This window comes from Shinella sp. SUS2 (genome assembly GCF_001262505.1).
Lineage (GTDB): Bacteria > Pseudomonadota > Alphaproteobacteria > Rhizobiales > Rhizobiaceae > Shinella.
The window spans coordinates 115,344-171,723 of record NZ_KQ410735.1 but is presented as its reverse complement, the minus strand read 5'-3'; the positions used below and the strand labels follow the sequence as shown (position 1 = coordinate 171,723).

54 protein-coding genes are annotated in these 56,380 nt (G+C 64.2%); 26 read left to right on the top strand and 28 right to left on the bottom strand.

Going from position 1 to position 56,380, the window contains the following annotated elements; genetic code table 11:
* Window positions 1-27 precede the first annotated feature (27 nt).
* From hslU to hslV, 3 genes are read right to left on the bottom strand one after another with little or no spacing between them, the layout of a single operon-like run.
* Complete coding sequence (gene hslU, locus AKG11_RS21350; RefSeq protein WP_023512673.1) at window positions 28-1,338, bottom strand: ATP-dependent protease ATPase subunit HslU; 1,311 nt, start codon at window positions 1,336-1,338, stop codon at window positions 28-30.
* 13 nt (window positions 1,339-1,351) lie between these two features.
* A complete protein-coding gene (locus AKG11_RS21345) occupies window positions 1,352-1,846 on the bottom strand; it encodes a GNAT family N-acetyltransferase (RefSeq protein WP_050745396.1) in 495 nt (164 codons plus the stop codon).
* A complete protein-coding gene (gene hslV, locus AKG11_RS21340; protein WP_023512671.1) occupies window positions 1,833-2,393 on the bottom strand; it encodes an ATP-dependent protease subunit HslV in 561 nt (186 codons plus the stop codon). The genes AKG11_RS21345 and hslV overlap by 14 nt, the downstream gene beginning before the upstream one ends.
* Before the next feature lie 245 nt (window positions 2,394-2,638).
* Here hslV and AKG11_RS35715 point away from each other — a divergent pair, with 245 nt between their 5' ends.
* The 8 genes from AKG11_RS35715 (at window position 2,639) to coaA (ending at window position 8,271) form a co-directional block, all read left to right on the top strand.
* On the top strand, window positions 2,639-2,767 hold the full coding sequence (locus AKG11_RS35715; protein ID WP_023512670.1) for a hypothetical protein: 129 nt from the start codon (window positions 2,639-2,641) through the stop codon (window positions 2,765-2,767).
* An 823-nt stretch (window positions 2,768-3,590) separates the two neighbouring features.
* On the top strand, window positions 3,591-4,184 hold the full coding sequence (gene hisB / locus AKG11_RS21335) for an imidazoleglycerol-phosphate dehydratase HisB (protein WP_023513689.1): 594 nt from the start codon (window positions 3,591-3,593) through the stop codon (window positions 4,182-4,184).
* Between the two features lie 28 nt (window positions 4,185-4,212).
* Window positions 4,213-4,683, top strand: a complete 471-nt coding sequence (locus AKG11_RS21330) for a DUF2628 domain-containing protein (protein WP_050745395.1) — start codon at window positions 4,213-4,215, stop codon at window positions 4,681-4,683.
* A gap of 1 nt (window position 4,684) precedes the next feature.
* The gene (hisH, locus tag AKG11_RS21325) at window positions 4,685-5,326 is read left to right on the top strand and encodes an imidazole glycerol phosphate synthase subunit HisH (RefSeq protein WP_050745394.1); all 642 of its coding nucleotides are present in this window, start codon (window positions 4,685-4,687) and stop codon (window positions 5,324-5,326) included.
* A 1-nt stretch (window position 5,327) separates the two neighbouring features.
* Window positions 5,328-6,062, top strand: a complete 735-nt coding sequence (gene hisA / locus AKG11_RS21320) for a 1-(5-phosphoribosyl)-5-[(5-phosphoribosylamino)methylideneamino]imidazole-4-carboxamide isomerase (RefSeq protein ID WP_050745393.1) — start codon at window positions 5,328-5,330, stop codon at window positions 6,060-6,062.
* A 106-nt stretch (window positions 6,063-6,168) separates the two neighbouring features.
* Window positions 6,169-6,945: an imidazole glycerol phosphate synthase subunit HisF gene (gene hisF, locus AKG11_RS21315; RefSeq protein ID WP_023513684.1), complete on the top strand. Its 777-nt coding sequence runs from the start codon at window positions 6,169-6,171 to the stop codon at window positions 6,943-6,945.
* Between the two features lie 10 nt (window positions 6,946-6,955).
* Window positions 6,956-7,276, top strand: coding sequence for a phosphoribosyl-ATP diphosphatase (locus tag AKG11_RS21310; protein WP_023513683.1), 321 nt, complete (start codon window positions 6,956-6,958; stop codon window positions 7,274-7,276).
* Window positions 7,276-8,271, top strand: coding sequence for a type I pantothenate kinase (gene coaA / locus AKG11_RS21305; protein WP_024271288.1), 996 nt, complete (start codon window positions 7,276-7,278; stop codon window positions 8,269-8,271). Before AKG11_RS21310 ends, coaA begins: the two co-directional genes overlap by 1 nt.
* Before the next feature lie 5 nt (window positions 8,272-8,276).
* Here the strand turns inward: coaA and AKG11_RS21300 are convergent, their stop codons facing one another.
* The 4 genes from AKG11_RS21300 to AKG11_RS21285 all read right to left on the bottom strand — a co-directional run bounded on the left by AKG11_RS21300 (window position 8,277) and on the right by AKG11_RS21285 (window position 11,712).
* Window positions 8,277-8,894, bottom strand: a complete 618-nt coding sequence (locus tag AKG11_RS21300; protein WP_050745392.1) for an alpha-ketoglutarate-dependent dioxygenase AlkB family protein — start codon at window positions 8,892-8,894, stop codon at window positions 8,277-8,279.
* Between the two features lie 24 nt (window positions 8,895-8,918).
* Complete coding sequence (lysM, locus tag AKG11_RS21295; protein WP_050745391.1) at window positions 8,919-9,431, bottom strand: peptidoglycan-binding protein LysM; 513 nt, start codon at window positions 9,429-9,431, stop codon at window positions 8,919-8,921.
* Between the two features lie 108 nt (window positions 9,432-9,539).
* A complete protein-coding gene (arfB, locus tag AKG11_RS21290) occupies window positions 9,540-9,974 on the bottom strand; it encodes an alternative ribosome rescue aminoacyl-tRNA hydrolase ArfB (protein ID WP_050745390.1) in 435 nt (144 codons plus the stop codon).
* A 127-nt stretch (window positions 9,975-10,101) separates the two neighbouring features.
* Window positions 10,102-11,712 (bottom strand): phosphoenolpyruvate carboxykinase, encoded by a 1,611-nt coding sequence (locus tag AKG11_RS21285; RefSeq protein ID WP_050745389.1) that lies wholly within the window; start codon window positions 11,710-11,712, stop codon window positions 10,102-10,104.
* 312 nt (window positions 11,713-12,024) lie between these two features.
* Between AKG11_RS21285 and AKG11_RS21280 the strand changes: the two genes are divergently transcribed.
* From AKG11_RS21280 to trxA, 12 genes are all read left to right on the top strand, one after another.
* Window positions 12,025-12,756: a response regulator transcription factor gene (locus tag AKG11_RS21280; RefSeq protein ID WP_023514723.1), complete on the top strand. Its 732-nt coding sequence runs from the start codon at window positions 12,025-12,027 to the stop codon at window positions 12,754-12,756.
* Window positions 12,757-12,901: 145 nt separating this feature from the next.
* The gene (locus AKG11_RS21275; RefSeq protein ID WP_245290182.1) at window positions 12,902-14,632 is read left to right on the top strand and encodes a sensor histidine kinase; all 1,731 of its coding nucleotides are present in this window, start codon (window positions 12,902-12,904) and stop codon (window positions 14,630-14,632) included.
* On the top strand, window positions 14,629-15,084 hold the full coding sequence (locus AKG11_RS21270; RefSeq protein WP_050745387.1) for an HPr kinase/phosphorylase: 456 nt from the start codon (window positions 14,629-14,631) through the stop codon (window positions 15,082-15,084). Before AKG11_RS21275 ends, AKG11_RS21270 begins: the two co-directional genes overlap by 4 nt.
* A 150-nt stretch (window positions 15,085-15,234) precedes the next feature.
* On the top strand, window positions 15,235-15,636 hold the full coding sequence (locus tag AKG11_RS21265; protein WP_023514720.1) for a PTS sugar transporter subunit IIA: 402 nt from the start codon (window positions 15,235-15,237) through the stop codon (window positions 15,634-15,636).
* A 15-nt stretch (window positions 15,637-15,651) separates the two neighbouring features.
* The gene (locus AKG11_RS21260) at window positions 15,652-15,924 is read left to right on the top strand and encodes an HPr family phosphocarrier protein (RefSeq protein WP_023514719.1); all 273 of its coding nucleotides are present in this window, start codon (window positions 15,652-15,654) and stop codon (window positions 15,922-15,924) included.
* A 156-nt stretch (window positions 15,925-16,080) separates the two neighbouring features.
* Entirely contained in the window at window positions 16,081-17,481 is a 1,401-nt protein-coding gene (ahcY, locus tag AKG11_RS21255; protein WP_024271286.1) for an adenosylhomocysteinase, read from the top strand.
* Window positions 17,482-17,771: 290 nt separating this feature from the next.
* On the top strand, window positions 17,772-20,225 hold the full coding sequence (locus AKG11_RS21250) for a sensor histidine kinase (RefSeq protein WP_037408771.1): 2,454 nt from the start codon (window positions 17,772-17,774) through the stop codon (window positions 20,223-20,225).
* A 6-nt stretch (window positions 20,226-20,231) separates the two neighbouring features.
* The gene (gene tsaE, locus AKG11_RS21245) at window positions 20,232-21,728 is read left to right on the top strand and encodes a tRNA (adenosine(37)-N6)-threonylcarbamoyltransferase complex ATPase subunit type 1 TsaE (protein ID WP_050745386.1); all 1,497 of its coding nucleotides are present in this window, start codon (window positions 20,232-20,234) and stop codon (window positions 21,726-21,728) included.
* Window positions 21,729-21,797: 69 nt separating this feature from the next.
* Window positions 21,798-22,532 carry a nucleotidyltransferase family protein gene (locus tag AKG11_RS21240; protein ID WP_050745385.1) on the top strand — a complete coding sequence of 245 codons (735 nt, stop codon included), beginning with the start codon at window positions 21,798-21,800 and terminating at the stop codon, window positions 22,530-22,532.
* A complete protein-coding gene (addB, locus tag AKG11_RS21235; protein ID WP_050745384.1) occupies window positions 22,529-25,711 on the top strand; it encodes a double-strand break repair protein AddB in 3,183 nt (1,060 codons plus the stop codon). The genes AKG11_RS21240 and addB overlap by 4 nt, the downstream gene beginning before the upstream one ends.
* Complete coding sequence (addA, locus tag AKG11_RS21230; protein WP_050745383.1) at window positions 25,704-29,261, top strand: double-strand break repair helicase AddA; 3,558 nt, start codon at window positions 25,704-25,706, stop codon at window positions 29,259-29,261. Before addB ends, addA begins: the two co-directional genes overlap by 8 nt.
* Window positions 29,262-29,378: 117 nt before the next feature.
* Window positions 29,379-29,699, top strand: coding sequence for a thioredoxin (gene trxA, locus AKG11_RS21225; RefSeq protein ID WP_023513835.1), 321 nt, complete (start codon window positions 29,379-29,381; stop codon window positions 29,697-29,699).
* A 55-nt stretch (window positions 29,700-29,754) separates the two neighbouring features.
* Here the strand turns inward: trxA and AKG11_RS21220 are convergent, their stop codons facing one another.
* From AKG11_RS21220 to AKG11_RS21200, 5 genes are all read right to left on the bottom strand, one after another.
* The gene (locus AKG11_RS21220; RefSeq protein WP_023513834.1) at window positions 29,755-31,098 is read right to left on the bottom strand and encodes a bifunctional folylpolyglutamate synthase/dihydrofolate synthase; all 1,344 of its coding nucleotides are present in this window, start codon (window positions 31,096-31,098) and stop codon (window positions 29,755-29,757) included.
* Window positions 31,099-31,119: 21 nt separating this feature from the next.
* Complete coding sequence (accD, locus tag AKG11_RS21215) at window positions 31,120-32,022, bottom strand: acetyl-CoA carboxylase, carboxyltransferase subunit beta (RefSeq protein ID WP_050745382.1); 903 nt, start codon at window positions 32,020-32,022, stop codon at window positions 31,120-31,122.
* Window positions 32,023-32,111: 89 nt separating this feature from the next.
* On the bottom strand, window positions 32,112-32,951 hold the full coding sequence (gene trpA / locus AKG11_RS21210) for a tryptophan synthase subunit alpha (protein WP_050745381.1): 840 nt from the start codon (window positions 32,949-32,951) through the stop codon (window positions 32,112-32,114).
* Between the two features lies 1 nt (window position 32,952).
* Window positions 32,953-34,173 (bottom strand): tryptophan synthase subunit beta, encoded by a 1,221-nt coding sequence (gene trpB / locus AKG11_RS21205; RefSeq protein ID WP_023513831.1) that lies wholly within the window; start codon window positions 34,171-34,173, stop codon window positions 32,953-32,955.
* Complete coding sequence (locus AKG11_RS21200; protein ID WP_050745380.1) at window positions 34,170-34,853, bottom strand: phosphoribosylanthranilate isomerase; 684 nt, start codon at window positions 34,851-34,853, stop codon at window positions 34,170-34,172. Before AKG11_RS21200 ends, trpB begins: the two co-directional genes overlap by 4 nt.
* A 130-nt stretch (window positions 34,854-34,983) precedes the next feature.
* On the opposite strand from AKG11_RS21200, the gene AKG11_RS21195 reads away from it, so the two are divergent.
* Window positions 34,984-35,181: a YqaE/Pmp3 family membrane protein gene (locus AKG11_RS21195; RefSeq protein WP_023513829.1), complete on the top strand. Its 198-nt coding sequence runs from the start codon at window positions 34,984-34,986 to the stop codon at window positions 35,179-35,181.
* A gap of 24 nt (window positions 35,182-35,205) precedes the next feature.
* Here the strand turns inward: AKG11_RS21195 and AKG11_RS21190 are convergent, their stop codons facing one another.
* The 9 genes from AKG11_RS21190 to AKG11_RS21150 all read right to left on the bottom strand — a co-directional run bounded on the left by AKG11_RS21190 (window position 35,206) and on the right by AKG11_RS21150 (window position 44,482).
* Window positions 35,206-35,967 (bottom strand): M48 family metallopeptidase, encoded by a 762-nt coding sequence (locus AKG11_RS21190; protein WP_050745379.1) that lies wholly within the window; start codon window positions 35,965-35,967, stop codon window positions 35,206-35,208.
* 95 nt (window positions 35,968-36,062) lie between these two features.
* Window positions 36,063-36,497, bottom strand: a complete 435-nt coding sequence (locus AKG11_RS21185) for a DUF2852 domain-containing protein (protein ID WP_050745378.1) — start codon at window positions 36,495-36,497, stop codon at window positions 36,063-36,065.
* Window positions 36,498-36,625: 128 nt separating this feature from the next.
* On the bottom strand, window positions 36,626-37,918 hold the full coding sequence (gene phaZ / locus AKG11_RS21180; protein WP_050745377.1) for a polyhydroxyalkanoate depolymerase: 1,293 nt from the start codon (window positions 37,916-37,918) through the stop codon (window positions 36,626-36,628).
* A gap of 199 nt (window positions 37,919-38,117) precedes the next feature.
* On the bottom strand, window positions 38,118-39,134 hold the full coding sequence (locus AKG11_RS21175; protein WP_050745376.1) for a zinc-binding alcohol dehydrogenase family protein: 1,017 nt from the start codon (window positions 39,132-39,134) through the stop codon (window positions 38,118-38,120).
* 1 nt (window position 39,135) lies between these two features.
* Window positions 39,136-40,110, bottom strand: a complete 975-nt coding sequence (locus AKG11_RS21170; RefSeq protein ID WP_023513414.1) for an ABC transporter permease — start codon at window positions 40,108-40,110, stop codon at window positions 39,136-39,138.
* A 28-nt stretch (window positions 40,111-40,138) separates the two neighbouring features.
* Window positions 40,139-41,692 (bottom strand): sugar ABC transporter ATP-binding protein, encoded by a 1,554-nt coding sequence (locus tag AKG11_RS21165; RefSeq protein ID WP_023513415.1) that lies wholly within the window; start codon window positions 41,690-41,692, stop codon window positions 40,139-40,141.
* A gap of 88 nt (window positions 41,693-41,780) precedes the next feature.
* Window positions 41,781-42,767, bottom strand: coding sequence for an ABC transporter substrate-binding protein (locus AKG11_RS21160; protein ID WP_023513416.1), 987 nt, complete (start codon window positions 42,765-42,767; stop codon window positions 41,781-41,783).
* Window positions 42,768-42,976: 209 nt separating this feature from the next.
* A complete protein-coding gene (locus AKG11_RS21155; protein ID WP_023517126.1) occupies window positions 42,977-43,423 on the bottom strand; it encodes an RbsD/FucU family protein in 447 nt (148 codons plus the stop codon).
* A 39-nt stretch (window positions 43,424-43,462) separates the two neighbouring features.
* Entirely contained in the window at window positions 43,463-44,482 is a 1,020-nt protein-coding gene (locus AKG11_RS21150) for an aldo/keto reductase (RefSeq protein ID WP_050745375.1), read from the bottom strand.
* A gap of 194 nt (window positions 44,483-44,676) precedes the next feature.
* On the opposite strand from AKG11_RS21150, the gene AKG11_RS21145 reads away from it, so the two are divergent.
* Together AKG11_RS21145 and AKG11_RS21140 are read left to right on the top strand one after the other, a co-directional pair.
* Complete coding sequence (locus AKG11_RS21145) at window positions 44,677-45,555, top strand: GntR family transcriptional regulator (protein ID WP_050745374.1); 879 nt, start codon at window positions 44,677-44,679, stop codon at window positions 45,553-45,555.
* Window positions 45,556-45,565: 10 nt separating this feature from the next.
* Window positions 45,566-46,657 (top strand): mannitol dehydrogenase family protein, encoded by a 1,092-nt coding sequence (locus tag AKG11_RS21140; protein ID WP_050745373.1) that lies wholly within the window; start codon window positions 45,566-45,568, stop codon window positions 46,655-46,657.
* Here AKG11_RS21140 and AKG11_RS21135 read toward each other — a convergent pair.
* Window positions 46,651-47,451, bottom strand: coding sequence for an HpcH/HpaI aldolase family protein (locus tag AKG11_RS21135; protein WP_050745372.1), 801 nt, complete (start codon window positions 47,449-47,451; stop codon window positions 46,651-46,653). The genes AKG11_RS21140 and AKG11_RS21135 overlap by 7 nt on opposite strands.
* 64 nt (window positions 47,452-47,515) lie before the next feature.
* Window positions 47,516-48,967 (bottom strand): NADP-dependent succinate-semialdehyde dehydrogenase, encoded by a 1,452-nt coding sequence (gene gabD, locus AKG11_RS21130; RefSeq protein ID WP_050745371.1) that lies wholly within the window; start codon window positions 48,965-48,967, stop codon window positions 47,516-47,518.
* Between the two features lie 160 nt (window positions 48,968-49,127).
* Here gabD and AKG11_RS21125 point away from each other — a divergent pair, with 160 nt between their 5' ends.
* Window positions 49,128-49,721, top strand: a complete 594-nt coding sequence (locus tag AKG11_RS21125; protein WP_050745370.1) for a nitroreductase family protein — start codon at window positions 49,128-49,130, stop codon at window positions 49,719-49,721.
* Window positions 49,722-49,871: 150 nt separating this feature from the next.
* Here AKG11_RS21125 and gyrB read toward each other — a convergent pair whose 3' ends face one another.
* The 5 genes from gyrB to AKG11_RS21100 all read right to left on the bottom strand — a co-directional run bounded on the left by gyrB (window position 49,872) and on the right by AKG11_RS21100 (window position 55,211).
* Window positions 49,872-52,304, bottom strand: a complete 2,433-nt coding sequence (gene gyrB, locus AKG11_RS21120; protein ID WP_024271283.1) for a DNA topoisomerase (ATP-hydrolyzing) subunit B — start codon at window positions 52,302-52,304, stop codon at window positions 49,872-49,874.
* A 133-nt stretch (window positions 52,305-52,437) separates the two neighbouring features.
* Window positions 52,438-52,818 (bottom strand): helix-turn-helix domain-containing protein, encoded by a 381-nt coding sequence (locus tag AKG11_RS21115; RefSeq protein ID WP_023513448.1) that lies wholly within the window; start codon window positions 52,816-52,818, stop codon window positions 52,438-52,440.
* On the bottom strand, window positions 52,815-53,390 hold the full coding sequence (locus tag AKG11_RS21110) for a Smr/MutS family protein (protein WP_050745369.1): 576 nt from the start codon (window positions 53,388-53,390) through the stop codon (window positions 52,815-52,817). Before AKG11_RS21110 ends, AKG11_RS21115 begins: the two co-directional genes overlap by 4 nt.
* Window positions 53,377-54,492, bottom strand: a complete 1,116-nt coding sequence (locus AKG11_RS21105; RefSeq protein WP_050745368.1) for a murein transglycosylase A — start codon at window positions 54,490-54,492, stop codon at window positions 53,377-53,379. The genes AKG11_RS21110 and AKG11_RS21105 overlap by 14 nt, the downstream gene beginning before the upstream one ends.
* Before the next feature lie 14 nt (window positions 54,493-54,506).
* Window positions 54,507-55,211, bottom strand: coding sequence for a Tim44/TimA family putative adaptor protein (locus AKG11_RS21100; RefSeq protein ID WP_023513445.1), 705 nt, complete (start codon window positions 55,209-55,211; stop codon window positions 54,507-54,509).
* A 154-nt stretch (window positions 55,212-55,365) separates the two neighbouring features.
* On the opposite strand from AKG11_RS21100, the gene AKG11_RS21095 reads away from it, so the two are divergent.
* Together AKG11_RS21095 and secB are read left to right on the top strand one after the other, a co-directional pair.
* A complete protein-coding gene (locus AKG11_RS21095; protein ID WP_050745367.1) occupies window positions 55,366-55,824 on the top strand; it encodes an FxsA family protein in 459 nt (152 codons plus the stop codon).
* A 69-nt stretch (window positions 55,825-55,893) separates the two neighbouring features.
* Window positions 55,894-56,370, top strand: a complete 477-nt coding sequence (secB, locus tag AKG11_RS21090) for a protein-export chaperone SecB (RefSeq protein ID WP_023513443.1) — start codon at window positions 55,894-55,896, stop codon at window positions 56,368-56,370.
* Window positions 56,371-56,380 lie beyond the last annotated feature (10 nt).

The following is a 56,380-nucleotide window of genomic DNA, read 5'->3' as shown; positions in this document are numbered from 1 at the left end:
GCAAGGGCGGCCACCGGTGCGCAAACGTCACAGAATGTAGCGCGACAGGTCGGTATTGGCGGCAAGCGCGCCGACATGCTTGTGCACGTAGGCGGCGTCGATGAGGAGCTTGTTGCCGCCCTTGTCCGGCGCCTCGAAGGAGATCTCGTCGAGTACCCGCTCCATCACCGTCTGGAGACGCCGCGCGCCGATATTCTCGACGCTCGCATTGAGCTGCACCGCGACATCGGCCAGCGCGTCGATACCGTCCTCGGTAAAATCGAGCTCGACGCTTTCCGTCGCCATCAGCGCCTTGTACTGGCGGATGAGGCTCGCCTCCGTCTCCGTGAGGATGCGGCGGAAGTCCTCCTTCGTCAGCGCGCGCAGTTCGACGCGGATCGGCAGGCGGCCCTGCAGCTCGGGCAGGAGGTCTGACGGCTTGGAGACGTGGAAAGCACCGGAGGCGATGAAGAGGATGTGATCCGTCTTGACCGGCCCGTACTTCGTCGCAACCGTCGTGCCCTCGACGAGCGGCAGCAGGTCGCGCTGCACGCCCTCGCGGGAGACGCCCGCGCCCATGCCACCGTCGCGCGCCGCGATCTTGTCGATCTCGTCGATGAAGACGATGCCGTCGTTTTCGGCCGAACGGATCGCCTCGCGCTGGATCTGCTCGTTGTCGAGCAGCTTGTCGGATTCGTCGTCGATCAGGATCTTGTAGCTGTCCTTGACCGTCGTCTTGACCTTCTTGGTGCGCCCGCCCATCGCCTTGCCGAACATTTCGGAAAGGTTCAGCACGCCGATATTGGCGCCGGGCATGCCGGGGATCTCGAAGCCGCCGGGCATGCCGCCGCCCGTATCGGCAACATCGATCTCGATTTCCTTGTCGTCGAGTTCGTTGCCGCGCAGCTTTTTACGGAACGAATCGCGCGTTGCAGGCGAGGCCGTCGCGCCGACCAGCGCATCGAGCACCCGTTCCTCGGCATTCATATGGGCCTTGGCCGTCACCTCGGTACGCTTCTTCTCGCGCACCAGGCCGATGCCGACCTCGACGAGGTCGCGCACGATCTGCTCGACATCGCGGCCGACATACCCGACCTCGGTGAACTTGGTCGCCTCGACCTTGACGAAGGGCGCACCGGCAAGCTTGGCAAGGCGCCGCGAAATCTCGGTCTTGCCGACGCCCGTCGGCCCGATCATCAGGATGTTCTTCGGCATCACCTCGTCGCGCAGGTCCGGCTCCAGCTGGTGGCGGCGCCAGCGGTTGCGGAGCGCGATGGCGACAGCGCGCTTGGCGTCATGCTGGCCGATAATGTAGCGGTCGAGTTCGGAAACGATCTCGCGGGGGGAAAAGTTAGACATCAGCTTTCCGTTTCTAGCAACGGTCCCGGGCCATCATCAGCGCCGGTCCGTCCTCAGTCATGCGTTGATCGAAAGCATGGAATCCGGCCTTTTCATAGGCCCGGATGGCATGCGCATTGTCGGGATGCGGATCGAGCACGACCCGTTCCATCCCCTCGGCGAAAACCCTTTGCACAAAGGCTTCGATCATCGCCGGCCCGTGGCCGATACCGACCATATCGGCAGGGCCGATGAACTGGTCGATGCCGACGGTGCGTTCGGGCCGGTCGCCGAAGGACAGATCGTCCGCCGCGATCCGGTAACATTGCAGATAGGCAAATTCCTTTCCATCATGGAGCACGATGAAGGACTCCATCGACGGCTCGTCGAAATCCGCCTTGATGCCGGCGACTTCGTCCGCCGGTTCGCCCCACCAGCGCCGGACATGCGGCACGTTCAGCCACCGTTCCAGCATCGGCAGGTCGGCGTCCGTCACCGGCCGGAAGGCATAGGCCTTATCGGTCGGCATCCAGCGTCTCGACCACGAAATTGTGGTTGGTGTAGACGCAGATGTCGCCGGCGATCTGCATGGCGCGCCGCGCGATCTCTTCCGCCGACTTGTCCGTATCCATCAGCGCGCGGGCCGCGGCATAGGCATAGTTGCCGCCCGAGCCGATCGCCATGGTGCCGTGTTCCGGCTCCAGCACGTCGCCATTGCCGGTCAGCGCCAGCGTGACGGACTTGTCGGCGACCAGCATCATCGCCTCGAGCCGGCGCAGATAGCGGTCGGTGCGCCAGTCCTTGGCAAGCTCGACGGCCGCGCGCATCAACTGGTCGGGATATTGCTCGAGCTTGGCTTCGAGCCGTTCGAGCAGCGTGAAGGCGTCCGCCGTGGCGCCGGCAAAACCGGCAATGACATCGCCCTTGGCAAGGCGGCGCACCTTGCGCGCATTGCTTTTCATCACGGTCTGACCAAGGCTCACCTGGCCATCGCCCGCCATCACCACCTTGCCGTCCTTGCGGACGGTGATGATCGTCGTGGCATGCATGGAAGCGTAGGGATTGTGTTCACTCATGAATAGACCTCTGGGGCCCGGAGACCGGGCGGGTACCGCCAGCGAGACGGCTTCGTTACGTCCTATGTAAGCGGCGTTTCGGCAATTGCAAACGCCGGCGGCCTCCTTGGCACCCCTCCGCCGCCAGGCCGCTGCGCGACCCCTTACGGCACCGCCGCGGGTCTGCGTCTCACTGCAAAATAAACCTTGCTTTCCCCGTGCGATGAGCAGGTTATGGTCTCCCGTCAACAAAAGGGGTTACGGCAATGGCCAAAGGACAGGTTCGCAGCAACAAGGAAACGCGCAAACCCAAGAAGGACAAGGTGGCAGCCAAAGCCGCACCCACTCTGGGCTCGCAGGTGAAGAACAGCGAGAGCGCAACGAAGAAGAAGTGAGGGGGCGGCGGGCGATGCCGGCATGCTTGCATCGCTCTCCCCAACCCGCACGCCCCTCCTACCCCCCTCCTCCGTCATCCTCGGGCTTGACCCGAAGATCCACTCCTCACGGCACACCGGAGGATGTGACATGGATCCTCGGGTCAAGCCCGAGGATGACGGAGGGTGTGGCAACGGCTTCCCAATGTGGCGACGTGCCTGATCACGTCGGCGTCGATCCCCACTTCTGCCCTTTTTTACACCCCGATTTTCCCCGTCTCCAAAACCCGTCCTATCCTGAACGTCCTTTCGCTGCCGGACGGATCGCGTAACGTGTCGATGCGGGCGGGAGGAGGCGCTTTCGATGTCCGCCGAAACGTACGGCGGGGGCGAAAGAGGCGTGGAGCGCCACGGTGCCTCGCAGCCTTTCCCGTTCTCAGGGATCAGGCCAGCGGGTGAGCGCCGTGTGCGGAGCTTCCCCCTTCCCCGGGTCGCGGGGTCGGTTTGGGTCCGCCATGCAAGCAGGATGGTGGCGCATGCCCCCGAAAAGTGCGGAACGCGGTTTTCGGACAAGGCCTATGCGCCAACACACTGTGCAGCGAAGCCTGCCATGCCTGAAGGAGGATGAGACCACCTCCGAAGAACGCCTTGGGCCGCGCGAAAGCGAAGCCATCCATATACCCCTTCCAGAGGCAACGCTTTCGCGCGGTTCTCCGGACCGGACTGGTTTCAAACCCCGATGGGCGACCTGCGGGCCGTTTCCCCCTGCACCGAAAACCTGCGAAACACTGGCCTTTTCCCAAGAGCCCTGTTAAGGAGCGGCGACACTCTACCGGAGACCGCAATGAGCCGCACCGCCAGCGTTTCGCGCAAGACGAACGAGACCTCCGTCGCCGTCACCGTCAATATCGACGGCACCGGCACGTCGACCATTTCGACGGGCGTCGGTTTCTTCGATCATATGCTCGACCAGCTCGCGCGCCATTCGCTCATCGACATGGACATCAAGACCGAAGGGGACCTGCATGTCGACGACCATCACACGGTCGAAGACACCGGCATCGCCATCGGCCAGGCCATCGCCAAGGCGCTCGGCGACCGCCGCGGCATCACGCGCTACGCCTCGCTCGATCTCGCCATGGACGAGACGATGACCCGCGCTGCCGTCGATGTTTCCGGCCGCCCGTTCCTCGTGTGGAACGTCACCTTCTCCGCCCCGAAGATCGGCACCTTCGACACCGAGCTGGTGCGCGAGTTCTTCAACGCGCTCGCCCAGCACGCCGGCATCACGCTGCATATCCAGAACATCTACGGCGCGAACAACCATCATATCTCGGAGACGTGCTTCAAGGCCGTCGCGCGCGTGCTACGCACCGCGACCGAGATCGATCCCCGCCAGGCGGGCCGCGTTCCCTCGACGAAGGGTTCGCTGGCCTGAGCAAGGCACAAGATGGAGGCCTGTCGATATGGCCACGTTCCTCTTTCTGATACCGCCGGGTGCAAAATCCCAGGATGAGAACGCCCGGATCATCCGTGATCGTTTTTCGTGGATCGCGTTCTTCGTACCGTTCCTCTGGCTGCTGTGGCATCGCGCGTGGCTGGCCGCAGCCCTTGTTTTCGCGCTCGCCGCGCTGGGCTCCGCCATTTCCGAGCATCCGGTCTTCGGCCTTGCCGGCCTCGGCATCTGCCTTGCGACCAATCTTCTCGTCGCGCTTGAAGGCCCCACGATGATCGCCGCCGGCCTGCGCCGGGCGGGCTGGACGGTGGACGCGGCCATAGCGGCAGACGACCGTGCAACGGCGGAAGAGATTTACTACATGGACATCAGGACCGGCGAACCGGAGACGCGTCATACCGTTTCCCTGCCGGCAGCCGAAACCTCCCCGCGCCGGCACGCTCCCATGCTCGGCCTCGTCGGTTTCAAGGAAGGACGCTGAGATGCGCGTTGCAATCATCGACTACGGTTCGGGCAACCTGCGCTCGGCCACCAAAGCCTTCGAGCGTGCCGCGCGCGAAGCCGGCATCGATGCCGAGATCGACCTGACGGACAAGGCCGAGCGCGTCGCCGGCGCGGATCGCATCGTGCTGCCCGGCGTCGGCGCCTATGCCGATTGCCGTCGCGGCCTTGATGCCGTGCCCGGCATGGTCGAGGCGCTGCGCGAGACCGTCGAGGCGAAGGCCCGCCCCTTCCTCGGCATCTGCGTCGGCATGCAACTCATGTCCTCGCGCGGCCTCGAAAAGACCACCACCGAAGGCCTCGGCTGGATCAGGGGCGATGTCGTCAGGATGACGCCCGACGATCCGGAGCTGAAAATTCCGCAGATCGGCTGGAACACGCTCACCCGCCGCTACGCCCACCCGCTCTTCGAGGGCATTCCGGAGACGCTGCACGCCTATTTCGTGCACTCCTACCACCTCGCCGCCGAAAACCCTGACGAGGTGGTCGCCACGGTCGGCTATGGCGGCCCGATGACCGCCTTCGTCGCTGACGGCAACAAGGCCGGCGCGCAGTTCCATCCGGAAAAGAGCCAGTCGCTCGGCCTCGCCCTCATCACCAATTTCCTGCGCTGGAAGCCGTAACATGATCCTCTTTCCCGCCATCGACCTGAAAGACGGCCAGTGCGTTCGCCTCAAGCTCGGCGACATGGACCAGGCCACCGTCTACAATCCCGACCCGGCCGCCCAGGCGAAAGCTTTTGAAGACCAGGGTTTTGAATGGCTGCACGTTGTCGACCTCAACGGCGCCTTCGCCGGGGAAAGCGTCAACGGTGCTGCCGTCGATGCCATTCTCAAGGCGACGAAGAACCCGGTGCAGCTCGGCGGTGGCATCCGCACGCTGGATCATATCGAAAGCTGGCTGGCGCGCGGCCTCTCCCGCGTCATCCTCGGCACCGTCGCCGTGCGTGATCCCGCGCTCGTCATCGAGGCCTGCAAAAAATTCCCCGGCAAGGTTGCCGTCGGCATCGACGCCAAGGGCGGCAAGGTCGCCGTCGAGGGCTGGGCGGAAGCCTCCGAACTCGGCGTGATCGAGCTTGCGAAGAAGTTCGAAGGTGCCGGCGTTGCCGCGATCATCTACACCGACATAGACCGCGACGGTATTCTGGCCGGCATCAACTGGGCCTCGACGCTGGAGCTTGCCGACGCCGTCTCCATTCCCGTCATCGCCTCCGGCGGCCTTGCCTCGATGGACGACATCCGCCGCCTCGTCGCGCCGGATGCCCGCAAGCTCGAGGGCGCGATTTCCGGCCGGGCGCTCTATGACGGGCGGATCGATCCCGCCGAGGCGCTGGCCATGATACGAGGAGCAGCCGCATGACCCTCAAGGCCCGCGTCATTCCCTGCCTCGACGTGAAGGACGGCCCGCGACGCCCGCAGCCGCATAGCGGCGAGGACGCGCAAAACAAGAAGAAGGAGGCCGTCCTTTGACCCTCAAAGCACGCGTCATTCCCTGCCTCGACGTGAAGGACGGCCGCGTCGTCAAGGGCGTCAGCTTCGTCAATCTGGTCGATGCCGGCGATCCCGTGGAATCGGCGAAAGCCTATGATGCGGCCGGTGCCGACGAACTCTGCTTCCTCGACATTACCGCTTCCTCGGACAACCGCGACACGATCTTCGACGTCGTGGCGCGCACGGCCGACCATTGTTTCATGCCGCTCACCGTCGGCGGCGGCGTGCGCGCGGTGGCGGATATCCGCAAGCTGCTGCTTGCCGGCGCCGACAAGGTCTCGATCAATTCGGCCGCCGTCGCCAATCCGGATTTCGTGGCGGAAGCGGCCGACAAATTCGGCAACCAGTGCATCGTCGTCTCGATCGATTCGAAGAAGGTTTCGCAGGACGGCGAGGAAGACCGCTGGGAAATCTTCACCCATGGCGGCCGCAAGCCGACCGGCATCGACGCCGTCGCCTTCGCCGAAAAGATGGTGGAACGCGGCGCGGGCGAGCTGCTGCTCACCTCCATGGACCGCGACGGCCAGAAGGGCGGCTATGACATCGCCCTGACCCGCACCATCGCCGACCGCGTCTCTGTGCCGGTCATCGCCTCGGGCGGCGTCGGCACGCTCGACCATCTCGTCGAGGGCGTGCGCGACGGGCATGCGACGGCAGTACTCGCCGCCTCCATCTTCCACTTCGGCACCTATACGGTGGGCGAAGCGAAACGCTACATGGCCGAGCATGGCATTGCCATGCGGCTCGACTGAGGAGAGAGCGATGAGCGACTTTTCCCTTGCCGATCTCGAACGTATCGTCGACGCCCGCGCCAAGGCCGATCCGTCGGAATCCTGGACGGCCAAGCTCGTGGCCGCCGGGCAGCAAAAGGCGGCAAAGAAGCTCGGAGAAGAGGCGATCGAGACGGTTATCGCGGCGATTGAGGGCGAAAAGGCCGCTTTAACGAGCGAAACGGCCGATTTGCTCTATCATCTGATCGTCGTATTGAAAATCGGCGGCGTCGCGTTACAAGATGTCATGGAGGAGCTGGAGCGGCGGACGAACCAGTCCGGCCTCGTGGAGAAGGCCAGCCGGAAGAGTTGATGATCCAGGCAGTGCGCGACAAGGACCAGGCGGATATTCCGGACGATTTCGGCAACCGCGACTATTCTCCCTACCGCTTTTTTTCGGCAGACGAGTGGGCGCGCTTCCGGGCCGACACGCCGCTGACGCTGACCGCCGACGAGGTGCAGCGCCTGCGCTCGCTGAATGACCCGATCGACCTCGACGAAGTCAGGCGCATCTACCTATCGCTGTCGCGCCTGCTTTCGGCCCATGTCGAATCCTCGCAGATCCTGTTCGAGCAGCGCAAACGCTTCCTCAGCCTCTCGGACGAGGCCAAGACCCCCTATGTCATCGGCATTGCGGGTTCGGTCGCCGTCGGCAAGTCGACCACCGCCCGCATCCTGATGGAGCTGCTGTCCCGCTGGCCTTCCAGCCCCAAGGTCGATCTCGTGACGACCGACGGTTTTCTCTATCCGAACGCGGTGCTCCAGCGCGAAAACCTGATGGAGCGCAAGGGTTTCCCGGAGAGTTACGACATAGGCGCATTGCTGCGCTTTCTCTCGGCCATCAAGGCCGGCAAGAAGGACGTCAAGGCACCGACCTATTCGCACCTCACCTATGACGTGTTGCCCAACGCCTTCCGCACCATCGACCGGCCGGATATCCTGATCTTCGAGGGTATCAACGTGCTCCAGTCACGCAATCTGCCGGCCGACGGCAAGATCGTGCCGATGGTCTCGGATTTCTTCGATTTCTCGATCTATATCGACGCGGAGGAGACGCTGATCCACACCTGGTATGTGGATCGCTTCATGCGCCTTCGGGAAACCGCCTTCCGCAACCCCGATTCCTACTTCCACCGGTACGCGACGATCAGCGAGGACGAGGCGCTGACGATCGCGGAAAATCTCTGGCGCAACATCAACCTGAAGAACCTGCACCAGAACATCCTGCCGACCCGCCCGCGCGCCGATCTCATCCTGCAGAAGGGCGAGAACCACCTCATCGAGACGGTGGCGCTGCGCAAGCTCTGAGCCGGCTATGGATTGACCCGGCGGAGCGTCAGATTGATGCGCCCGGCGTTCTTCAAAAGCGTCGACGTGCCGGGATAGATCCGGTCAACCCCGTGAAAGATCAGCCGGCTTTCCCCGCCGAACACGAAAACGTCGCCGCTTGAGAGGCGGAACGACCGTGTCGGATCGCTGCGGGAAACACCGCCGACGCGGAACAGGCACTGGTCGCCAAGCGAAACGGACACGACAGGCGCTGCAAATTCAGTCTCGTCCCGATCCTGGTGCAGGCCCATCTTGGCATCCGGATCATAGAAATTGACGAGGCAGGCCTCCGGCGGCTTTCCGAAGCTGGATACCGCGTTCCACAGGGCGAGAAGAGTCTCGGGAATGGCCGGCCAGGGGCGGCCGGTCTCGGGATGGGTCGGCTGGTAACGATAGCCGCCGTCCTTGTCCGTCACCCAGCCGAGCGAGCCGCAATTGGTCATGCGCACGGACATCGGCTTGCCGGTCTTCGGCATGCGCGGCACGAAGAGCGGCGCCTCGGCCACGATCTGCCTGATAGCGACGACCAGGGCCTCCTGGGCCGAGCGATCAAAATGGTCGGGGAAGTAGCGCAGCCCCGGGGCGAGGCCGCGCTCAGCCATGACACATCTCGCGGTCCCTACGGTTCACGCTTCCGCCAGGTCCGGAATGCGCAACACCTGGCCGGGATAGATCTTGTCCGGATGGGAGAGCATCGGGCGGTTGGCGTCGAAGATCAAGGTGTGCTTGGCGCCCTTGCCCTTGCCGTAATAAGCCTCTGCGATCTTCCAGAGATTGTCGCCCTTCTTGACCGTGTGAAGGGTCGGGTCATTGGCGGGCGCGGAGACCTTCAGGAGTTCCGTCAGGTCGATCTTTTCGAGTTTCAGGCCGGAATCGGCCGGTGCGACCTTGAGATCGGCGGCCTCGACCTTGGAAATCCCCAGCGTATTGCCCACGGCGATGACGGCCTTTTCGAAGGCCGTCTGGTCGGCCACGACACCCTTCAGCACACATTTGTCACCCTCCACGGAGACTTCGACATTCTGCGTGCCGAGATCGAAGGAATCGAGCTCCTTCTTGACCGCCTCGGCCTCCGGCGCTTCGTCGTCGCCTATGCCGAGCTTCTTGCCGGCGTTCTTGATAAAGCTGAAGAGACCCATGGCTACCTCCCTGGTCTTTTTTGCCTGGTTTTCCGAACTTAAGCAGAGCCTTTCCGCAAAGGAAAGGTCTCGTTTCACTCTCACCGTTAAACGGCCAAGTTGTGGCAATCATTCGCCACCGGGCTTGGCCCGCATGCGCTTGACGTCCGACCGGCCCGATTTTTCCTTGAGCCGGCGTTCGACCGAACCTTTCGTCGGCTTCGTCTTCTTGCGCACCGGCGGCGGCGGTTCGGCCGCCTTGAGGATCAGCTCCTTCAGCCGCTCGCGCGCATCCTCGCGATTGCGTTCCTGGCTGCGAAAGCGGTTCGCCTCGATCAGCAGCACGCCGTCCTTGGAGACCTTGCGACCGGCGAGCCGTTCCGCGTTGGCCTTCACCCGGTCGTTCAGCGAGGGCGAGTTGCGCAGGTCGAAGAAGAGCTGCACAGCCGTCGAGACCTTGTTGACGTTCTGCCCGCCCGGGCCGCCGGCCAGCACGAACTGCTCGGTCAGTTCCCAGCCGGCAATCGTGATCGAACTCTTGATGTAGAGGGGCGCGCTTGCCATGGAAATTCCTTTCCCGGCCGTTTTAACCGGCACCGGGCGAAACGGGAAGCTGCCGCTGGAAAGGAAAATACCGACGAAAAACCCGGCCGCAGGGGCCGGGTTTCACGTGAATCATTGCCGGAAGGCCTTATTCGGCGGCAACTTTCAGGCCCGGCGCGGCATCGCGCACGCCGCCATCGACATGGTCCTCGAACTTTTCGAAGTTCGCGATGAACATGTCGACGAGCTTCTGGGCCTGCTTGTCATAGGCAGCGCCATTGGCCCAGGTCGAACGCGGGTCGAGAATCTTCGTGTCCACACCCGGCACCGAAACGGGCACCTGGAAGCCGAAATTGTCGTCGCGGCGGAACAGCGCGTCCTTCAGAGAGCCGTCGAGCGCGCTGGCGAGCAGGGTGCGCGTCGCCTTGATCGGCATGCGACGGCCTTCGCCGTAGGCGCCGCCCGTCCAGCCGGTGTTGACCAGCCAGCAATCGACGCCGTGCTCGGCGATGAGCTCCTTCAGGAGATTGCCGTAGACCGTCGGGTGGCGCGGCATGAAGGGGGCGCCGAAGCAGGTCGAGAAGGTGGCTTCCGGCTCGGTCACGCCACGCTCGGTGCCGGCGACCTTGGCGGTGTAGCCGGAAAGGAAGTGGTACATGGCCTGGTCCGGCGTCAGCTTGGCGATCGGCGGCATGACGCCGAAGGCATCGGCCGTCAGCATGATGATCGTCTTCGGATGCGGCGCGCGACCGGTCTTGCTGGCGTTCGGGATGAAATCCAGCGGATAGGCGCAGCGGGTGTTTTCCGTCAGCGAGCCGTCGTTGAAATCAGGCACGCCGTTCGCGTCGAGCACGACGTTCTCGAGGACGGAACCGAAACGCTGCGTCGTCGCGTAGATTTCCGGCTCGGCTTCGGCCGAAAGGCGGATCGCCTTGGCGTAGCAGCCGCCTTCGAAGTTGAAGATGCCGTTTTCGCCCCAGCCATGCTCGTCATCGCCGATCAGCGTACGGGTCGGGTCGGCCGACAGCGTCGTCTTGCCGGTACCCGACAGGCCGAAGAACACGGCAGCGTCACCATCCGGGCCGACATTGGCCGAGCAGTGCATCGGCATGACCTTTTCCGACGGCAGCAGCCAGTTCAGAACGGTGAAGACCGACTTCTTCATCTCGCCGGCATAGAAGGTGCCGGCAATGAGCACGATGCCGCGGGTCAGGTCACAGGCGATCATGGTTTCCGTGCGGGCGCCGTGGCGCTCGACATCGGCCTTGAAGGTCGGCAGGTCGATGATCGTAAGCTTCGGGGCAAAGGCCGCAAGGTCCTTCTCTTCCGGGCGGATGAGCAGGTTGCGGATGAACAGCGAATGCCAGGCGAGTTCCGTGACGACGCGGGTCGGCAGGGCGTAGTCGGCATCGGCACCGCCGACGAGATCCTGCACGAAAAGGTCGCGATCGGCGGCATGGGCCAGCATGTCGGCGTGCAGCACGTCGAAATGCTGGCGCGAGACGGCCTTGTTGTTGTCCCACCAGATGGCCCCTTCGGTGTTTTCGTCGCGCACGACGAACTTGTCCTTGGGCGAACGGCCGGTGTGCTGGCCGGTGAGGGCGCGAAGGGCGCCATGGGCGGTCTTGACCGCTTCGCCACGACCGAGGGCCTCTTCATAGAGAGCCTCAGCAGCAAAGTTGTACCGGACCGTGCCGTTGGTGTGGATACCCATCGCGGTGAGCCCCTGAGCGGGGTTGCGAACGCCAAGTTCCTGCATGGTCCAGTTTTCCTCCAAGGCGACAAGACTGGTGTGAATTTTGCCGGAACCTAATGCGCAGCTGTCACAAAGACAAGAGGAAAATAGAAATTAGGCAATAATATCAATTAATTAATCGATTTAAAGAATTATGTTACTTTTTTAATCGTTTGAATAATCGATTTAAAAATGACTTGGCCGGCACGCCCGAAACGTCTCCCTTTATCTTCGCCACAATTTGTTCCACCTTTACCCCCAGGAAGGCGCATCAGATCCAGGACAGGAAACGATCCGAGGTCGGGAAAGGCGCCGATGAATATGGAGACTAGCAGGATGCAGACGATCGCACTCGTTGACGACGACCGGAATATTCTGACATCCGTGTCGATCGCTCTGGAGGCAGAAGGCTACAAGGTCGAGACCTATACGGACGGCGCCTCGGCCCTCGACGGCCTTCTTGCCCGACCGCCGCATCTGGCGATTTTCGACATCAAGATGCCGCGCATGGACGGCATGGAGCTCTTGCGCCGGCTGCGCCAGAAATCCGACATCCCCGTCATCTTCCTCACCTCCAAGGACGAGGAGATCGACGAGCTGTTCGGGCTGAAGATGGGCGCGGACGATTTCATCACCAAGCCGTTCTCGCAGCGCCTCCTGGTGGAGCGCGTCAAGGCGATCCTGCGCCGGGCCTCGAGCCGCGAGGCCGCAGCCTCCGCGGGTGCTGCCGGCAGCGCGGCAAAGGCCGGCGAGATTGCGGCCCGCTCGCTGGAGCGCGGCCAGCTCGTCATGGACCAGGAGCGCCACACCTGCACCTGGAAGGGCGAGCCTGTCACGCTCACCGTCACCGAATTCCTCATCCTCCACTCGCTGGCGCAGCGCCCGGGCGTCGTCAAAAGCCGCGATTCGCTGATGGATGCGGCCTATGACGAGCAGGTCTATGTCGACGACCGCACCATCGACAGCCACATCAAGCGCCTTCGCAAGAAGTTCAAGATGGTCGATACCGACTTCGACATGATCGAAACGCTCTATGGCGTCGGTTATCGTTTCCGCGAGATGGCCTGAGACGCGATTTCGCTTGCATGGACCGCGGCGGCGATGGCATGCCGCGGTCAGCGGCGCTGCGCCGCATGAAGGATAGACCCGCTTGTTGCAGACAGCGCCGGAAAAGGATGGGGAAGACGTCGAGGGCCGCCCAGCGCCGCGCTCCCTGCGCCGCCGCTGGACCCATCCCTTCACGCTGGCCCGCCGCATCTTCGGCAATGCCGTCTTTTCGAGCCTGACGCGCCGTATCCTGTTCTTCAACCTCGTCGCGCTCGTCGTGCTCGTCGCCGGCATCCTCTATCTCAACCAGTTCCGCGAGGGCCTGATCGACGCGCGCGTCGAGAGCCTCCTGACCCAGGGCGAAATCATCGCCGGGGCGATCTCCGCTTCCGCTTCCGTCGATACCAATTCGATCACAATCGACCCGGAAAAACTGCTGGAGCTGCAGGCCGGCCAGAGCATCACACCGCTGCCGAACGACGAGGACCTCGAATTCCCGATCAATCCGGAGCGCGTAGCGCCGGTTCTCCGGCGGCTGATCTCGCCGACACGCACCCGTGCGCGCATCTACGACACGGACGCCAACCTGCTGCTCGATTCGCGGCATCTCTATACGCAGGGCCAGGTGCTGCGCTTCGATCTGCCGCCGGTGGAACCGGAAAGCACCAGCCTCATCGAGCGCATGAACGTCTGGTTCAACCGCATCCTGCAGCCGAGCAACCTGCCGCAATACAAGGAAGCGCCCGGCGGTGACGGCTCGATCTATCCGGAAGTGATGAATGCGCTGACCGGCGTGCGCGGCGCGGTCGTGCGCGTCAACGACAAGGGCGAGCTGATCGTCTCGGTCGCCGTGCCCGTGCAGCGGTTTCGCGCGGTGCTCGGCGTGCTGCTGCTCTCGACCCAGGCAGGCGACATCGACAAGATCGTGCATGCCGAGCGTCTCGCCATCATGCGTGTTGCGGGCGTTGCCGGCCTCGTCAACATCGCGCTGTCGCTGCTGCTTTCCAGCACCATCGCCAACCCGCTGCGCCGGCTTTCGGCGGCGGCGATCCGCGTGCGGCGCGGCGCCAAGGAGCGCGAGGAGATCCCCGATTTCTCGGCACGCCAGGACGAGATCGGAAACCTTTCGATTGCGCTTCGCCAGATGACGAACGCGCTCTATGACCGCATCGACGCGATCGAGAGCTTTGCCGCCGATGTCAGCCACGAGCTGAAGAACCCGCTGACCTCGCTGCGCAGCGCCGTCGAGACGCTGCCGCTGGCGCGGACGGATGAATCGAAAAAGCGGCTGCTCGACATCATCCAGCATGACGTTCGCCGTCTCGACCGCCTGATCAGCGATATTTCCGATGCCTCCCGCCTCGATGCCGAGCTTGCCCGCAGCGATGCCCGCACTGTCGATCTCGAGAAACTGCTCGGCGACCTCATCGACATCTCGCGGCAGGTCAACACGCGCAAGAAGCCGGTGACCCTCGATTTCGTGGTGGACCGCAAGGACAATCCGAAGGCGAAGTTCGAGATATCCGGCTACGAGCTGCGCATCGGCCAGATCGTCACGAACCTCATCGAAAACGCCCGCTCCTTCGTGCCGGACCCCGGCGGGCGTATCGTCGTGCGCCTGTCGCGCGGGCGGAACGACCGCTGCATCATCCAGATTGAGGACAACGGCCCCGGCATCCAGGCGGAAAACATCGACCGCATCTTCGAGCGCTTCTATACGGACCGCCCGGCCACCGAGGATTTCGGCCAGAATTCCGGCCTCGGCCTCTCCATCTCGCGGCAGATCGCCGAAGCCCATGGCGGCACGCTGAAGGCCGACAACATCGTCGACAAGGCGACCGGCGGACTGGCGGGCGCGCGCTTCACACTGTCGTTGCCGACCGGGACGCAAAAATGACCCCCCCCGCCAACGTGCACGGGACGGCGATCGTGATCGGCACACGCGGCTTTCTGTTCATCGGCCCCTCCGGCACGGGCAAGAGTGCGGTCGCGCTCCACTGCATCGGCGAGGCCCGCGCCCGCGGCCTCTTCGCCGCCCTTGTCAGCGACGACCAGGTTTTCGTTTCCGAAACGAACGGCCGGCTCATCGCCCGTGCGCCAGAAAGCATTGCGGGTCTGGCGGAGGTCCGCGGGGCCGGCATCGTCGCGGTAAAGACGATCGAGGCGGCCGTTCTCATCCGGGCGATACGCCCGATGGAGCCGCCATTTACCGAGCGCCTGCCGCCGGAAGGGGAAACCGTCACGGTTCTACCGTCGCTCCTCCTGCCCCTCACGCGGCTGCCGCTCTTCCCTAGCGTGAGTGCTTTTTCGACCTTGATCGCAATTCACCCGGAAATCCTCGAGAGTTGACCGCAAAAGCCCCGAGAAAACACGAAATCGGGCATTTTGGGCTTGCACTTGGTCTTTTCATTGACATGATGGCCACCCCAACGGTGGACGGAATTGTTGCGTTGCGGTATTCCGCCGTCCGTTTGAGTTGGGAAACTGGAGCGACTGCTGATGATCGGACTGGTGCTTGTCACCCATGGCAAGCTGGCGGAAGAATTCCGGCACGCCCTTGAGCATGTCGTTGGTCCGCAAAAGGCAATCGAGACCGTCTGCATCGGCCCCGAGGACGACATGGACCAGCGTCGCCAGGATATCCTGGAGGCGGTGATGCTTGCCGACCAGGGCAATGGGGTCATCATCCTCACTGACATGTTCGGCGGCACGCCGTCCAACCTCGCCATTTCCGTGATGAACGGCAACGGAATCGAGGTGATTGCCGGCGTCAACCTTCCCATGCTGATCAAGCTCGCCGGCATTCGCGGTGAGAACAATATGGAGAAGGCGCTGATCGACGCCTCCGAGGCCGGCCGCAAATATATCAACGTGGCAAGCCGCGTGCTCAGTGGCAAATAGGGTTTTCCGCCGTCCATGACCGTCTCGAAAGAGCTTCTCATCATCAACAAGCGCGGTCTCCATGCCCGCGCCTCGGCGAAATTCGTCCAGACAGTCGATGGCTACGACGCCGAAGTCACCGTCTCCAAGGACGGAATGACGGTGGGCGGCACATCGATCATGGGCCTGATGATGCTGGCCGCCAGCCCCGGCTGTTCCGTGCTGGTGACGGCGGTCGGCGTCCAGGCACGCGAGGTGCTCGACGCCCTCGACGCGCTGGTGGCCGATCGTTTCGGCGAAGAAATGTAAACCAAGCGCCGACATAAGGATATAAAGACTTCTTTATATCCTGTTGCTCCAGCCGGCATTTCCTGATAGGAAGCGCCATCACGAATAGTATCTGTTCGTTCCACGCACGGGCGCAGGCAATTTCGTTGCTGCACGTGCCAAAAGGCTGGAGACCCCATGACCACCACGAAGGACTACCACGTCGCCGACATCGCGCTTGCCGATTTCGGCCGCAAGGAAATTCAGATCGCCGAGACCGAAATGCCAGGCCTGATGGCGTGCCGCGAAGAGTTCGGCGCTGCCAAGCCGCTCAAGGGCGCGCGCATCACCGGCTCGCTGCACATGACCATCCAGACCGCCGTACTCATCGAGACGCTGGTCGCGCTCGGCGCCGATGTCCGCTGGGCCTCATGCAACATCTTCTCCACGCAGGACCACGCCGCTGCCGCGATCGCCGCCGCCGGCATCCCGGTCTATGCCGTGAAGGGCGAAACCCTCACCGAATACTGGGAATACACCGACAAGATCTTCCAGTGGGCCGATGGCGGTCTTTCCAACATGATCCTCGACGATGGCGGCGACGCCACCATGTACATCCTGCTTGGCGCCCGCGCCGAAGCCGGCGAGAACATTCTGGTCAACCCGGGCTCGGAAGAAGAAGAGATCCTCTTCGCACAGATCAAGAAGCGCCTCGCCGCTTCCCCGGGCTGGTTCACCAAGCAGCGCGATGCCATCCAGGGCGTGACGGAAGAGACCACCACCGGCGTCAACCGTCTCTACCAGCTCCAGCAGAAGGGCCTGCTGCCCTTCCCGGCGATCAACGTCAACGATAGCGTCACCAAGTCGAAGTTCGACAACAAGTACGGCTGCAAGGAATCGCTGGTCGACGGCATCCGCCGCGGCACCGACGTGATGATGGCCGGCAAGGTTGCCGTCGTCTGCGGCTATGGCGACGTCGGCAAGGGTTCGGCTGCATCGCTGAAGGGCGCCGGCGCCCGCGTCAAGGTGACGGAAATCGACCCGATCTGCGCCCTCCAGGCCGCCATGGACGGTTTTGAAGTCGTGCAGCTCGAAGACGTCGTCTCCACCGCCGACATCTTCATCACGACCACCGGCAACAAGGACGTCATCCGCGTCGACCATATGCGCGAGATGAAGGACATGGCGATCGTCGGCAATATCGGCCATTTCGACAACGAGATCCAGGTCGCGTCGCTCCGCAATTTCAAGTGGACGAACATCAAGCCGCAGGTCGACATGATCGAGTTCCCGAAGGGCAACCGCATGATCCTGCTGTCCGAGGGACGCCTGCTCAACCTCGGCAACGCCACCGGCCACCCGTCCTTCGTGATGTCCGCTTCGTTCTCCAACCAGGTTCTCGCCCAGATCGAGCTCTTCACCAAGGGCGACGCCTACCAGAACGAAGTCTACGTTCTGCCCAAGCAGCTCGACGAGAAGGTCGCGCGCCTGCACCTCGCCAAGCTCGGTGCACGCCTGACGGAGCTCTCCGAAGAACAGGCCGGCTATATCGGCGTGACGACCCAGGGTCCGTTCAAGGCCGAGCACTACAGGTACTGATCCTTACCCAGGTTATCCACAACATCTAGGGGCTGCGCGCTTGACAAGGCGCGCAGCTTCTTTTTTGGGCGCATCCCTTCCCGACGATTCTGGAAACAAGTATCTTTTAAAGCATTGATTCGGCGTGCAGATGCGGACCCTTCGCGCCGGATTGGGATGTCTTGTCGATCAGGCGGCAAACGGACGGAGACAGACCGGGGATGATGGCGGACACAAAACGAGGCCGTTCCGGGCAGGCTTTTGCCATGCCGGGGCGGGACAGGGCGCATTCCTATGCGCAGAATAAATTTATGGTTAATGAATGGTTTACGGGCAGCAAGCGCCGTCTCGTATCGGCACTGTCGGCCGGCTCGGCGCTGACGGCGCTTGCCGGCCCGGCGCATGCCGCCGGCCCCTATCTCGCCACCACGGAGATCGTCACCGTTTCCATGCTGCTCGGCGTGATGTCGGCAGCGATGGTTTCGGCGATCTGGATGATCCGCCAGCGTGGCCGCATGGAAGCGGAAAGCCGCGAACTGAAGGCGCATCTTTCCGATGCGCGCCACAATGTTTCCCGTCTCCAGGCACTGATCGGCGACAAGGACCGGCGCATCGTCGTCTGGGACGGCCTTTCGGATAAACCAGAATTCCTGGGCCAGCTTCCGGCAGAGACCGGAGCGCCGCTGGCCGACCGCGACTTCCTCGCCTTCGGCCGCTGGCTGAAGCCGACCTCCGCCGCCGAAATCGAGCGCGCCGTCGAAAAGCTGCGCTCGCAGGCGCAGAGTTTCGACCTGATCCTCGAAACGAGTCGCGAGGAAGTGCTGGAAGCGCAGGGACGCGTTTCCGGCGGCCAGGCCTTCGTGCGCTTCGTGGCGCTGAACAACCTGCGCGCGGAAGCTGCCGAACTGAGGCTGGAGCGCGACCGGCTGGTCCAGGCGCTCACCACGCTGCAGGGCCTGCTCGACCAGATCGACCTGCCCGTCTGGCAGCGCGCGGCCGACGGCTCGCTCGCCTGGGTGAACGAGGCCTATGCCGAAGCCGTCGAGGCCAAGGATGCCGCCGGCGCCGTAGCCGAGGGGCGCGAGCTGCTGCCGACCATTGCGCGCGAAAAGATCCGCGCCGCCAGCACCTATGATGCGCCGTTCCGCGACAAGGTCTCGACTGTCGTACACGGCAACCGCAGCTTCTTCGACGTCGTCGATGCACGCAGCCCGACAGGTTCGGCCGGCATCGCCGTCAATGTCTCCGACATCGAGGCGGTGCGCGAGGAGCTGGTGCGCACGCTGAAGAGCCACGCCGAGACGCTCGATCATCTCGCGACCCCCGTCGCCATCTTCGACGGCGAGCAGCGCCTGCAATTCTACAACCAGGCCTTCCAGCGCATGTGGGAGATCGACACGGCCTTCCTCGAAGGCAAACCCGGCAATGGCGAACTGCTCGACCGCCTGCGCGCCAACGGGAAGCTGCCGGAACAGCTCAACTGGAAACAGTGGAAGGACACCGCGCTTTCCGTCTACCGCGCCATCGACACCCAGACCGACCTCTGGCACCTGCCGAACGGCCAGACGCTGCGTGTCTTCGCCACTGCGCGGCCGCAGGGTGGCGCGACCTGGGTGTTCGAGAACCTGACCGAAAAGGTCGATCTCGAGACGCGCTACAATACGCTTGTACAGGTGCAGGACGAGACGATCGACCATCTGGCCGAAGGCGTCGCCGTGTTCAGCCCGGACGGACGCATCCGCCTCTCCAACCCGGCGTTCCGTGCGCTCTGGGGTATCAGCGAGGCCGAGGCGAAATCCGGCACCCATATCCGCGCCATCGAACAGGCCTGCGCGCCGTCCTATGACAAGCCGGACGGCTGGAAGCGTTTTGCCCATATCATCACCAGCTTCGATGACGAGCGGCCCTCCTGCCAGGGCGTGCTGGAGCTGCGCACCGGCCTGGTGCTCGACTTCGCCGTCATCCCGCTTTCCAACGCCCAGACGATGCTGACCTTCGTCAACATCACCGACAGTGTGCGCGTCAGCCGGGCCCTCACGGAAAAGAACGAGGCCCTGCGCAAGGCCGATGCGCTGAAGAACGATTTCGTCCAGCACGTTTCCTACGAGCTGCGCTCGCCGCTGACCAACATCATCGGTTTTGCCGATCTCCTGAAGACGCCGACCATGGGCGAGCTCAACGACCGGCAGGCCGAATATGTCGATCACATCGCGACATCTTCGGCGGTGCTGCTCACCATCGTCAACGATATCCTCGACCTTGCCACCGTCGATGCCGGTATCATGGAGCTCGACTATAGCGAGATCAACCTGACGGACCTGCTCGACGACGTCTCCATGCAGTTTGCCGACCGGCTGTACGAAGCGCAGGTGACACTGGAAATCACCGCGCCCGACAATCTCGGCACCATCGTCGCCGACCAGCAGCGCCTCAAGCAGATCCTCATCAAGCTTTTGAGCAATGCCGCCAATTTCGCACCGGAAGGCAGCTCGATCAGCCTCAAATGCTGGCGCGAGAGCGCCGACCTCGTCTTCACCGTTTCCGACCGCGGGCCCGGCATTCCGCAGGACGTGCTGAAGACGGTGTTCGATCGCTTCGAAAGCCATGGCCGGCGCGGCGGTGCAGGCCTGGGCCTCTCGATCGTCGAAAGCTTCGTCAGCCTGCACCACGGCACCGTCACGATCGACAGCCATGAAGGCCGCGGCACCGATGTCACCTGCCGCATTCCGTCTGCGACGATGACGTCCTTCGCTGCGGCGGAATAGGCCCGGATGGCGCTCGACCTCTTCCTTCCCGACGAAGCAGCGACCATCCGCTTCGGCGAGGACATGGCGCTCGGCCTGAAGCGCGGCGACTATGTCGCGCTGTCGGGCGATCTTGGCGCCGGCAAGTCGACCTTTTCCCGCGCGCTGATCCGGGCGATCGCCAACGACGCCTATCTTGAAGTGCCGAGCCCGACCTTCACGCTGGTCCAGAGCTACGAGCTGCGCATCCCCGTCGCCCATTTCGACCTTTACCGCATCGCCGATGCTGCCGAGATCGACGAACTCGGCTTCGACGAGGCGCTGTCTGACGGCATCTGCCTCGTCGAATGGCCGGAAAAGGGGTCTGGCACGCTGCCGGCAGACGGCATCACGCTTACTTTCCTGCATGAGGGTGAGGGACGGCGCGTCACCGTCGACGCCCCGGCACCGACCCTGGCACGCATCCGCCGCTCCCTGGCGATCCGCGCCTTCCTCGATGAAGCCGGCTACCGAAATGCCACGCGCCGCCACCTGACGGGCGATGCCTCGGTGCGCGCCTATGAGCATGTCCATGTCGATGGCGCACGTTTCGTGCTGATGGATTCGCCGCGCCACACGCCCGGACCCATCCTTGCGCATGGAAAATATTACCAGCAGATCGCCCATATCGCCGAGGATGTGAAACCCTTCATCGCGATCGGCCAGTATCTCGTCGCGCGCGGCCTGCGCGCGCCGGCGATCCACGAAATGGATATCGATGAGGGCATTCTGCTGATCGAGGATCTCGGCAGCGAAGGCGTTCTCGACGAAAACGGCATGCCGATCGCCGAGCGCTACCGCGAGAGTGCCGCCTGCCTTGCGCGTCTGCATGGCGAGCCTGCGCAGCGGGATCTTCCCGTTGCCGGAGACATCGTGCACCGCGTGCCGGATTTCGACCGCGACGCCATGCAGATCGAGGTGAGCCTGCTCACCGACTGGTACCTGCCCTTCAAGCGCGGCACGCCGGCAAGCCAGGACGAACGCCACAGCTATATCGCCCTGTGGGACGGGCTGATCGACAGCCTTGCCGCCGCCGAACACAATCTTCTGCTGCGCGACTTCCACTCCCCGAACATCATCTGGCGGCCGGAGGCAACCGGCACCGACCGGGTCGGCATCATCGACTTCCAGGACGCGATGATCGGCCCCTCGGCCTACGACGTCGCCTCGCTGGTACAGGATGCGCGTGTCGACATGTCGGAGGACGTGGCGGAAAGCGTTCTCGACCACTACCTTTCGCTGCGGGCTGCGGATCCCGGCTTCGACCGGGACCGGTTCCTGCGCGACTGGCACGTCATGGCGGCGCAGCGCAACTGCAAGCTCGTCGGCCTCTGGGTGCGGCTGATGCAGCGCGACGGCAAGCCCGTCTACATGAACCATATGCCGCGCACCTTCCGCAATCTGGAACGGGCGCTCGCCCATCCCGATCTCGCCCCCTTGCGCGACTGGTGCGAAAAGGCTGGAATCCTCGCGACCGAATCATGAGGATCTCTTTTGCGTCCCTTTGGCGCAGACTAGCATGGCACTCTTGCTGAAATGGCCCTGGAAACCCCGATGAAGATCGAAGACGCCATGGTGCTGGCCGCCGGCCTCGGCACCCGCTTGCGCCCCATCACCGACACGATGCCCAAGCCGCTGGTGCCAGTCGCCGGCAAGGCGATGATCGACTACGGGCTCGATGCACTGGCCGCAGCGGGCGTCAAGCGCGCCGTCGTCAACGTGCACCATTTCGCCGACCAGATGATCGCCCATCTCGCCGGTCGCACGGCTCCCGAAATCATCCTCTCCGACGAGACCGATCAACTGATGAATTCCGGCGGCGGCCTTGCCAAGGGCCTGAAGCTGCTGAACCACGACCCCGTCTTTGTGATGAATGCCGACCTCTTCTGGATCGGCGAGAAGCCCGGCGAGCCGAGCAATCTCGAACGGCTGGCCGAGGCCTTCGACCCCGAGCGCATGGACATGCTGCTGCTCTGCGTGAAGCTGGAGGACACGACCGGCCACAACGGCAAGAAGGATTTCTCGATGGACGCCGACGGGCGGCTGACGCGCTACCGGGAGGGCGACGGAACGCCCTTCGTCTATGCCGGCGCCATCGCCATGATGCCGGCCCTCTTCGACGACGCGCCCGAGGACGCCTTCAACCTCAACATCTATTTCGACCGGGCAATCGAGACGGGCCGCCTCTTCGGCCTCGTGATGGACGGCCACTGGATCACCGTCGGCACGCCGGATGCGATCGGCGCGGCGGAAGCCGTCATCGGCGCGGCGCGCGAGGCGGCGGCGTGACGCGGGCACGCGGACGCATCTACTCCATCCCGGCGAGCCTGCCTTTCTTGAGGACGACTGCCCAAAGCCTTGTCGACGGCCGACTCATGCCCGGCTTCACCTATGACCCCGCCGATCCGCTGGCGCTCGCCGACGTCACGATCTACGTGCCGACCCGCCGCTCCGCCCGCGTGCTGCGCTCGGAATTCGTCGATCTCTTCGGCGGACGCTCGGCCATCCTGCCGGTCATCCGCGCGCTCGGCGAGACCGACGACGACAGCGGCTTCTTCGACGAGGCCGCGCCGGCACTGCTCGACATGGCCGAGCCGCTGTCCGGCCCGACGCGTCTTCTCGAACTCGCCCGCCTCGTGCTCGCCTGGCGCAACCAGCTGCCTGCGGCGGTCACCTCCGTTCATGCGGAAAGTCCGCTCGTTGCGCCCGCGAGCCCCGCCGATGCCGTGTGGCTCGCCCGCAACCTCGCCGAAATCATCGACGCGATGGAGACGGAAGAGCTCGACTGGCTGGCGCTCGACAATCTCGACGTCTCCAACCATGCGCTCTGGTGGCAGCTCACCGCCGAATTCCTGAAAATCGCCAGCGAATTCTGGCCGGCGCGGCTGACGGAGCTCAACCGCTCCTCCCCGTCGCTGCGGCGCAATGCGACACTGCATGCCGAGACCGAGCGCTACCGCACCACGCCGCCCGCCGGCCCCGTCATCATCGCCGGTTCCACCGGCTCCATTCCCGCAACCGCCGGCCTGATCGCGGCCGTGGCGGACCTGCCGAACGGCGTGGTGATCCTGCCGGGGCTCGATCGCTTCATGTCGGATGCCGAATGGCTGCTCGTCGGCCACCATGCGGGCAGCGACGGCGCCCTGAAACCCGATGCCGCCGCCCGCAGCCATCCGCAATACGGCCTCCACCGCCTGCTCGCCCGCATGGGCTGCACACGTGCGGATGTCGACTTGCTCGGCACACCACCCGAAGCGCTGGAATACCGCTCGCAGGTCCTCTCCAGCGCCTTCCTGCCGACCCAGGCGACATCCGGCTGGGGCGAGGTTCGCGGCATGCTCGATGCGGGCCGCCTGGCCGGGGCCTTCGAGGCCGTGTCGCTCGTCGAGGCGGCCAACGAGCGAGAGGAGGCGGTGGCGATCGCGATTGCGCTGCGGCTGGCGCTGGAGGATGGCGAGGACACCCAGGCGGCACTGATCACGCCCGACCGCAAGCTCGGCCGGCGCGTGGCGGCGGAGCTTGCCCGCTTCGGTATCGAGGCGGATGATTCGGCCGGCACACCGCTGCTTTCCACACCGCAGGGCACGCTCCTGCGTCTCCTCAACGAGGCGGCACTGCGGCCGGGCGACCCGGTGCCACTCGTCGCGCTGCTGAAACACCCCCTCGCCCGCTTCGGCCTGCCCGCAGCGGACCTGGCCGTCGCCGTAGCGGCGCTGGAACTGACAGCGCTGCGCGGCGGCACGGCCGAGATCGACATCTCCACGCTCGAACCGCTGCTAGAGGCCGCGCTTGCCCGTCAGGCACTGGATCGCCACCCGCCGGAGTGGCGCACGGCGCTTTCCGAGGCTGCCATCCCCCTTGCCCGCGATCTCGCACGCCGTATCGCCGAAGCGGTCGAGCCGCTTGCCGGCGCGCTCGTGCAGGAAAGCCGCACGGGGCGACGCTTCTCCTCGAAGCTTCCGGTCTCCGACTGGTCGGAACGGACCGGCCGGGTGCTCGAAGCGGCGGCGGTGGACGAACAGGGCAACCTTGCCGCCCTCTGGTCCGGCGAGGCTGGCGACAGCCTGGCGAACCTCCTCAAGAGCGTGATCGAGACGGACGGGCAGATCGAGGCCGATGGGCCGCAATGGTGCGACATCATCGAGGCGCTGGCGGCCAGCGAGAGCGTCAAGCCGCGCTCCATGCGCCATCCGCGCGTCTTCATCTTCGGCGCGCTCGAATCGCGCCTGCAAAGCGTCGATACGGTGGTGATCGGTGGGCTCAACGAGGGCACCTGGCCGGGACAGGCGGCGAACGACGCCTTCCTGTCGCGCGTCATGAAGGTGGAGATCGGCCTGGAGCCGCCGGAACGGCGCATCGGACAGCTCGGCCACGACCTGCAGATGGCCGCAGCCGCGCCGAAACTGGTACTGACGCGGGCGCTGCGCAACGGCACCGCACCAACCGTCGCCTCGCGCTGGTTGCAACGGCTCATCGCCGTCGGCGGCCCCACCCTTGCCGCAGACCTCAGGGCGCGCGGAAAAAGTCTCATCGACTGGGCGAACGAGATTGATCGCAGCCCGTCCGTACCGACCGCCCGGCGCCCGGCGCCGCATCCGCCGGCCGAGCTGCAGCCGAAGAAATACTCGTTCAGCGAAGTGGGGCGCCTCCGGCGCGACCCCTATGCGATCTATGCCCGCCATATCCTGCGCCTCGACCCGGTCGCTCCCTTCAATCTCGATCCGGGGCCGGCCGAGCGCGGCTCGCTTTACCATCGTATCGTCGATCGTTTCGTGCGCGAGGAAGCGAGCGGCGAGCCCTTCGCCCTCATCGGCCGCATCCTTGCGGAAGAATTCGACGCTGTCGCCCTGCCCCCGCATATCGATGCCGTCTGGCGGCCGCGCTTTGCCGCCGTCGCCCGCGCCTTCGTCCACTGGCACCTCGAGCGGGCGGGCGGCGTGCGCGAGAGCCTGACGGAGGTGCCGGCCTCGCTCGATCTTTCGGTCGGCGGCATCCGCCTGACCGGCATTGCCGACCGCATCGACATTCTGCCGGATGGCGGCGCGGATCTCCTCGACTACAAGACCGGCAGCACGCCGTCGCTGAAGGTGGCGCGGGCGCTGCTCGATCCGCAGCTCGCGCTGGAAGCGGCGGCGATCCGACGCGGCGCCTTCCGCGGACCGGGGCTTCGCGAGCCGGCGAACCTTCTCTATGTGCGCCTCAAACCCGGCGAACGGTTCAAGGCCGAGCAGGTGAACAACGAGCACGCCAAATCAGCGAACGCCACACCGAAATCCGCGGCCGAGCTTGCCGAGGAAGCCCTGACGGAGCTGGAGAAGCTGCTGGCGGGCCTCATCGAAGGCCGCTATGGCTTTGCCTCCCGGCTCATTCCCGAACAGGAACGGGACTATGGCGGGGAATACGACCATCTGGCGCGCGTCGCGGAATGGTCCTCGGCGGAAAGCAACGGGGAGAGCGAGGATGCTTGAGGACGATCGGCCCGCCTCCGCCGAGCCCGCCGCCTGGCTGAGCTGGACCACGCAGAAACAGGCGACGGCCTCCGATCCAGCCCGCTCGGCCTGGGTTTCGGCCAATGCCGGCTCGGGCAAGACCCATGTGCTGACGCAGCGCGTGATCCGCCTGCTGCTCGCCGGTTGCCGGCCCTCTGCCATCCTCTGCCTCACCTATACCAAGGCTGCGGCTTCCGAAATGTCGAATCGCGTCTTCGAGCGGCTGGCCGAATGGGCAACGCTCTCCGACGAAGCCCTGTCGGAGCGCGTGGCGGCGATCGAGGGCAGAGAACCGGACCTGTTCAAGCTTGCCGAGGCGCGCCGCCTCTTCGCGCGTGCGCTCGAAACGCCGGGCGGGCTGAAGATCCAGACGATCCACGCCTTCTGCGAGGCACTGCTGCACCAGTTTCCGCTGGAGGCCAATGTCGCCGGCCACTTCTCCGTGCTCGACGACCGGGCCGCGGCCGTGCTGCTGGCCGATGCCCGCCGGACACTGCTGACCGCGACGACGAACGAGGACGACAGCACACTGGCGGCCGCCTTCGCCACCGTGCTCGACATTGCCGACGACACCGGGCTGGAGCGCCTGATCGCCGATATCGTGGCGAGCCGTGGACAGATCCGTGAGTTCCTGGACGGCGCCGCGAAGGCGGGCGGCGTGGATGCCGTGCTGCGCCGGGAAACCGGGCTCGACCCGCACGAGACGGCAGACGACATCCTCGCCGCATTCTGGCCGCTCGACGGTTTGCAAGGCGCGGTTCTCGAATCCTATCTCGCAGCGGCGGAGAGCCTCGGCAGCGAGACGGTGAAGACCTCCGCCGCGGGCCTGCGCGGCGTAGCCCGGCTCACCGATGCCGAGGCGCAGCGCGCAGCACTGCATGATCTCTTCTTCACCGGCACCGGCTCACCGCGCAGCCTCGACCGATCGTTCCTGTCGAAGAAGGTTCGCGACAGCGCCCCCCATTTCGAAACCGCGCTTCTGGCCGCCCAGGCCCATGTGGTCGCCTGCGACGACCGGTTGCGACGGTTCCGCATGTACGAGGCGACGCGCGCGGCGCTCGTCATCGCCGAGCGGCTGATCGGCGACTACGAAGACCTGAAACGGGCGCGCAGCCTGCTCGACTTCGACGACCTGATCGACCGCACCGCACGGCTGCTCACGCGCGAGCGGGTGAGCGCCTGGGTGCACTACAAGCTCGACCAGGGCATCGACCATATCCTCGTCGACGAGGCGCAGGACACCAGCCCGCGACAATGGCAGATCGTCAAATCCCTGACGGACGATTTCTTTGCCGGCGACACGGCGCGCGGCCGCGACCGCACGATCTTTGCGGTCGGCGACGAGAAGCAGTCGATCTACTCTTTCCAGGGCGCCCGGCCGGAACGGTTTGCCGAGGAAGGCCGCGAAGTTCTTCGCCGGACGCAGGCGACGGAAGCCGCCTTCAGTCCGATCCGGCTGCTGCTCTCCTTCCGCTCGACACGCGAGGTGCTCTCGGCGGTCGACCAGGTCTTTCTCGACCCCGCCAATGCGCGCGGCCTGACGCCTGACGGCAGCGAGATCGTGCATGCCTCCAACCGCGGGCGCGAGCCGGGCGCGGTCGATATCTGGGAGGTGATCGCCGCCGCGTCGGGTCTTGACGAGGAGGACTGGACAGCGCCCTTCGACGCGGTGGCCGAGGAGGCGCCGATCAACGTGCTGGCCCGGCGCATCGCCGATACGCTCGCGGCCTGGATCGGCCGGGAAACGGTGACGGAAAAGGGTAAGACGCGGCCCATGGCGGCCGGCGACGTCATCGTGCTGGTGCGCAAGCGCGATGCCTTCGTCAATGCGCTGACGCGCACCCTGAAGCAGCGCCACAATCTCCCTGTCGCCGGCGCCGACCGGCTGGTGCTGACGAAGCACATCGCGGTGCAGGACCTGATGGCGCTCGGCCGCTTCGCCGTTCTGCCGGAGGACGACCTTTCGCTGGCAGCGCTCCTGAAGAGCCCGCTGTTCAATCTCGACGAAGAGGCGCTGTTTGCGCTGGCGGCGCGGCGCGGCGAACGGCAGGGCCTCTGGGCGCGCCTGACGGAGGCTGCGGAAGAAGACGCTGTGCTGGCCGGCATCGTGCGGCGCCTCAGGGACGTGCTGCGCGATGCGCAGGGCCAGGCCGTACACGATTTCTATGCGCGTATTCTCGGTGCCGGCGGCGGGCGGCGGGCCTTTCTCGCCCGGCTCGGGACGGAAGCCGGCGAAATCATCGACGAGTTCCTGACATTCGCGCTGGAGCAGGAGGAGAACAGCCTGCCGGGCCTGCAGGCGTTCGTCTCCACGCTGGAGCTCGAAGCCCCGACCGTCAAGCGCGAGCAGGACAAGGCGCGCGGCGAGATCCGCATCATGACGGTGCATGCCGCCAAGGGCCTGGAGGCGCCGGTGGTCTTCCTCGTCGACGGCGGCGCAAAACCCTTCAGCCCCAGCCACATGCCGCACCTGCGTTTTCTCTCGGCACCCGGCCTTGCCGGCGGCCTGCCGGCCTGGCTGCCGCTCAAGGATCTCGGCAACGCGCTGACGGTGGCCGATGCGGAGCGCATCAAGGACAGCGCGGAAGAGGAATACCGCCGCCTGCTCTACGTGGCGATGACCCGCGCGGCGGATCGCCTCGTCGTCTGCGGCTATCGCGGCCGGCTGGAGAACAAGGACACCTGGCATCAGATGATCACGGCGGCGCTTTCTGCCGATGGTGCGCGGTGCGTTGAAAAGACCTTTTCGACGGCAGGTGAGAGCTGGCCGGGATTTTCCTGGCGCGAGGCCGGGGCGGCGACCCTGGAGGCGGCCACCACGGCTCCCGTCGAGGACAAGGTGAAGGTTACGCTTCCTGAAGCATTGGGTCGTCCCCTGCCACCGCAGAAATCATTGCCGCGACCGCTCAGCCCCTCGGGTGCGGCAGCAGTGATCGAGACGGATGCGGCGGACCTCCTGGTGCCCTCGGCGCTCTTCGGTCGGAAGGGTGGCGTTCCGGGCGCCGGCATTGCGATGGAGCGAGGGCGCATCCTGCACCGTTTCCTCCAGGTCCTGCCCGCCTTCGCTGACGCGGAACGGCCCGCAGCAGCGCGGCGCTATCTCGAACGGGCGGCCGCCCACTGGCCGGAAAGCGCGCGGACCTCGCTGGTCGAAGCGGCGCTCGCGGTGATCGGCGACGAAGACCTTGCCGCGATCTTTTCACCGGCCGCCCGCGCAGAGGTATCGATCATGGGCACGCTGACGCTCGGCAGCCGGGACTATGCGGTCTCCGGCCGCATCGACCGCATGGCGATCACCGACGCAGCCGTCGAGATCGTCGATTTCAAGACGAACCGTGTGCCACCTGCCTCGCATGCCGACATTCCCTTCGAGCACCGGGCGCAGCTTGCGATCTACCGCGCGATCCTTATGCCACTCTATCCGGCGCGGGAAATCCGCTGCGGGCTGATCTATACGGAGGCGGCGAAAACCTATTGGCTGGACGCCGGCCTGATGGAGGCAAGCCTTGCCGAACTCGCCTCGAAGTGAGATACCGGACGGGACGACCGGTCGCCTTCCGGCCACCGGCAGAGCGGTGTCAGGCCTTGAAACCAGCCCGCGCCAGCATCACATTGAGTACAACGATCACCATCCAAGGAGAGCCTCATGGCTACCGTAAAAGTCGACCAGTCCAACTTCCAGGCTGAAGTTCTCAATTCCGCAGAGCCTGTCATCGTCGATTTCTGGGCTGAATGGTGCGGCCCGTGCAAGATGATTGCCCCCGCGCTCGAGGAAATTTCGACGGAACTCGCCGGCAAGGTGAAGGTCGCCAAGCTGAACATCGACGAGAACCCGGAACTGGCCGCCCAGTATGGTGTGCGTTCCATTCCGACGCTCGCCATGTTCAAGGGCGGCGAAGTCGCGGACATCAAGGTCGGCGCCGCGCCGAAGACGGCCCTTTCGAGCTGGATTTCCAGCGCAGCCTGATTGGCCAGCATGACTGGATACGAGAAAGCCCGGCTTCGGCCGGGCTTTTTTGTGCTCAGGTGGGGGGCGTTCCGTTGTCGGCAAGAACATCGCCGACGAGGTAGAGCGAACCGCCGATCAGGATGCGCGGCGGCACCTCGTCCTCTTCGGTGATGCGGGCGATTTCGGCGAGCGCATCGGCAACGGTCGACAGCGGCTGGGCCTCAAGGCCGGCGCGGGCCGCGTCATCGGCAAGCGCAAGAGGATCAAGGCCGGCATCGGAGCCGCGGATCGGCACGGTGAAGACCCGTTCGGCAAGACCACCGAACGGCTCGAAATAGCCGACCGGATCCTTGGTGTTGATCATGCCGGTGACGAGGAAGAGCGGGCGCGGCTCGCGCTCCTCGAAATTCGCCATGGTTTCGGCGATAACCTGGCCGGCACCGGGATTGTGCCCGCCATCGACCCAGATCTCGCTGCCCCGCGGAGCAAGCCGCAGAAGCGCGCCATCCGTCAGCCGTTGCAGGCGGCCCGGCCATTCGACGCGAGCAAGGCCCTGCTCCAGCGCCTGCTCGGAAACGGCAAAGCCGGCAGCCTTGACGGCGCGGATCGCCGCGGCGGCGTTGGCATATTGGTGGCGGCCAGGCAGGCGCGGCAACGGCAGGTCGGCAAGGCCGAATTCGTCCTGATAGACCAGGCGGCCGAACTCCTCATGCGCCATGAAATCCTGGCCATAGACCGCATGCGGGCAACCAAGCCGCTCGGCGGTCTCGACCAGCACATCGCGGGCCGCCTCTTCCGACTGATAGCCGATGACGACGGGCGCGCCGCGCTTCATGATGCCCGCCTTCTCCGCTGCGATCAGCTCGACCCGGTCGCCGAGATAGGCCTGATGGTCGAGCGAGATCGGCATGATCACCGAAACGGCGGGGCGCGGAATGACATTGGTCGCATCGAAGCGCCCACCGAGGCCGACCTCGATGATCGCCACGTCGGCCGGATGCTCGGAGAAGAGCAGGAAGGTGACGGCGGTCAGGATTTCGAAAACGGTGATCTTTTCGCCGCCATTGGCCTCCGCCACGCGGCGCACCGCATCGGCGAGCACGGCATCGCCGACCAGAGCCCCGCGTTCCCCCTTGACGGCGAGACGGTAGCGCTCATGCCAGTTGACGAGATGGGGAGAGGTGTGGACGTGAACGCCGAGGCCTTCGGCCTCCAGGATCGCGCGGCAGAAGGCGGTGACGGAGCCCTTGCCATTGGTGCCTGCCACATGGATGACCGGCGGCAGTTTCAGGTGCGGATCGCCGAGCGCGGCAAGCAACCGCGTGATGCGGTCCAGCGAAAGATCGAACCCCTTGGGATGGAGACCGAGAAGCTTCTCGATCTCCGCTGCCGCTTCGCTGGCCGATACCGTCGTCATGCCGCTCTCCGCCGATCCGGCTTATTGGGCCGCGATGGCGACCGCGCCATTGGTGAGCGATGCGGTCGCCGGCTTCTTCATCAGGATCTTCAGAAGGCGGGCGAGCATATCGGGAATGTCATGTCGATTGACGACGAGATCGACCATGCCGTGTTCCAGAAGGTATTCCGAGGTCTGGAAGCCTTCAGGCAGCTTCTCGCGGATCGTCTGCTCGATGACGCGCTTGCCGGCAAAGCAGATTTCGGCGCCCGGCTCGGCAAGGTGGATGTCGCCCAGCATGGCGTAGGACGCCGTCACGCCGCCGGTCGTCGGGTTGGTGAGCACGACGATATAGGGCTGGCCCGCTTCCTTGAGCATTTCCACGGCGACCGTGGTGCGCGGCAGCTGCATCAGCGAAAGGATGCCTTCCTGCATGCGCGCGCCGCCCGAGGCGGGAAACATGACGAGCGGGCACTTTTCGGCAATCGCCCGTTCGAAGGCCTTGATGATCGCCTCGCCTGCGGCAATGCCGAGCGAGCCGCCCATGAAATTGAACTCGTGCACGACGGCGACCAGCTTGACGCCGCGCATCTTACCGACGCCGGCGACAATCGTGTCTTCGAGGTCGGTCTTGATCCGGCTATCCTTCAGGCGATCCGTGTACTTCTTCGAATCGCGGAACTTCAGCGGATCCTGCGCGACCTTCGGCTGCTGCAGGGCTTCGTAGACGCCATCGTCGAAGAGATCCTTGAGGCGGGCCTTGGCCGGCATCTTCATGTGGTAGCCCGAGGCGGGAATGACCCACTTGTTCTCCTCGAGATCGCGGTGGAACACCATCTCGCCGGTTTCCGGGCACTTGATCCAGAGGTTGTCGGGAACATCCCGGTTGGGGCGGCCGAGCATCGAGTTGATCTTCGGCCGAACGTAATTCGTGATCCAGTTCACGGTCTAGACTCCCGTTAATCTGCGCAATCCCGGGAAAACCGCGTCATGCTTTTCCCGCAATTGCCTTTATCCGATCCCATGTGGGAATTTCACTCCGCCGCCGCAAGGCGCGCGCCGCGCACACCCGAAGCGAGGCTCATCACCAGCGTCTCGACGCCGGCGACGGTGGCGGCGCTGGCCTTGCCGTCCGCCGTCAGGCTGGAAGCGATCTGGTTGACAATCGCGGTGCCGACGACGACGCCATCCGCCGAGGCGCCGATGGCGCGGGCATGGTCCGCCGTCTTGACGCCGAAGCCGACGCAGACCGGCAGCTTCGTATGCGCCTTGATGCGGCCGACTGCGCCACCGATCAGCGAGGGATCCGGCAGGGCCGAGCCGGTGATGCCGTTCATCGATACGTAGTAGACGAAGCCGGAGGTGTTCTTCAGGACCGCCGGCAGGCGCTTCTCGTCCGTCGTCGGCGTTGCCAGGCGAATGAAGTTGATACCCTTGGCGAGCGCCGGCAGGCACAGTTCGTCATCCATTTCCGGCGGCAGGTCGACGACGATGAGGCCGTCGATGCCGGCTTCCAGCGCCTCGTCGAGGAAACGATCGACGCCGTAGATGTAGATCGGGTTGTAGTAGCCCATCAGCACGATCGGCGTCGCATCGTCACCCTTGCGGAAGTCGCGCGCCATCTGCAGCGTCTTGGCGAGCGTCTGCCCGCCCTTCAGCGCGCGCTGGCCGGCCAACTGGATGGCCGGGCCGTCGGCCATCGGATCGGAGAAGGGCATGCCGAGTTCGATGACGTCGGAGCCTGCCTTCGGCAGCGCTCTCATGATCTCGAGCGAGCTGGCATAATCTGGATCGCCGCCCATGAAATAGGTCACAAGGGCCGGGCGACCTTCGGCGGCGAGATCCGCGAAGCGTTTGTCCATGCGTGCGGTCATCTTAGAGCTCCATACCGAGGATCTTGCCGACGGTGAAGATGTCCTTGTCGCCACGGCCGGAGAGGTTCATCAGGATGATCTGGTCCTTGCCCATTTTCGGCGCGCGCTTGATCACTTCGGCAATGGCGTGGCTCGGCTCCAGCGCCGGGATGATGCCTTCGAGCTTGGTCAAGAGCTGGAAGGCTTCCAGCGCCTCGTCGTCCATGATCGGCACATATTCGGCACGGCCGATCTGGTGGAGCCAGGCGTGCTCCGGGCCGATGCCCGGGTAGTCGAGGCCGGCGGAAATCGAATGGCCTTCCTTGATCTGGCCGTCGGCATCCTGCAGCAGATAGGTGCGGTTGCCGTGCAGAACGCCCGGCGAGCCGGCGGTCAGCGAGGCACAGTGTTCGTCGCCGTCAAGCCCCTTGCCACCCGCTTCAACGCCGACGATCTGGACGTTCTTGTCATCCAGGAAGGGGTGGAAGATGCCGATCGCATTGGAACCGCCGCCGACGGCAGCGATGACCATGTCCGGCAGGCGGCCTTCGGCTTGCAACAGCTGCTCGCGGGCTTCCGTGCCGATCACGGCCTGGAAGTCGCGTACCAGTTCCGGATAGGGATGCGGGCCGGCGGCGGTGCCGATCAGGTAATAGGTGTCCTCGACATTGGTGACCCAATCACGCAGCGCCTCGTTCATGGCGTCCTTCAGCGTGCCGTGGCCGGCAGTGACCGGGCGCACGTCAGCACCGAGCAGCTTCATGCGGAAGACGTTCGGCGCCTGGCGCTCGACATCCGTCGCGCCCATGTAGACGACGCAGGGGAAGCCGAAACGCGCGGCGACCGTCGCCGAGGCCACGCCGTGCTGGCCGGCACCGGTTTCCGCGATGATGCGCGTCTTGCCCATGCGCTTGGCGAGAAGTATCTGGCCGATACAGTTGTTGATCTTGTGCGAGCCGGTGTGGTTCAGCTCCTCGCGCTTGAAATAGATCTTCGCGCCGCCGAGATGCTGCGTCAGGCGCTCGGCATAATAAAGCGGGCTCGGACGGCCAATATAGTGCGCACCAAGCTCCTTCAGCTCCGCCTGGAAGGCCGGATCGGTCTTGGCCTTGTTCCACTCTTCCTGAAGATCGAGGATCAGAGGCATCAGGGTTTCGGCGACGAAACGACCGCCGAAAATGCCGAAACGGCCGTCCTCGTCCGGACCTTCACGGTACGAATTCAGGTTGGGTGACTGGTTCACTTGCCTCTCCCTGCAACGATTTCGCGTTCCGCTTCCCGTGCCGCTTCAAAAAATGCATCCATCAGGCCGAGATCCTTGACGCCCGGGGCGCTCTCGACCCCGGAACTGGCGTCGATGCCCGGCGCGCCGGTCAGCCTTATGGCCTCGGCGAGGTTATCCTTGTTCAACCCACCGGAAAGCATGTAATCGACGCTTCCGTCAAGCAAATGCATGAGCGTCCAGTCGAAGGAGACGCCATTGCCGCCAGGAAGCTCCGAGCCCGCCGGCGGCTTCGCATCGAAGAGGAACCGGTCGGCAATGCCGATATAGGGATCGATCTTCTTCAGATCGTCCGCCTCGCGCACCGAAAAGGCCTTTATGACAGGCAGGCCGTAGACGGCCTTGACGTTCAGGACGCGCTCCGGGCTTTCGCTGCCGTGCAGCTGAAGGATATCCGGCGAGAGCTGGTCGACGATCTCGTCGAGGGCGTCATTGTCAGCATTGACAGTGACGGCAACGATCTTCACCCGGCCGCGCACCCGATCCGCAAGACGACCGGCGTCGGACGGCTCGATGTTGCGCGGGCTCTTGGGAAAGAAGATGAAGCCGATATGGGTGGCGCCGAGCGCAACGGCCCTGTCGACGGCCTCTTCGGTCTTCAGCCCGCAGATTTTGATGTCGAGTGACGTTTCACGTTTCATGGGCGCAGGGAGTCGCATGAATCACCCGAAGAGTCGAGCCGAAAGACGGCATCCGACCCTCGGGAAACGCCGCCCTTGCGCAGGCTTCGAACAGGCCCATATGGAGGGGGACCCTAGTTTGGAGATCCCCATGCGGCTCATCATTGCCATCCTGCTGCCCTTCCTCGTGTTTTTCACCATCGGGCGGCCGATTGCCGGCATCATCTGCCTCATCCTGCAGATCACGCTGATCGGCTGGCTGCCGGCGGCCATCTGGGCGGTCTATGCGCTGGGGCAGTACAATACGGACAGGAAAATCCGCGAGGCGCTGGCCGATCGCGGCCGCTGACCAGTCCTTCCGGTCAAAACCGCTTCAGCCGAAATCAACCGCATGCAGCAGGCTGCCATTGCGCTTCAGCCAGCGCTTGGCATCCTCGGTCTTCGGGCAGAGCTGCTCGCACAACGCCCAGAAGGCCGGGCTGTGGTTCATTTCCCTGAGATGCGCCACCTCGTGGGCGGCGAGATAATCGATCACGCCAGGCGGCGCCATGGCGATGCGCCAGGAGAAGCTGAGTGCGCCATCCGCCGAGCAGGAGCCCCAGCGGCTGCGGGTATCGCGCAGCGTCAGCGACTTCACGCGTTTGCCGATGCGGCCGGCATGCACGGCGACGAGCCGTTCCAGCTCCAGCCGGGCCTCCTTCTTCAGGAAATCGCAGATACGACGGGGAATGCTCTCCTCCATGCCGCCGACGCGCAGCACCGCTTCATCATCGACAACCAGGGCCTCCGTCAGGCCGCGCAGGCGGCCGGTCGCCTCGATGCGGTGGGAGACGCCGCGGATCATCACGTAGCCGCCGTCCATGAGTTCGTTCGTCGTACGGAACTTGGCGAGCTTCGTCATCAGCCAGCCCTGGTGCCGATCGAGGAAATCGCGGATCTCGCGCTCGGCAATGCCGCTCGGCACCGTCATGCGCAGTGCCCGCCCGCCCGGCTCGATGCGCAGGGTCAGCCGTGTCGCGCGAAAATCCCGCCTTATGGTGAGCGGCAGGCGCTTGCCGTTGACGTCCATTTCCCGCCGCTCCGGTGGAGGCGGCGTCTTCAGGGCCTTTCTGGGCTTGCGAAGCGAGGAGAACATACTGCCTTTCATAGCCGATTCGGCTGAAACTGGAATGCCCCGACGAAAAACCGGCGCTCGAGGCGCCGGTCTTCATCTCATCCGCTCAGACGGTGTCAGGTCGCCGGAAAGCCCGGAACGTCGCCCTGGCCGTTGGCGCGGCGCTCGCGCATGAAGCGGTCGAATTCTTCCTGATCCTTTGCCCGGCGAAGCTCGCGGACATAGGAGTCGAATTCTTCACGCATCTCGTCGAGCTTGCGGCGTTCCTCGTCGAGGCGGGAGAGCTCGGCATCGCGCCAGTCGTCGAAGGCGACATTGCCGGTGGCGCTACGGAAAGCGGAACCACCGCGGCGGCCGAACTTGCCCCGGCAGAAGGCGAACATGCCGTCGACGGTGTCGTTGGCGTCTTTCTTGAAGGATTTCAGACGGTCGCCGAAGATGATGTAGGCGAGCATGGCAAGGCCGAGCGGCCAGAACACCACGAAGCCGAGCACCATCAGGGCGATGGTCGCAGGCGTCCAGTCCGGACGAATGAGCGCTGACTGGTTCATGTGCAATCTTCCTCACGATCGACGGAAACCACCTCGGTTTCCGGTGAATCCGATGTGGTTAGACCGCCCATCGCATTCAAGACGATGCCCTGTGAATTCGGGCAAGCGCCTGAAAGAGGACTGAAAAATCAGGCGCCGCCGCTGGCCTTGCCACCCTTGATGACGCGCGGCGCGGCCGGCTTCACCTTTGCGCTGCGGGCATGTTCGGCAATGAAGGAGAGGATGCGCGGAGCAATCTCCCGGCGGAAACGCGAACCGTTGAAGACGCCGTAGTGGCCGACATCCGGCTGCATGTAATGCATGCGCATGTCATCGGGAATGTTGGTGCAGATCGTCTGCGCCGCCTTCGTCTGGCCGACGCCCGAGATATCGTCGTTCTCGCCCTCGACGGTGAGCAGCGCCACCTTGCGGATTGCCGTCGTGTCGACAGGACGCCCGCGGTGCATCATCTCACCCTTCGGCAGCGCGTGTTTCATGAACACGGTCTCGACCGTCTGGAGGTAGAATTCGGCGGTGAGATCCATGACGGCAAGATATTCGTCGTAGAAGTCACGATGCTTTTCCGCCGCGTCGCCGTCGTTCTTCACGAGATGGGCGAAGAATTCCTTGTGGGCGATGACATGGCGGTCGAGATTCATCGACATGAAGCCCGACAATTGCAGGAAGCCCGGATAGACCATGCGCATGAAGCCGGGCTGCGGCCACGGAACGGGCATGATGACATTGTCGCGGAACCATTCGATCGGCTTTTCTTCCGCCAGCTTGTTGACGGCGGTCGGGTTGATGCGCGTGTCGATCGGCCCGCCCATCAGCGTCATGGTGGAGGGCGACAGCGGGTCGTTGTCGGCTTCCATGACCGCAACGGCCGCCAGCACCGGCACTGCCGGCTGGCAGACGGCAACGACATGGGTATCCGGCCCCAGCGCATGCAGCATCTGGATGACGTAGTCGATATAGTCGTCGAGATCGAAACCGCCGTCCGACAGTGGCACCATGCGCGCATCCACCCAGTCGGTGATGTGGACCTCCGCATGCGGCAGCAGCGCCTCGACCGTACCGCGCAGCAGCGTCGCATAGTGGCCCGACATCGGCGCGACGATCAGGACCTTCGGGTCCTTGCGATGACCGGCCGGCAAACAGCGCTCGAAATGGATGAGATTGCAGAACGGGCGCTGCCAGACGATCTTTTCGTGCACGGAAACGCTCTGGCCGTCGATGAGCGTGGTGGGAAGATCGAATTCAGGCTTGCCGTAGCGCCGGGTGGTGCGCTCGAGAACCTCGAAGCCGGCAGCCATGGTGCGGCCGAAATAGGTATGGGAAACCGGATTGAGCGGGTTGCGGAAGGCGATGCGCATCTGGTCCGCCACAGCGCGCCAGGGCGCCATCACCGCATGGTTGAGTTCGTAGAGCTGATAATACATCGGACGCGATACCCCATTCTGGGTGCGGGGCTGAGCGCCCTCTGCACCGTGTCACCCCGGTTTCCGCAGATGCGAAAAGACTAACATGTTTTCGCTGCGTGGCAACACGCCGCACGGACATCCTAAACCTGTGAACCTTTCGCGGGCATGAACGGATTTCAGGCTTTTCATCGCGTTTTCGACGTTCCGCCGGCCTTTTTCAGCCCGCCACACGCACAATCGCCTTGATCAGGCCCGATTTTTCGGTCGCCCACCGAGAAAGGTCGACCGGGACATGTGCAAGCGTGGTGCGATGGGTCACCAGCGCCTCGACCGGCACGCGACCGGTGCGGATGCTCTCCATTACATGCTCGAAATCGACACGTGTGGCATTGCGGCTGCTGATCAGCATCATTTCGCGCTTGTGAAACTCCGGGTCGGAAAAACGGATCTCTTCCTTCACCACGGAAACCAGCACAAGCGCACCGCCATGGGCGACATGGTGGAAGGCAGCCTCCATGGATTTCGCATAACCCGTCGCATCGAAGACGACATCGAAGCCTTCACCGCCTGTGGCCGCGAGCACCGCGGCCGCCGCATCGGAGCCGGCAAGGATGCCCTTCACCAGGCCAAAACGCTCCGCCGCCATGGCAAGCCGCTCGGTCGAAGTATCCATCAAGGTGACGTCATGACCGGCAATACGCGAGAAGAGCGCCGTACCGAGCCCGATCGGGCCGGCGCCGATGACAAGGGCGCGCGAACCGGCGGGCGCCAGGGACCGGCGCACCGCATGGGCACCGATCGCCAGGAATTCCACGGTCGCCGCCGCCTCCAGCGAGAGGCCGTCGGCCGGATAGAGGTTGTCCGCCGGCAGCAGGATCTCCTCGCAGAAGGCGCCGTCGGTATGCACGCCGAGCACGCGGATCGCCGTGCAGCAGTTCGGTTTGCCCTGCCGGCAAGCCACGCAGGTGCCGCAGGAAAGGTAGGGATTCACGACGACGGATGCACCGGCAACAAGCTGGCTCGTGCCCGGATCGAGGACGGTGGCCGAGACCTCGTGGCCCATCACCCGGGGATAGTCGAGGAACGGGTGCTTGCCCTCGAAGATATGATAATCGGTGCCGCAAATGCCGACATGGCTGACGGCGACGCGCACCCAGCCCTCCGGCAGGTCGGCGGGGCTCTCACGCTCGACCGCTTCGAGGCGACCGGGTTCCACACAGACGACGGCTTTCATCTCAACGGCTTCCGCGACGGCGCAGCTGATCGAAATAGACGATGACGATGATGAGGAGCCCCGTGATGATGCGCTGCCAGAAGGAGTTGATGTTGAGGAGGTTCGCGCCGTTGTTGATGGTTGCGAGGATGAAGGCGCCGAGCAGCGGCCCGTGCACCGAGCCGACCGCGCCGAAGAGGCTGGTTCCGCCGATCACCGACGAGGCGATCGCCTGCAGCTCCCAGCCTTCCGCCTGCGTGGCATTGCCGATGCCGATGCGCGAGGCGAGCAGCAGGCCGACAAAGGCGGCGCAGGTCGCCGACAGGATATAGGCGAGGTAGATGGTGCGGTTGACATTGACGCCGGAAAGGCGCGCCGCCTCGCTGTTCGAGCCGACCGCGAAGAGATAGCGGCCCCAGCGCGAGAGATGCAGGAAGACGAAGGCGGGGATGGCCACCAGGATGACCATCCAGAACAGGCTCGGCACGCCGAGGAAATCGGCGCGGGAGAAATTCGTGAAACCCTCGTGGCTGATCGAGATCGTCGAGCCGTTGGTGATGAGCAGGCCGATGCCGCGCAGCGAGGTCAGCGTCGCCAGCGTGATGATGAAGGGCGGCAGGCCCATGCGCACGATGCCGAAGCCGTGGAAGGCGCCAATGGCGACGCCGATCAGCAACGTCAGGATGATCGACAGCCAGAGCGGCACGCCGGCCTGCAGCAGCCAGGCGACGATGACGCTGGTGAAGCCGACGATGGCCCCGACCGAGAGGTCGATACCGGCGGTGATGATGACGAAGGTCTGGCCGACCGCCAGGATTGCCGTCATCGCCCCCTGGCGCAGCAGGTTGCTGATGTTGTTCGGTGTCCAGAAGGCATTGGTCGAAAGGCCGAGCAGCAGCCAGAGGAACAGCAGCAGCCCGAGAAGGGTCAGGCCGAGCAGGATGTTCGTGCCCTTCCTGGGGGCCGGTGCGCTTTCCGTCGTCGTTTCCACGCTCATGTTCTTCTCCCTTTTTTCGCGCGGCGATTCAGATGCCGATGGCCTGGGTCAGGACGTCCTCATGGGTGGCCGCCCGGTGGTCGTGGCTGGCGACGAGCCGGCCGCCCCTGAAGACATGCAGCCGGTCGGAAAGTTCATAGACTTCCGGCAAGTAGGACGAGATGAGGATGATGCCGGCGCCCTGCTTCAGGAGTTCGCCGAACAGGCGGTAGATTTCCGCCTTGGTGCCGACATCGACGCCGACGGTCGGCTCGTCGAAGATGAACAGCCGCGCACCGTGGCTCAACCACTTGCCGATGACGATCTTCTGCTGGTTGCCGCCGGACATGGCGGAAGCGAGCACGTGGCGCGACGGCGTCTTGATACGCAAATCGCGGATCTGGCGGTCGGCATTCGCGGCCTCGTCGCCGCGGCGGATCGTCAGGCCCGAGCTCAGCGTCCTGAAGACCGGCAGGTTGATGTTGAGGCCGATCGGCAGGTTGAGGCAGAGGCCCTGGTCGCGCCGGCTTTCCGGGGCAAGCGCGATGCCGAGGTCCATCGCCTGGCGCTCGTTGCGGATATCGACCTTCGCGCCATCCCAGAAGATCTCGCCGGCCGAGACCGGCTGGCGACCATAGAGGCCGAGGGCAAACTCGCTGCGGCCGGCACCGATGAGGCCGTAGAGGCCGACGATCTCGCCGGCGCGCACGGAAAGCGACACATCGCTGAAACCCGGACCGGACAGGCCACGCGTCTCGACGATGACCTTGCCGGCCGGCACCTTTTCCTTGTGGTAGATCTGTTCGATCGAACGGTTGATCATCAGCGCGATCAGCTCGTTCTCATTGGTCTCGCCGATCAGGCGCGTGCCGACATGGGTGCCGTCGCGCAGCACCGAGACGCGGTCGGCCAGCTCGAAGACCTCCTCCATGCGGTGGCTGATATAGACGATCGTCACGCCCTGGTCGCGTAGCCGGCGAATGAGACGGAAGAGCTGGGCGGATTCCTGGCGCGTCAGATAGGCGGTCGGTTCGTCGAAGATGAGGAAGCGGATGCCGCGCATGGCCGCCTTGGCGGTGGCGACCAGCTGCTGCTGGCCGATGGTGAGGCTGCCGAGGAGCGCGCCGGCGGGAAGCTGGAAGCCGAGATCGTCGAGCACCGCCTGAGCCGCACGCTCCATGGCCGCCTTGCGCATCAGGCCGTAGCGGTTCATCTCGTCGCCGAGAAACATGTTGGCCGCCACCGAAAGATGCGGGCAGAGCACGACCTCCTGGTGCACGGCATTGATGCCACGGGAGATCGCCTCGTTCGGGGTCGCCAGCTGCACGGGCTTGCCACACCAGAAGACGTCACCCGCCGTGCGGCGGATGACGCCGGTCAGGAGCTTGATGAGGGTGGACTTGCCGGCGCCGTTTTCGCCGACGATGGCGTGGATCTCGCCGGCCAGAAACGCGATCGTCGCCGGTTTCAGCGCTTCCACGAGGCCGTATTTCTTCTGCAGCCCACGCAATTCGAGGATGGGCGCGCCGCGCGGCACCGCTTCGGATTCGGCGAGCTTCGCCTCGTCCTCATGCCGATGGCTAAGCTCTTCCAGGCTGCTCATCGCTGTCTCCTCCTGACTGCGTGGAAAGCGTCCCGCCCGAATCCTGCGGCCCGGGCGGGCAGATCGTCAAATGCTTTGCGGCAAGCGATCAGATCTTCGGGTTGAGCAGGGCGTCGATCTTCGGATCGGCCATGTTCTCCTTGGTCACGAGGTTTGCGCCGGTATCGACGAAGGCTTCGACCTTCTCGCCCTTGGAAACGGCAAGCGCCGTCTTCACGCCGTCATAGCCCATGCGGTAGGGATCCTGCACGACGAGGCCGGCAAGCACCCCTTCCTTGAGGAAACCGACAGTCTTTTCATCGCTGTCGAAGCCGATGACCTTGATCTTCTCGCCGAGCTTGTTTTCCGCGATCGCCTGGCCGACGCCCTGCGCCATGATGAGGTTGGAGGCGAAGACGCCGACGAGGTTCGGGTTCGCGGTGATGAGGTCGGTCATCATGTTGAGGCCGGTCGTGGCCTGGCCGTCCGCATATTTGTCCGCCACCACGGTCAGACCCGGATATTTCGTCTTGATCTGGTCGAGGAAGCCTTCGCGGCGCTGGTCGAGCGAACCGACGCCCGGCAGGCTGGTGATGATGGCGATCTCGCCTTCTTCCTTGCCGGTGGCAGCCTTGATCGCCGCGGCAAGCCCGTCTGCGGCGATGCGGCCACCCTGGACGTTATCCGTCGTCAGGAACGAGGTGAAGGCCTTGGAATCGGCGCCCGAATCGATGCCGATGATCGGCACCGCCTTGGCCGCCTCGTCGACCGGCTTGCCGAGCGCCTTGAACTCCGTCGGCGAGATGACGACGGCGGCCGGGCTGCCGGCCACGGCATTTTCGAGGATGCTGATTTGCCCGTTGATATCGGATTCCGACTGCGCGCCGAGTTCCGGCACGTTGACGCCGAGGTCCTTGCCGGCCGCGCGCGCGCCGGCGAGCACGATCTGCCAGTAGAAGGACGTCGTGTCCTTGACGATGATCGGAATGGTGACATCCTGCGCGAAGGACGCGGCGGGGCTCATGGTGGCGAGGACTGCGGCACCCGCGAGCGCCGTGAAGGCGCGGCGAGACAGAAGCGATCTTACAATGCTCATCAGGTTTCTCCTCTCAAATGCTTCCCGTTCCTGTTGGGATCGTGTCGCGGGAAGCGAACAACTCGATCTTTTATCGATAAAAAACATTTTGTAGTCAGGCTACACCTGTCTGCCTTTGCTGGCAAGCGAAGGACGTTTCACCAGAATGCTGCTCTCGAAAATGCTCCAGTCCATGCCATCCGTCCTCCCAAACGGTGGCCGCCGGGCGGCTAGGCCTGAAAAATCTCGTGCGGGTGCACGACACCCTTCTTCAGAATGATATTGCCATAGAGACGGAACTCCGTCGTGGCGACGATATAGGCCGCCTTCTTCGCCATCTCGTAGAAAGCGAAACGCTCGACCGCATGCACCTTGAAATCACCAGCCAGCCGATGGACGAGATCCTGAAAGGTCGCGCAGACCTCAGGCACCGCGTCGGGATCGCCGACCACCTCCATGCGCCAGGCGGCCTCCGGCACGAAAGTATCGAGCGGCATATGCGCGAGAATGGCTTCCGTGATCGACACGGCATCGACCCCATCCGCTCGGATGACCTTCGGGCCGAGGAAACTCGACGGGAAATTGGCGTCGGCGATGACGATGTCGTCGCCGTGGCCCATGGTCCGGATGGCGTGCAGCAGATCCGGCCCGAGCAACGGATGAATGCCTTTCAACATGCCCTAGCGATCCTCCCAGATCAAAATCCCAGATTAAAATCATTGCCGGACGGCGTTTTCCCCGAGTTCCGGCGCAACCACTATATGCGGCTCGAAAGCCGGGTAAATCTCTTTCGGCAGATCCATGCGCGCAAGCGCCATGTTGCGTCGCAGGCTCTGCGGTTTTGCCGTGCCGATCAGCACCGAGGCAACGGCCGGATGATTGAGCGGAAACTGGAGCGCGGGCGCAGCGAGCGGCACGCCGCCTTGCTGCGCGATCGCCATCATCGCACCAACCTTGGCCGCGATATCCGGCGTCGCCGGCATGTAGTCGAAATGCGCGCCGTCCACCGGTCCCGTCGCCAGAATGCCGGAATTGAAGACGCCGCCCACCACCAGGGACGTGCCCTTCTTCTCGCACAGCGGCAGCAGGTCCGCGGCCGCCGAACGGTCGAGCAGCGTATAGCGGCCGGCCAGCAGGATGCAATCGAGATCGGCCTTCGCAAGCACATCGAGGCAGACCGGCACCTCGTTGACGCCAAGCCCATAGGCTTTGATCACGCCCGACGCCTTCAGTTCCTCCAGGGCTTTCAGACCCGTCTCGAGCAGCTGGCGCAGATGGAACGCGTTGCGCTCGGCGCCGTGTGTATAGACGCCGATATCGTGCACATAGAGGATATCGATGCGGTTGAGCCCGAGGCGGGCATGGCTGAGTTCGACGGACCGCATGATGCCGTCATAGCTGTAGTCGTAGCGCACGTCGAAAGGCAGCGGATCGACGTAGCCGTAGCTCGGCACCTTGTCGTCGGCGACGGGAATCATGACGCGGCCGACCTTGCTGGACAGAACCCAGCTGCCGCTCGGCTTGTCGCGCAGGAAATCGCCGGTGCGGCGCTCCGCAAGGCCGAAACCGTACCAGGGCGCAGTATCGAAGTAACGCAGACCCTCGTCCCAGGCCGCCTCCAGCGTTTCCATCGCCGCATCGCGCGGGCACGCCCGGTAGAGACCGCCAAGCGCTGCGGTGCCGAAACTGAATTCGGTCACAGCCAGGCCTGTCCTGCCGACGATACGCGTTTTCATCGAACCTCCCGTCGGCGTCCTCTCGCCATTATTTGTCTTTTATCGACAATAGACAGATTGCCGTCAATGGGTAATATGCAAGAAAGAGGAAACGGGAGGATGACGGCACCGGCATGCCAAGCGGCCGGCGTCTGGCCTTTCGCCCGGGCAATCAGTAAGGGACGCAACAGCAGACCACAGAACCGGCGGCACCCATGGCCAAACAGAACACCGTCTTCAAAGATGCCTTCAATCGCTGCCTGAAACTCCTGGAGCAGACGCCAAACCTGCCCTCGGAGCCGGAACTCGGCGCCACGCTCGGCGTCAGCCGCACGACCGTCCGCGCGATCCTCACCCGGCTGGAGGAGGCCGGTCTGCTGACCTGGGAGAAGCGGCGCAAGATCGTGCTGCGCAAGCCGGTCGCCGGAGATTATTTTCCGACCGAGGAAACGGATTCGCTTTCCGAGATCATCGAGCGCAGCTTCATGCGCCGCATTCTCGCCGGCGGTGCCGAGCCGGGCATGCAGATCAACGAACTGGAACTTGCCCGCGAGATCGGAATCGGCACGACGAGCGTACGCGAATTCCTTATCCGCTTCAGCCGGTTCGGCCTGATCGAGAAGCGGCCGAACAGCCATTGGGTGCTGAAGGGCTTCACACGAGACTTCGCGCTCGAATTGACGGAAGTGCGCGAGATGTTCGAGCTGCGCTCGGCCAACGCCTTCGCCCGCCTTCCGGAGGATCATCCAGCCTGGCAGGAACTCGACACGATCGAGGCGATGCACCATGCCATCCTGGCCGATATCGAAAACCGCTACCTCGATTTCTCCGAACTCGACGAGCGCTTCCACCTCCTCGTGCACCGGGCCTCGAAGAACCGCTTCATCGTCGATTTCTACGACGTCATCGCGATCGTCTTCCACTATCACTACCAGTGGAACAAGACGAATGCCCGCGAGCGCAATGCAAGGGCGCTGGAAGAACACCTTGCCTACATCGCGGCGCTGCGTTCACGCGATCCGATCGAGATCGAGCTGGCCTGCCGGCAGCACCTGAAATCCGCGCGCGAAACACTTTTGCAATCGATCAACTGACGAGGACGGCATGGGCACACCCATCCTGCAATTCGGAACCAGCCGCTTCCTGCAGGCGCATGCGGACCTTTTCATCGACGAGGCGCTGAAAAGGGGCGAGGCCCTCGGCCGCATCACGGTCATCCAGACCACGGGCGCCCCGGAACGGGCGGGACGCCTTGCCGCGCTCGCAGCGCCAGGCGGCTATCCGGTGATCATCCGCGGGCGGAAGGACGGGCACGAGGTCAACCGCGAGCAGCGGATCACCAGCGTCGCGCGCACGCTTTCGGCGGCGAACGACTGGGAGACGGTAAGGAAGATCTTTTGCGACGAGGCCGAGGTCGTGCTCTCCAATACCGGGGACACCGGTTACATGGTAGGCCCAGACGATCTCGCCGGCCCTGTCCCGGCTTCCTTTCCCGGCAAGCTGCTGGCGCTTCTCCACGACCGTTTCGCGGCGAACCGGCGCGAGCTGACCCTCCTGCCCTGCGAGCTCGTTTCGCGGAACGGCGATGTGCTGAAGCGGCTTATCCTCGACCTGCAGGGCGATCGTTACCCGGAGTCCGATTTTCGCAACTGGCTGTCCGAAAGCGTGATCTGGGGCAACACGCTGGTCGACCGCATCGTTTCCGAACCGCTGGAACCGGCCGGGGCCATCGCGGAGCCCTACGCGCTCTGGGCGATCGAGACCCAGCCGGGCCTGACGGTGCCGTGCAGACATGCGGACATCCGCCTTGTCGACGACCTGACACCCTACGAGAAGCTCAAGCTGCACATCCTCAATCTCGGCCATACGGTGCTGGCTGACATCTGGCTGGCGGAGAAAAGGCCGAAGGAGGAGACAGTCAAAGCCATTCTCGCCGAGGCCGACGTCCGGCGCAGGCTTCTGGCGATCTACCACGACGAGGTGGTACCCGGCTTTGCCGACAGGGGGCTCGGCCGGGAGGCGGAAGCCTACGTCGCAGCGACCCTGGAGCGCTTCGACAATCCCTTCCTCGAGCACCGCCTCAGCGATATCGCCAACCACCATGCGGAGAAGCGCGTTCGCCGCATCGGCGATTTCCTAGCCTGGGCACCGGGTGTGCCGATGCCAAGGCTGGCTGCAATTGCCGGTGGTCAGTAGCCACCGCCGCGCTTTTCCGTTTCCTCTTCGCCAAGGAAGCTGCGGCGCAGGGTCTCGACAGCCGATACAAGGCAATTGACGTCGGTGCCGATCGCCATGAAATCCGCACCGAGATCACGGTAGACCGCTGCCTGGGGCAGCGACACGGTCATGATGCCGCGCGCCTTGCCGTGGGCCTTCGTGCGCGCGAAGATATGGGTGATCGCCGCAAGCACCTCCGGCGCGCCGGGATTACCGAGAAGCCCCATGTCCGCGGCCAGGTCCGAAGGGCCGATGAAGATACCGTCGACGCCCTCCACCGCCGCGATTTCATCGATCGCGGCCAGGCCAGCCCGGCTTTCGACCTGCACGATGAGGCAGATCTCGTCATTGGCAGTCTTCAGATAGTCCGCCGTGCGGTTGAAGTCGCTTGCACGGCCGAGACCGGCACCGACACCGCGAATGCCGTGCGGCGGATAGCGCACGGCGCGCACCAGCGCCTCCGCCTCCGCTGCCGATTCGACCATGGGAATGAGAAAGGTCTGCGCGCCCTGGTCGAGCAGCTGCTTCAACATCCACGCCTCGCCCATCGGCGGGCGGACCATGGCGTGGGTCGGCGAGTGGCGCAACGCACCGACCTGTGCGCTGATCAGCGGCATGTCGTTCGGCCCGTGCTCGCCGTCGATCAGCAGCCAATCATAACCGCTGCCGGACAGGATTTCCGCCGCATAGGCACTGCCGAGCGCCGCCCACAGGCCGAGCTGGAACCGGCCTTCGCGGAGCGCGGCCTTGAAGGTATTTTTCGGTGCTGCCACGATTTTCCCTCTCAAAACAAAACCGGCCGGACGATGCCGGCCGGATTCTTGCTGCTGTCCGATCTCAGGCGATGCCGCCGAGGCAGACATACTTGATCTCGGTGAACTCCTCGATGCCGTATCTCGAACCCTCGCGGCCGAGGCCGGAAAGCTTGACGCCGCCGAATGGCGCTTCCGCCGTCGAGATCAGGCCGGTATTGACGCCGACCATGCCATATTCCAGCGCCTCGGCGACACGGAAGACACGCGACAGCTCCTTGGCGTAGAAGTAGGAAGCAAGGCCGAACTCCGTGTCATTTGCCTGGGCGATGACGTCGTCCTCGTCCGTAAAGCGGAAGAGCGGAGCGACGGGGCCGAAGGTCTCCTCGCGGGCGACGGCCATGTCGGGCGTCACGTTGGCAATGACGGTCGCCTCGTAGAATGTGCCGCCGAGTGCATGGCGCTTGCCGCCCTGCACCACGCGGCCGCCCTTTTTCACCGCATCGGAAACATGCTCCTCGACCTTTTCGAGCGCTGCCTGGTCGATCAGCGGGCCGAGCACGACGCCGTCGTCGAAACCGTTGCCGGTCTTCAGCTTGCCGACCGCGGCGGCGAGCTTCTCGGAGAAGGCATCATAGACGGCATCCTGCACATAGATACGGTTGGCGCAGACGCAAGTCTGGCCATTGTTGCGGAATTTCGCGATCAACGCGCCTTCGACGGCCGCATCGAGGTCGGCGTCATCGAAGACGATGAAGGGAGCGTTGCCGCCAAGTTCCAGGCCGAGCTTCTTGATGGTCGGGGCGCACTGCTTGTAAAGCTCGGCGCCGATTTCCGTGGAACCGGTGAAGGTGAGCTTGCGCACGGTCGGGTTGGCCGTCAGCTCCGCACCGATCTCACGGGCGGAGCCGGTGATGACCGAGAAGAGGCCCGCGGGAAGGCCGGCCCGTTCGGCGAGGATGGCGATGGCGATGGCCGAAAAGGGGGTCTGCGAAGCAGGCTTCAGCACCATGGCGCAGCCGGCGGCGAACGCCGGGCCGGCCTTGCGGGTGATCATGGCGTTCGGGAAGTTCCACGGCGTGATGGCCGCGACGACCCCGATCGGCTGCTTCATCACGAGGATGCGCTTGTCCTTCTGGTGGCCGGGCACGATATCGCCGTAAAGGCGGCGGGCTTCTTCGGCGAACCATTCGACGAAGCTTGCACCATAGACGATTTCACCGGTCGCCTCGGCGAGCGGCTTGCCCTGTTCCATCGTCAGGATGCGGCCGAGATCGTCCTTGTTCTCGATCATCAGCTCGAACCACTTGCGCAGCACGGCCGAGCGCTCCTTGGCGGTGCGCGCGGCCCAGCCCTTCTGGGCGGCGGCCGCGGCGTCGATCGCCTCCTTCGTCTCCTTGGCGCCGAGCTTCGGTACATAGCCGACCAGCTCGCCCGTTGCCGGGTTCTTCACAGCAATGCCGCTGCCGTCTGCCTCGATCCAGCGGGTGCCAACGAGGGCTGCCTGACGCAGCAAGCTCGGGTCTTTGAGGCTCATCGGATATCTCCCATTTCGCGATGCCGTTTCTCACATGTCGGAAGGGTTATATTGCCTCCCCCACCGGTTCGACAATGCGACAGAGACGCGATTTTACCGCTTCGCGCGACGCACCGCCGGGTCTAAGGTCGGCCGGCAGAACTGACATTCGAGGCTTGCAATGACCCATCCCACCGGCCGCACTGCGGACCACGCCATCGACCCCATCTATCTCGACCGCTGGTCGCCCCGCGCCTTTACCGGCGAGGCGATGCCGCAGGAAACGCTGCTGTCGCTGTTCGAGGCGGCGCGCTGGGCGCCCTCTGCGGCCAACGGCCAGCCCTGGCGCTTCGTCTACGGCCACCGCGGCACCGAGGCTTTCGAGCGCATCTACAACACGCTGGACGAGGGCAACCGCCGCTGGGCGGACAAGGCTGCCGTGCTCGCCGTGATCATCTCGCAGACCCACCGGGCAAACGCCGCCGGCGAAATGCGCCCGGCCTATACGCACGCCTTCGACACGGGTGCCGCCTGGGCCTATCTCGCCCTGGAGGCGACGCGCGCCGGCTACCATTCCCATGGCATGGGGGGTATCGACCGCGAGAAGGCAAGAGAAGTCCTCGGCGTACCCGAGAATTTTCGCGTCGAGGCGGCAATGGCGATCGGCAAAATCGCGCCGAAGGAGACACTGCCGGAGGACCTCATGAAACGCGAGGTACCGAGCGGGCGCAAGAAGGTGGAAGAGTTCGTCTCCGAGGGGCAATTCGCGCGCTGAGGCGGCTTGCCCTGTGCCACCAACCTCGGGCCAAGGCCCGAGGATCTACCGTCGCGGTTGAAGCGTGGATGGCCGGATCAGGATGACCGTGGCGCAGGAGGGGCAATATCTTTTCGATAGAAGAAAGCCGCCTTTCGGCGGCTCTCTTGCTTAGATATCGAGATTGGCAACGCTGAGAGCGTTTTCCTGGATGAAGTCACGGCGTGGCTCCACCTCGTCGCCCATCAGGCGGGCGAAGAGACCATCGGCATCCGTCGCGTCCGTCACCTTCACCTGCAGCAGCGAGCGGACGTTCGGATCGAGCGTCGTTTCCCAGAGCTGCTCGGCATTCATCTCGCCAAGGCCCTTGTAGCGCTGCATGGAAAGGCCTTTGCGGCCAGCAGCGAAGACGGCGTCGAGCAGCGCGCGCGGACCGGAAATCTCGACCTGGCCGTCCTTGCGGCGCAGTGCCGGCGGCACGGCATAGATCTCGTGGAAGCGGGCGGACAGCTGGTCGATATGGCGGGCATCGGCCGAGCCGATCAGCGCCATGTCGATATGGGCGAATTCCTTGACGCCGCGCACCATGCGCTCGAAACGCAAGCCACCATCGGTGGCGACGGATCCGGTCCAGCCGCGCTCCGTCTCTTCCGCGATGAGATCGAGCCGGCGGGCGACGTCTTCCGCCTTGGCGGCGTAGGCCTCGCGGTCGTGGCTGAGTTCGAGGTTCAGCGCACCGGCAATGGCCGCCTGCTCGATGATCGCGCGATTGTAGCGCGAATGCAGGCCGTCGAGCAGCGTGCGCAGGCGCAGCGCATCCTGGATCAGTTCCAGGATGTCCTGGCCGGCACGCACTTCGCCAGAGCTCAGTTCCAGCGCCGCGTCGTCGAGGCCGGCGGTGACGAGATAGTCTTCCAGCGCCTTCTCGTTCTTCAGGTACTGGCTCGATTTGCCGCGCGCCACCTTATAGAGCGGGGGCTGGGCGATGTAGAGGTGACCACGCTCGATCAGCTCCGGCATCTGCCGGAAGAAGAAGGTCAATAGCAGGGTACGGATATGCGCGCCATCGACGTCTGCGTCCGTCATGATGATGATCTTGTGGTAGCGCAGCTTGTCGGCGTTGAACTCGTCCTTGCCGATCGAGGTGCCAAGCGCGGTGATCAACGTACCGATTTCCTGGCTGGACAGCATCTTGTCGAAGCGCGCGCGCTCGACATTGAGAATCTTTCCGCGCAACGGAAGGATCGCCTGGTTCTCGCGCGAACGCCCCTGTTTGGCCGACCCACCGGCCGAATCGCCCTCGACGAGAAAGACTTCGGACTTGGCCGGGTCGCGCTCGGAGCAGTCGGCGAGCTTTCCAGGCAGCGACGAGATGTCGAGGGCGCCCTTGCGCCGCGTCAGCTCGCGCGCCTTGCGCGCAGCCTCGCGGGCGGCGGCGGCCTCGACCACCTTGCCGACAAGCGTCTTGGCATCGGCAGGATGCTCCTCGAACCAGGTGGAAAGCGCCTCGTTGACGAGGTTTTCCACGGCCGGCCGAACTTCGGAGGAAACCAGCTTGTCCTTGGTCTGCGAGGAGAATTTCGGATCGGGAACCTTGACCGACAGAACCGCCGTCAGGCCTTCGCGGCAGTCCTCACCCTGCAGCGTCACCTTCTCCTTCTTGGTGATGCCGGATGTATCGGCATAGGAAACGACCTGGCGGGTCAGCGCGCCGCGGAAGCCCGCCATGTGCGTGCCGCCGTCGCGCTGGGGAATGTTGTTGGTGAAGCAGAGCACGTTCTCGTGGTAGCTGTCGTTCCACCACATTGCGACTTCGACGGTGATGCCGTCCTTCTCGCCCCTGATCGCAATGGGCTTGGAGACCAGCGGCTTCTTCGCCCGGTCGAGATAGGTCACGAAGGCTTCGAGACCACCCTCGTACATCAACTCGTCCTGCTTGATATCCGAATGACGGCGATCGGTGAGCAGGATGCGCACGCCGGAATTCAGGAAGGCGAGCTCGCGCAGACGGTGTTCCAGCGTCCCGTAGTTGAAATCGATATTCGAGAAGGTCTCGGTCGAGGGGAGGAACGTCACTTCCGTGCCGGTCTCGCTGCCGCACTCGCCTGTCACCGTCAACGGGCCATCGGCCACGCCATGGGTGAAGCTCATCTCGTGAATCTTGCCCGCGCGGCGGATCTTCAGCTTCAGCTTGATCGAAAGCGCGTTCACCACCGAAACGCCGACGCCGTGCAGACCACCGGACACCTTGTAGGAATTCTGGTCGAATTTACCGCCGGCATGCAGCTGGGTCATGATGACCTCGGCGGCGGAGACGCCCTCTTCCTTATGGATATCGGTCGGGATACCACGGCCGTTGTCGGTCACCGTCACGGACCCGTCCGGATTGAGCGTGACCGTCACGATATCCGCATGGCCGGCAAGCGCCTCGTCGATCGCGTTGTCGACGACCTCGTAAACCATGTGGTGCAGGCCCGAGCCGTCATCGGTATCGCCGATATACATGCCGGGACGCTTGCGCACCGCATCAAGCCCCTTGAGGACCTTGATCGAATCTGCGCCATATTCGGCCGGGCCGTTATCGGTCTCGGGTGTGTCAGTCATTCAAACGTCTTTCCAGAGTGTTCGCGGAAGGCGGGAAGCGCGGCGAATCACCGCTTTCCAAGTGCTTGAATATAGGGTTCTTGCCCTGAAGTTCCAAATCTGAGAGCGGGAAAACACGGCAGAATTCAGGGAATCAGCCGGGTTTTACCCGGTTATTGCATGCTTTTTCCAGAATACCGGCAAGACGGCGCACCGTCTCGGGCGGCAGGTCGCGGATTTCCGCCGAAAGCCGGTTGGCAAAGGCGGTGTATTCCGGCGGAAGGCCCGCCGTATCCACCACAACGCGCGGATCGGAAATCCGGGCAATGCGGAACAGTTCTTCCGCCTCGTCCCAGATGACATTGAAATATCCGGCCACCCGTTGGAGAAAATCGAAGCTCGGCGTGCCGCGCTTGCCGTTTTCCAGCGCCGAGAGATAGGCGGGGCTGACGCCGAGCGCCTTGGCCATGTCCTTCTGCGAAACGCCCTTGCGATCGCGCAGATGCCGCACCGCCTTGCCGAAAGGTGTCGTCATCGTTTGTCTCCCGGGTGCCGGGCAAGCCGCACATAGAGCGCGCCGTCGCCGCCATGGTTGCGCGCCGCCGGCTCGTAGGAGGAGATCAGCGGGCGGAACTCCGGCAGGGAGAACCACAGCGGCACCGCCCGCTTCAGCGCGCCGTCGCTGCCGAGCGAGGTGCCCTTGCCGGTGATGACAAGCACATGGCGCAGGCCACGCTCATGCGCGCGGATGAGAAAACCGAGCAGGAAACCGTGCGCCTCGCTCTGGACCATGCCGTGCAGGTCGATACGCGCTTCCAGCGCCAGGCGGCCCTTGGCAATCTTGCGCTTGACCGGGCGCTCCAGCGGGTGGTGCCTGGTCTCCTTGTCGCGGCCGATGGTGGTCAGCGCGATTCCTTCGTCGGCCTGGATGGATTTTTTCTTCTCCTTCGGTTCCAGTTCAGGCTGCTTTTCGGCCGCCGGCTTTTGCGCGAAGGCTTCCTCGAATTCCGTCAATGCGTCGAGCCTGCCCGGCAGCGCGCGCGTGCTGCGCGCCACCTTGCCCCAGAGGATACGGTCCTCGCTTGAGAGCGTCTTACCCTTTGGCATGGAGGTAGCGCTCCGCCGCTGCCTTCGGCATGAGGATATGGAAGGTCGCCGCATTGCGCACATGGCCGGCCAGCGCGCCCGCCGCGTCGCCCGAGCCGGTGAAGATATCGCCGCGCGCCGGACCGACGATCGCCGTTCCGGTATCGAGCGCCAGCATCAGGCGGCGGAAGGGCTTGCCCTCATCCATATGGGTGAGGCTGTCGCTCGAAATGAAGAAGGGCAGCCCGAAGGTGTGGATCATCCGGTCGACCGCAAGCGAACGGCCGGCAACGAGCGGCACTTTCGCCGCGGCGATCGGGCCGAGCGACAGATCCGTAACCTCGGCCTCCTTGAAGAAGATGAAGGAGCGATTGTGCCAGAGCACGGCATCGACCTGATCTTCGTTGCGGGCCAGCCAGTCGCGGATCGAGGCCATGGAGACGGTTGCCGCATCGATCTCGCCGCGGTCGATCAGCAGCTTGCCGATCGCGGAAAACGGATGGCCGCTCTTGGCCGCATAGGTGATTTGCCTGACCGACCCGTCCGGATAGACGAGCCGTGCAGCGCCCTGCACATGGGCAAAGAAGACGTCCACCTTCGAGCGGGCATAGGCAATCTCGAGCCCGCGACCCGAGAGAAAGCCACGCTCGATCTCGCCCCGGTCGGGGTGCTCGACAATGCCATCGTCCGTCCCGAGCCCGAACGCGAAGCCCGGCGGGAAACCGGCCGGGCGATTGTTGTCGTCGATATCGACCAGGTCTTCCGGCCGGGCATAGAAGGGATGGCGGTATTCGGCGTCCGGCGTTGTCCTTACGGCGACTTCCGGCTCGTAGAAGGCGGTGACGAAACCGGACAAGCCATCCGCCTTCTCGATCAGGAACGGCACGCACTGCGCCTCGAAGAAGGCACGCACCGCGGCAGGCCCTTGCGGCTTCTCGTCGGCTGCTGCGTCCAGCAACGTCAAAAGCTCGCCGGCGGTAATGCCGAGCGAGCCTGTCTTGTAGGGTTTTACGGTGCGGATGTGATCGCGACAGCGGGCCATGGCCGAAAGAAGTGCTGTCGGATCATCCTCGTTCCAGCCGGGAAGCGCCGAAAACCGGGCCGGAACCAGGCGATAGTCCATTGGCTTTGCCTCGCTCAGCCTTCCGATTCGGTGGCGATCAGCTTCCAGTTCGGATCACGCGAGCGGGTGTCGCGGGCGAAGGTCCAGAGGTCGTTGACCTCTGCCACCGTTTCCGCATCGCCCTCGATCAGCGTGCCGGCCTTGTCGTAGGTGGCCGAGATCAGCTGGCTGACGATGCGCAGCGTCACATTCGCCTCGCTGTCCTTGGCCTCGGCGCTGACGATGTCGGCCTTCTCGATGCCGACGAAGCTGGAGCGGACGACCTCGCCCTTGCTCTCACGGTCCGAAATGGCCGCGTCGAACCCTTCGTAGACCTCGCGCGACAGCAGGTTCTTCAGCGCCTTGCGGTCGCCATCGGCGAAGGCGACGACGATCATTTCATAGGCCATGCGCGCACCGTTGACGAATTCCTTCGGATTGAAGGAAGGATCGACCTTGACGAGCTGGCGAAGCTGCTCGTTGAGCGGCGTGCCCGGCGCGGCGAAGCTATCGACGGACGCATAGGGATTTTCGTCCGCGTCCGTTCCATCCCGACGCGGCAGGGTGACGACCTTGCCGCGATCGGCCGAATCAGTCTCGCCGGCGGCCTCGCGCTTGGAATAGGGATCGAACGGCGGGCGCTCGTTGCCGGTGCGCCGGCCGAGCACGCTGCGCAGCTGCAGGAAGATGACCACCGCAGCCACCAGGAAAAAAATCGTTACAAAGTCGAATGAGCCCATTATCGATCCGCAGCCGTTTTCGTTTTTCTTGTTCCTTCCCCATATAGTCCGCAAAACCGGATCATTCAAATGGCGATGACGTGAATGCGACCAAGGCGCGCGCAAATGGCACCGGCAGTATCGGTCCGCGCGAATCTGTGCGACAGTCAAGACCATGCTTCGACGCCTCATCCCCCTTCTCATTCTCGTGCTGCCGCTGGCGGAAATCGCCTGCTTCATTGTTGTCGGTCGGCGCATCGGCCTTTTCGCCACCCTGTCGCTGGTCGTGCTCTCGGCGATTGCCGGTGTCGTGCTGATGCGCATCCAGGGCTTCGGCGTGCTCGCACGACTGCGCCAGTCCGGACAGGACGGCCGCGCGCCGGGCAAGGAAATGCTCGATGCGGCGATGATCATGATTGCGGGTATCCTCCTGTTGATCCCCGGCTTCCTGACCGACATCCTCGGCCTTGCCCTGTTTCTGCCGCCGGTGCGTACATTTCTCTGGAACCGGCTGATGCGCAACATCGTGGTTGTCGATATCGGCGGCGCGCGTCCCGGCAGCCAGCCGAAAACGGAACCCCAGCGCACCATCGATCTCGATGAAAGCGACTTCCATCGCGATGGCCGGCCCTGACGGCGGGTTGTAAGCCCCCTGCTGAAATGCTAGATGGCCTGACTTTCCAGAGTCCCCGAGGATACTTCCATGACTGACGCAGCAACCGAGAACAACGCCGCGAGCCCCTCGCTCAACATCCTGGCGCAGTACGTGAAGGACTTCTCCTTCGAAAACCCGGGTGCTCCGCGGTCGCTCCAGGCCCGTGACAAGGCGCCGGCGATCAACATCAGCGTCAACGTCAATGCCAACCCGCTCTCCGAGACGGACTTCGACGTCATTCTTTCGCTGAACGCGGAAGCCAAGGACGGCGACAAGATGCTCTTCAACGCCGAGCTCGCCTATGGCGGCGTCTTCCGCGTCACCGGCTTCCCGCAGGAGCACATGCTGCCGGTTCTCTTCATCGAGTGCCCGCGCCTGCTCTTCCCCTTCGCTCGCCAGATCATCTCCGACGCAACCCGCAACGGCGGCTTCCCGCCGCTGATGATCGACCCGATCGACTTTGCGCAGATGTTCACCCAGCGCATGGCCGAAGAACAGGTCAAGGCCAAGGTCAACGCCAACTAAGGCAGATAAC

Excerpts from the sequence above, each read along its gene's own strand:
- hslU (WP_023512673.1), bottom strand. The coding sequence starts at position 1,338 with ATGTCTAACTTTTCCCCCCGCGAGATCGTTTCCGAACTCGACCGCTAC.
- AKG11_RS21345 (WP_050745396.1), bottom strand. The coding sequence starts at position 1,846 with ATGCCGACCGATAAGGCCTATGCCTTCCGGCCGGTGACGGACGCCGAC.
- hslV (WP_023512671.1), bottom strand. The coding sequence starts at position 2,393 with ATGAGTGAACACAATCCCTACGCTTCCATGCATGCCACGACGATCATC.
- AKG11_RS35715 (WP_023512670.1), top strand. The coding sequence starts at position 2,639 with ATGGCCAAAGGACAGGTTCGCAGCAACAAGGAAACGCGCAAACCCAAG.
- hisB (WP_023513689.1), top strand. The coding sequence starts at position 3,591 with ATGAGCCGCACCGCCAGCGTTTCGCGCAAGACGAACGAGACCTCCGTC.
- AKG11_RS21330 (WP_050745395.1), top strand. The coding sequence starts at position 4,213 with ATGGCCACGTTCCTCTTTCTGATACCGCCGGGTGCAAAATCCCAGGAT.
- hisH (WP_050745394.1), top strand. The coding sequence starts at position 4,685 with ATGCGCGTTGCAATCATCGACTACGGTTCGGGCAACCTGCGCTCGGCC.
- hisA (WP_050745393.1), top strand. The coding sequence starts at position 5,328 with ATGATCCTCTTTCCCGCCATCGACCTGAAAGACGGCCAGTGCGTTCGC.
- AKG11_RS21310 (WP_023513683.1), top strand. The coding sequence starts at position 6,956 with ATGAGCGACTTTTCCCTTGCCGATCTCGAACGTATCGTCGACGCCCGC.
- coaA (WP_024271288.1), top strand. The coding sequence starts at position 7,276 with ATGATCCAGGCAGTGCGCGACAAGGACCAGGCGGATATTCCGGACGAT.
- AKG11_RS21300 (WP_050745392.1), bottom strand. The coding sequence starts at position 8,894 with ATGGCTGAGCGCGGCCTCGCCCCGGGGCTGCGCTACTTCCCCGACCAT.
- lysM (WP_050745391.1), bottom strand. The coding sequence starts at position 9,431 with ATGGGTCTCTTCAGCTTTATCAAGAACGCCGGCAAGAAGCTCGGCATA.
- arfB (WP_050745390.1), bottom strand. The coding sequence starts at position 9,974 with ATGGCAAGCGCGCCCCTCTACATCAAGAGTTCGATCACGATTGCCGGC.
- AKG11_RS21285 (WP_050745389.1), bottom strand. The coding sequence starts at position 11,712 with ATGCAGGAACTTGGCGTTCGCAACCCCGCTCAGGGGCTCACCGCGATG.
- AKG11_RS21280 (WP_023514723.1), top strand. The coding sequence starts at position 12,025 with ATGCAGACGATCGCACTCGTTGACGACGACCGGAATATTCTGACATCC.
- AKG11_RS21270 (WP_050745387.1), top strand. The coding sequence starts at position 14,629 with ATGACCCCCCCCGCCAACGTGCACGGGACGGCGATCGTGATCGGCACA.
- AKG11_RS21265 (WP_023514720.1), top strand. The coding sequence starts at position 15,235 with ATGATCGGACTGGTGCTTGTCACCCATGGCAAGCTGGCGGAAGAATTC.
- AKG11_RS21260 (WP_023514719.1), top strand. The coding sequence starts at position 15,652 with ATGACCGTCTCGAAAGAGCTTCTCATCATCAACAAGCGCGGTCTCCAT.
- ahcY (WP_024271286.1), top strand. The coding sequence starts at position 16,081 with ATGACCACCACGAAGGACTACCACGTCGCCGACATCGCGCTTGCCGAT.
- AKG11_RS21250 (WP_037408771.1), top strand. The coding sequence starts at position 17,772 with ATGGTTAATGAATGGTTTACGGGCAGCAAGCGCCGTCTCGTATCGGCA.
- tsaE (WP_050745386.1), top strand. The coding sequence starts at position 20,232 with ATGGCGCTCGACCTCTTCCTTCCCGACGAAGCAGCGACCATCCGCTTC.
- AKG11_RS21240 (WP_050745385.1), top strand. The coding sequence starts at position 21,798 with ATGAAGATCGAAGACGCCATGGTGCTGGCCGCCGGCCTCGGCACCCGC.
- addA (WP_050745383.1), top strand. The coding sequence starts at position 25,704 with ATGCTTGAGGACGATCGGCCCGCCTCCGCCGAGCCCGCCGCCTGGCTG.
- trxA (WP_023513835.1), top strand. The coding sequence starts at position 29,379 with ATGGCTACCGTAAAAGTCGACCAGTCCAACTTCCAGGCTGAAGTTCTC.
- AKG11_RS21220 (WP_023513834.1), bottom strand. The coding sequence starts at position 31,098 with ATGACGACGGTATCGGCCAGCGAAGCGGCAGCGGAGATCGAGAAGCTT.
- trpA (WP_050745381.1), bottom strand. The coding sequence starts at position 32,951 with ATGACCGCACGCATGGACAAACGCTTCGCGGATCTCGCCGCCGAAGGT.
- AKG11_RS21200 (WP_050745380.1), bottom strand. The coding sequence starts at position 34,853 with ATGAAACGTGAAACGTCACTCGACATCAAAATCTGCGGGCTGAAGACC.
- AKG11_RS21195 (WP_023513829.1), top strand. The coding sequence starts at position 34,984 with ATGCGGCTCATCATTGCCATCCTGCTGCCCTTCCTCGTGTTTTTCACC.
- AKG11_RS21190 (WP_050745379.1), bottom strand. The coding sequence starts at position 35,967 with ATGTTCTCCTCGCTTCGCAAGCCCAGAAAGGCCCTGAAGACGCCGCCT.
- AKG11_RS21185 (WP_050745378.1), bottom strand. The coding sequence starts at position 36,497 with ATGAACCAGTCAGCGCTCATTCGTCCGGACTGGACGCCTGCGACCATC.
- phaZ (WP_050745377.1), bottom strand. The coding sequence starts at position 37,918 with ATGTATTATCAGCTCTACGAACTCAACCATGCGGTGATGGCGCCCTGG.
- AKG11_RS21175 (WP_050745376.1), bottom strand. The coding sequence starts at position 39,134 with ATGAAAGCCGTCGTCTGTGTGGAACCCGGTCGCCTCGAAGCGGTCGAG.
- AKG11_RS21170 (WP_023513414.1), bottom strand. The coding sequence starts at position 40,110 with ATGAGCGTGGAAACGACGACGGAAAGCGCACCGGCCCCCAGGAAGGGC.
- AKG11_RS21165 (WP_023513415.1), bottom strand. The coding sequence starts at position 41,692 with ATGAGCAGCCTGGAAGAGCTTAGCCATCGGCATGAGGACGAGGCGAAG.
- AKG11_RS21160 (WP_023513416.1), bottom strand. The coding sequence starts at position 42,767 with ATGAGCATTGTAAGATCGCTTCTGTCTCGCCGCGCCTTCACGGCGCTC.
- AKG11_RS21155 (WP_023517126.1), bottom strand. The coding sequence starts at position 43,423 with ATGTTGAAAGGCATTCATCCGTTGCTCGGGCCGGATCTGCTGCACGCC.
- AKG11_RS21150 (WP_050745375.1), bottom strand. The coding sequence starts at position 44,482 with ATGAAAACGCGTATCGTCGGCAGGACAGGCCTGGCTGTGACCGAATTC.
- AKG11_RS21145 (WP_050745374.1), top strand. The coding sequence starts at position 44,677 with ATGGCCAAACAGAACACCGTCTTCAAAGATGCCTTCAATCGCTGCCTG.
- AKG11_RS21140 (WP_050745373.1), top strand. The coding sequence starts at position 45,566 with ATGGGCACACCCATCCTGCAATTCGGAACCAGCCGCTTCCTGCAGGCG.
- gabD (WP_050745371.1), bottom strand. The coding sequence starts at position 48,967 with ATGAGCCTCAAAGACCCGAGCTTGCTGCGTCAGGCAGCCCTCGTTGGC.
- AKG11_RS21125 (WP_050745370.1), top strand. The coding sequence starts at position 49,128 with ATGACCCATCCCACCGGCCGCACTGCGGACCACGCCATCGACCCCATC.
- gyrB (WP_024271283.1), bottom strand. The coding sequence starts at position 52,304 with ATGACTGACACACCCGAGACCGATAACGGCCCGGCCGAATATGGCGCA.
- AKG11_RS21115 (WP_023513448.1), bottom strand. The coding sequence starts at position 52,818 with ATGACGACACCTTTCGGCAAGGCGGTGCGGCATCTGCGCGATCGCAAG.
- AKG11_RS21110 (WP_050745369.1), bottom strand. The coding sequence starts at position 53,390 with ATGCCAAAGGGTAAGACGCTCTCAAGCGAGGACCGTATCCTCTGGGGC.
- AKG11_RS21105 (WP_050745368.1), bottom strand. The coding sequence starts at position 54,492 with ATGGACTATCGCCTGGTTCCGGCCCGGTTTTCGGCGCTTCCCGGCTGG.
- AKG11_RS21100 (WP_023513445.1), bottom strand. The coding sequence starts at position 55,211 with ATGGGCTCATTCGACTTTGTAACGATTTTTTTCCTGGTGGCTGCGGTG.
- AKG11_RS21095 (WP_050745367.1), top strand. The coding sequence starts at position 55,366 with ATGCTTCGACGCCTCATCCCCCTTCTCATTCTCGTGCTGCCGCTGGCG.
- secB (WP_023513443.1), top strand. The coding sequence starts at position 55,894 with ATGACTGACGCAGCAACCGAGAACAACGCCGCGAGCCCCTCGCTCAAC.